This is a genomic window from Parapedobacter tibetensis, assembly GCF_024704835.1.
GTDB classification, from domain to species: domain Bacteria; phylum Bacteroidota; class Bacteroidia; order Sphingobacteriales; family Sphingobacteriaceae; genus Parapedobacter; species Parapedobacter tibetensis.
Genome location: NZ_JAMXBE010000002.1, coordinates 1 through 57,671 on the forward strand (window position 1 = coordinate 1; position 57,671 = coordinate 57,671).

Annotated in this window: 49 protein-coding genes and 2 pseudogenes (1 of these 51 running past the window's edge); 10 read left to right on the plus strand and 41 right to left on the minus strand. The window is 44.4% G+C overall.

Going from position 1 to position 57,671, the window contains the following annotated elements; translation table 11 throughout:
• A pseudogene (locus tag NF543_RS02675) lies at positions 1-240 on the minus strand (UDP-GlcNAc--UDP-phosphate GlcNAc-1-phosphate transferase); the annotation flags it as partial.
• Between the two features lie 710 nt (positions 241-950).
• Between NF543_RS02675 and NF543_RS02680 the strand changes: the two are divergent.
• The 5 genes from NF543_RS02680 (at position 951) to NF543_RS02700 (ending at position 2,870) form a co-directional block, all read left to right on the plus strand.
• Positions 951-1,184, plus strand: a complete 234-nt coding sequence (locus tag NF543_RS02680; RefSeq protein WP_257666556.1) for a hypothetical protein — start codon at positions 951-953, stop codon at positions 1,182-1,184.
• The gene (locus NF543_RS02685; RefSeq protein WP_257666557.1) at positions 1,169-1,474 is read left to right on the plus strand and encodes a type II toxin-antitoxin system RelE/ParE family toxin; all 306 of its coding nucleotides are present in this window, start codon (positions 1,169-1,171) and stop codon (positions 1,472-1,474) included. Before NF543_RS02680 ends, NF543_RS02685 begins: the two co-directional genes overlap by 16 nt.
• Before the next feature lie 177 nt (positions 1,475-1,651).
• Positions 1,652-1,969, plus strand: coding sequence for a hypothetical protein (locus NF543_RS02690; RefSeq protein ID WP_257666558.1), 318 nt, complete (start codon positions 1,652-1,654; stop codon positions 1,967-1,969).
• Positions 1,970-2,201: 232 nt separating this feature from the next.
• Complete coding sequence (locus NF543_RS02695; protein ID WP_257666559.1) at positions 2,202-2,492, plus strand: hypothetical protein; 291 nt, start codon at positions 2,202-2,204, stop codon at positions 2,490-2,492.
• Positions 2,493-2,552: 60 nt separating this feature from the next.
• Positions 2,553-2,870 carry a type II toxin-antitoxin system VapC family toxin gene (locus NF543_RS02700; RefSeq protein WP_257666560.1) on the plus strand — a complete coding sequence of 106 codons (318 nt, stop codon included), beginning with the start codon at positions 2,553-2,555 and terminating at the stop codon, positions 2,868-2,870.
• Positions 2,871-3,166: 296 nt separating this feature from the next.
• On the opposite strand, the gene NF543_RS02705 is transcribed toward NF543_RS02700, so the two are convergent.
• The 26 genes and pseudogenes from NF543_RS02705 to NF543_RS02830 all read right to left on the minus strand — a co-directional run bounded on the left by NF543_RS02705 (position 3,167) and on the right by NF543_RS02830 (position 33,762).
• Positions 3,167-4,144 (minus strand): Rpn family recombination-promoting nuclease/putative transposase, encoded by a 978-nt coding sequence (locus tag NF543_RS02705; protein WP_257666561.1) that lies wholly within the window; start codon positions 4,142-4,144, stop codon positions 3,167-3,169.
• Positions 4,145-4,428: 284 nt separating this feature from the next.
• On the minus strand, positions 4,429-5,394 hold the full coding sequence (locus NF543_RS02710; protein ID WP_257666562.1) for an MraY family glycosyltransferase: 966 nt from the start codon (positions 5,392-5,394) through the stop codon (positions 4,429-4,431).
• Positions 5,395-5,528: 134 nt separating this feature from the next.
• Positions 5,529-5,774: a hypothetical protein gene (locus NF543_RS02715; RefSeq protein ID WP_257666563.1), complete on the minus strand. Its 246-nt coding sequence runs from the start codon at positions 5,772-5,774 to the stop codon at positions 5,529-5,531.
• 63 nt (positions 5,775-5,837) lie between these two features.
• On the minus strand, positions 5,838-6,395 hold the full coding sequence (locus NF543_RS02720; RefSeq protein ID WP_257666564.1) for a PglD-related sugar-binding protein: 558 nt from the start codon (positions 6,393-6,395) through the stop codon (positions 5,838-5,840).
• Positions 6,396-6,429: 34 nt separating this feature from the next.
• Complete coding sequence (locus tag NF543_RS02725) at positions 6,430-7,323, minus strand: NAD-dependent epimerase/dehydratase family protein (protein ID WP_257666565.1); 894 nt, start codon at positions 7,321-7,323, stop codon at positions 6,430-6,432.
• Positions 7,324-7,362: 39 nt separating this feature from the next.
• On the minus strand, positions 7,363-9,471 hold the full coding sequence (locus tag NF543_RS02730) for a right-handed parallel beta-helix repeat-containing protein (protein ID WP_257666566.1): 2,109 nt from the start codon (positions 9,469-9,471) through the stop codon (positions 7,363-7,365).
• A gap of 57 nt (positions 9,472-9,528) precedes the next feature.
• Positions 9,529-10,263, minus strand: a complete 735-nt coding sequence (locus NF543_RS02735) for a WecB/TagA/CpsF family glycosyltransferase (protein ID WP_257666567.1) — start codon at positions 10,261-10,263, stop codon at positions 9,529-9,531.
• 23 nt (positions 10,264-10,286) lie between these two features.
• Positions 10,287-10,454 (minus strand): annotated as a pseudogene (locus NF543_RS25450) (LbetaH domain-containing protein); the annotation flags it as partial.
• A 331-nt stretch (positions 10,455-10,785) separates the two neighbouring features.
• Positions 10,786-11,730: a glycosyltransferase family protein gene (locus NF543_RS02745; RefSeq protein ID WP_257666569.1), complete on the minus strand. Its 945-nt coding sequence runs from the start codon at positions 11,728-11,730 to the stop codon at positions 10,786-10,788.
• Between the two features lie 17 nt (positions 11,731-11,747).
• Positions 11,748-12,911: a glycosyltransferase gene (locus NF543_RS02750; RefSeq protein WP_257666570.1), complete on the minus strand. Its 1,164-nt coding sequence runs from the start codon at positions 12,909-12,911 to the stop codon at positions 11,748-11,750.
• 41 nt (positions 12,912-12,952) lie between these two features.
• On the minus strand, positions 12,953-14,245 hold the full coding sequence (locus NF543_RS02755) for a hypothetical protein (protein ID WP_257666571.1): 1,293 nt from the start codon (positions 14,243-14,245) through the stop codon (positions 12,953-12,955).
• 45 nt (positions 14,246-14,290) lie between these two features.
• Entirely contained in the window at positions 14,291-15,235 is a 945-nt protein-coding gene (locus NF543_RS02760; RefSeq protein WP_257666572.1) for a glycosyltransferase family 2 protein, read from the minus strand.
• A gap of 35 nt (positions 15,236-15,270) precedes the next feature.
• Entirely contained in the window at positions 15,271-16,398 is a 1,128-nt protein-coding gene (locus tag NF543_RS02765; RefSeq protein WP_257666573.1) for a polysaccharide pyruvyl transferase family protein, read from the minus strand.
• A gap of 15 nt (positions 16,399-16,413) precedes the next feature.
• The gene (locus NF543_RS02770) at positions 16,414-17,433 is read right to left on the minus strand and encodes a nitroreductase family protein (RefSeq protein ID WP_257666574.1); all 1,020 of its coding nucleotides are present in this window, start codon (positions 17,431-17,433) and stop codon (positions 16,414-16,416) included.
• The gene (locus NF543_RS02775) at positions 17,414-18,952 is read right to left on the minus strand and encodes an oligosaccharide flippase family protein (protein ID WP_257666575.1); all 1,539 of its coding nucleotides are present in this window, start codon (positions 18,950-18,952) and stop codon (positions 17,414-17,416) included. The genes NF543_RS02770 and NF543_RS02775 overlap by 20 nt, the downstream gene beginning before the upstream one ends.
• Complete coding sequence (locus NF543_RS02780; protein WP_257666576.1) at positions 18,933-19,871, minus strand: hypothetical protein; 939 nt, start codon at positions 19,869-19,871, stop codon at positions 18,933-18,935. The genes NF543_RS02775 and NF543_RS02780 overlap by 20 nt, the downstream gene beginning before the upstream one ends.
• Before the next feature lie 10 nt (positions 19,872-19,881).
• Positions 19,882-21,321, minus strand: coding sequence for an MBOAT family O-acyltransferase (locus NF543_RS02785; RefSeq protein WP_308378391.1), 1,440 nt, complete (start codon positions 21,319-21,321; stop codon positions 19,882-19,884).
• 61 nt (positions 21,322-21,382) lie between these two features.
• Positions 21,383-22,471 carry a GDP-L-fucose synthase family protein gene (locus NF543_RS02790; RefSeq protein ID WP_257666577.1) on the minus strand — a complete coding sequence of 363 codons (1,089 nt, stop codon included), beginning with the start codon at positions 22,469-22,471 and terminating at the stop codon, positions 21,383-21,385.
• Between the two features lie 23 nt (positions 22,472-22,494).
• On the minus strand, positions 22,495-23,607 hold the full coding sequence (gene gmd, locus NF543_RS02795; protein ID WP_257666578.1) for a GDP-mannose 4,6-dehydratase: 1,113 nt from the start codon (positions 23,605-23,607) through the stop codon (positions 22,495-22,497).
• A gap of 211 nt (positions 23,608-23,818) precedes the next feature.
• Positions 23,819-25,201 (minus strand): nucleotide sugar dehydrogenase, encoded by a 1,383-nt coding sequence (locus NF543_RS02800; RefSeq protein ID WP_257666579.1) that lies wholly within the window; start codon positions 25,199-25,201, stop codon positions 23,819-23,821.
• A gap of 136 nt (positions 25,202-25,337) precedes the next feature.
• Complete coding sequence (locus NF543_RS02805) at positions 25,338-26,102, minus strand: CpsB/CapC family capsule biosynthesis tyrosine phosphatase (RefSeq protein ID WP_257666580.1); 765 nt, start codon at positions 26,100-26,102, stop codon at positions 25,338-25,340.
• Positions 26,103-26,155: 53 nt separating this feature from the next.
• The gene (locus NF543_RS02810) at positions 26,156-28,093 is read right to left on the minus strand and encodes a polysaccharide biosynthesis protein (RefSeq protein WP_257666581.1); all 1,938 of its coding nucleotides are present in this window, start codon (positions 28,091-28,093) and stop codon (positions 26,156-26,158) included.
• 472 nt (positions 28,094-28,565) lie between these two features.
• On the minus strand, positions 28,566-30,929 hold the full coding sequence (locus tag NF543_RS02815) for a GumC family protein (protein WP_257666582.1): 2,364 nt from the start codon (positions 30,927-30,929) through the stop codon (positions 28,566-28,568).
• A gap of 19 nt (positions 30,930-30,948) precedes the next feature.
• Positions 30,949-31,758 (minus strand): polysaccharide biosynthesis/export family protein, encoded by an 810-nt coding sequence (locus tag NF543_RS02820; protein WP_257666583.1) that lies wholly within the window; start codon positions 31,756-31,758, stop codon positions 30,949-30,951.
• A gap of 201 nt (positions 31,759-31,959) precedes the next feature.
• Entirely contained in the window at positions 31,960-32,745 is a 786-nt protein-coding gene (locus NF543_RS02825) for a tyrosine-protein phosphatase (protein WP_257666584.1), read from the minus strand.
• A 504-nt stretch (positions 32,746-33,249) separates the two neighbouring features.
• Positions 33,250-33,762, minus strand: a complete 513-nt coding sequence (locus NF543_RS02830) for a helix-turn-helix domain-containing protein (RefSeq protein ID WP_257666585.1) — start codon at positions 33,760-33,762, stop codon at positions 33,250-33,252.
• A 176-nt stretch (positions 33,763-33,938) separates the two neighbouring features.
• Between NF543_RS02830 and NF543_RS02835 the strand changes: the two genes are divergently transcribed.
• A complete protein-coding gene (locus tag NF543_RS02835) occupies positions 33,939-34,376 on the plus strand; it encodes an RrF2 family transcriptional regulator (protein ID WP_257666586.1) in 438 nt (145 codons plus the stop codon).
• Positions 34,377-34,436: 60 nt separating this feature from the next.
• On the opposite strand, the gene NF543_RS02840 is transcribed toward NF543_RS02835, so the two are convergent.
• Positions 34,437-34,634: a hypothetical protein gene (locus tag NF543_RS02840; protein ID WP_257666587.1), complete on the minus strand. Its 198-nt coding sequence runs from the start codon at positions 34,632-34,634 to the stop codon at positions 34,437-34,439.
• 124 nt (positions 34,635-34,758) lie between these two features.
• On the opposite strand from NF543_RS02840, the gene NF543_RS02845 reads away from it, so the two are divergent.
• Positions 34,759-36,459, plus strand: a complete 1,701-nt coding sequence (locus NF543_RS02845; RefSeq protein ID WP_257666588.1) for an AsmA family protein — start codon at positions 34,759-34,761, stop codon at positions 36,457-36,459.
• On the opposite strand, the gene NF543_RS02850 is transcribed toward NF543_RS02845, so the two are convergent.
• The 3 genes from NF543_RS02850 to NF543_RS02860 form a co-directional block, all read right to left on the minus strand.
• A complete protein-coding gene (locus NF543_RS02850; protein ID WP_257666589.1) occupies positions 36,434-37,525 on the minus strand; it encodes an Ldh family oxidoreductase in 1,092 nt (363 codons plus the stop codon). The two genes, NF543_RS02845 and NF543_RS02850, sit on opposite strands and share 26 nt — an antisense overlap.
• A 75-nt stretch (positions 37,526-37,600) precedes the next feature.
• The gene (locus NF543_RS02855) at positions 37,601-39,946 is read right to left on the minus strand and encodes a M1 family metallopeptidase (protein WP_257666590.1); all 2,346 of its coding nucleotides are present in this window, start codon (positions 39,944-39,946) and stop codon (positions 37,601-37,603) included.
• Positions 39,947-40,143: 197 nt separating this feature from the next.
• Positions 40,144-40,716, minus strand: coding sequence for a HupE/UreJ family protein (locus NF543_RS02860; RefSeq protein ID WP_257666591.1), 573 nt, complete (start codon positions 40,714-40,716; stop codon positions 40,144-40,146).
• 209 nt (positions 40,717-40,925) lie between these two features.
• On the opposite strand from NF543_RS02860, the gene NF543_RS02865 reads away from it, so the two are divergent.
• Entirely contained in the window at positions 40,926-41,426 is a 501-nt protein-coding gene (locus tag NF543_RS02865; protein ID WP_257666592.1) for a DUF6702 family protein, read from the plus strand.
• Between the two features lie 4 nt (positions 41,427-41,430).
• Here the strand turns inward: NF543_RS02865 and NF543_RS02870 are convergent, their stop codons facing one another.
• Both NF543_RS02870 and NF543_RS02875 read right to left on the minus strand, forming a co-directional pair.
• Complete coding sequence (locus NF543_RS02870) at positions 41,431-42,909, minus strand: sigma 54-interacting transcriptional regulator (protein WP_257666593.1); 1,479 nt, start codon at positions 42,907-42,909, stop codon at positions 41,431-41,433.
• A 164-nt stretch (positions 42,910-43,073) separates the two neighbouring features.
• Complete coding sequence (locus NF543_RS02875) at positions 43,074-44,171, minus strand: vWA domain-containing protein (RefSeq protein ID WP_257666594.1); 1,098 nt, start codon at positions 44,169-44,171, stop codon at positions 43,074-43,076.
• Between the two features lie 280 nt (positions 44,172-44,451).
• Between NF543_RS02875 and NF543_RS02880 the strand changes: the two genes are divergently transcribed.
• Entirely contained in the window at positions 44,452-46,221 is a 1,770-nt protein-coding gene (locus NF543_RS02880) for a hypothetical protein (protein WP_257666595.1), read from the plus strand.
• A 677-nt stretch (positions 46,222-46,898) separates the two neighbouring features.
• Here the strand turns inward: NF543_RS02880 and NF543_RS02885 are convergent.
• The 5 genes from NF543_RS02885 to uvrA form a co-directional block, all read right to left on the minus strand.
• The gene (locus NF543_RS02885; RefSeq protein WP_257666596.1) at positions 46,899-48,026 is read right to left on the minus strand and encodes an endonuclease/exonuclease/phosphatase family protein; all 1,128 of its coding nucleotides are present in this window, start codon (positions 48,024-48,026) and stop codon (positions 46,899-46,901) included.
• On the minus strand, positions 48,026-48,898 hold the full coding sequence (locus tag NF543_RS02890) for a rhomboid family intramembrane serine protease (RefSeq protein ID WP_257666597.1): 873 nt from the start codon (positions 48,896-48,898) through the stop codon (positions 48,026-48,028). Before NF543_RS02890 ends, NF543_RS02885 begins: the two co-directional genes overlap by 1 nt.
• 102 nt (positions 48,899-49,000) lie before the next feature.
• On the minus strand, positions 49,001-49,732 hold the full coding sequence (locus NF543_RS02895; protein ID WP_257666598.1) for a rhomboid family intramembrane serine protease: 732 nt from the start codon (positions 49,730-49,732) through the stop codon (positions 49,001-49,003).
• 16 nt (positions 49,733-49,748) lie between these two features.
• Positions 49,749-51,596, minus strand: coding sequence for a DNA mismatch repair endonuclease MutL (gene mutL, locus NF543_RS02900; protein WP_257666599.1), 1,848 nt, complete (start codon positions 51,594-51,596; stop codon positions 49,749-49,751).
• 12 nt (positions 51,597-51,608) lie between these two features.
• Positions 51,609-54,467: an excinuclease ABC subunit UvrA gene (gene uvrA, locus NF543_RS02905; protein ID WP_257666600.1), complete on the minus strand. Its 2,859-nt coding sequence runs from the start codon at positions 54,465-54,467 to the stop codon at positions 51,609-51,611.
• A 371-nt stretch (positions 54,468-54,838) separates the two neighbouring features.
• On the opposite strand from uvrA, the gene NF543_RS02910 reads away from it, so the two are divergent.
• Complete coding sequence (locus NF543_RS02910; RefSeq protein ID WP_257666601.1) at positions 54,839-55,894, plus strand: DUF2157 domain-containing protein; 1,056 nt, start codon at positions 54,839-54,841, stop codon at positions 55,892-55,894.
• 52 nt (positions 55,895-55,946) lie between these two features.
• Here NF543_RS02910 and NF543_RS02915 read toward each other — a convergent pair whose 3' ends face one another.
• From NF543_RS02915 to NF543_RS02925, 3 genes are all read right to left on the minus strand, one after another.
• The gene (locus NF543_RS02915; protein ID WP_257666602.1) at positions 55,947-56,477 is read right to left on the minus strand and encodes a YceI family protein; all 531 of its coding nucleotides are present in this window, start codon (positions 56,475-56,477) and stop codon (positions 55,947-55,949) included.
• Between the two features lie 146 nt (positions 56,478-56,623).
• Positions 56,624-57,040 (minus strand): OsmC family protein, encoded by a 417-nt coding sequence (locus NF543_RS02920; RefSeq protein ID WP_257666603.1) that lies wholly within the window; start codon positions 57,038-57,040, stop codon positions 56,624-56,626.
• Between the two features lie 17 nt (positions 57,041-57,057).
• Positions 57,058-57,671, minus strand: the 3' portion of a protein-coding gene (locus NF543_RS02925; RefSeq protein WP_257666604.1) for a trans-sulfuration enzyme family protein. Its footprint extends 553 nt past the window's final position; only the last 614 of its 1,167 coding nucleotides appear in the window; its start codon lies beyond the right edge, outside the window; it ends in the stop codon at positions 57,058-57,060.

Genomic DNA, 57,671 nt, shown 5'->3' on the forward strand with positions numbered 1-57,671 from the left:
GATTACCACCTGCAATAGACCATAAGTAAACGAGATGAGTAGCCTATTCCCTTTTGCTTCATTAGCCAAGTATTGGTAGAGGTGGCTGCGGTGCGCCTCAAAGATGTTCTCGCGCTTCATGAGCCGGTGGATGATGGTAAGCACACTATCGATGCCATAGACGGCCAGAAAGAGGATATAGATGGGATTGCTAGTATGGAGGATGAGCATGATCAGGGCAAACAACAAGATGAAACTCATGCTTACGCTCCCCACATCCCCCGCGGCACTGCCATTGCAAAAGATAAATATGTGTTAAAGGAAGGTGCGGAGCTGGGGTGGAAGTTGTGAGAAGTTAGGTGGTTACATTGCGGAAAAGGCATGAAGAAGGGAAAATCATCAACACGTACGCAGTATGTTAATCATGTTTGAATAATTATACACGAATGTATTTATTTTCAATCATACTTTAAAATAAATACAAAGGGATGCACGACAAACCGAACATAGTGCAATTTGAACCGCAACAATTTTTCTCGTTGCGGGAAGAGTGCGGGGGCTGAACGACGCAACAAAACTTTTAGCATGGATCCCATCGAATAGGAAAAGATGATTAATGTGATCAACCTGCGCCATGCATATGGATACAATCAGTTTGAATTATCGTTTCTATTGAGATCTCGAGATTTCTATGTAAGGGGTGCAGAAAACCCGTTAAACACGGTCCAATGTTCGGTGCCAAACAACGGCTACCTAATGCGGATTTTCAATTGTGACAAGACAAATGCATCTTGCCGAAGCCATGAAAAAAACCGTGGCTCAATTTGAAAAAATACGGCTCCGCTATGTGGTAAAGATAAGGGCGTGGCATCGTGGAGCAATATGAGAAGGACGGGAGGCTGCCGAAATAGGAATTGAATTCCATTGTTTTTACGAATCCATTGCGTAAATTTGTAGTATATATCAAGATCATGAACGTAGAAGCAACAAAACTGGATATTGTACAAACCATCGTGAATAGTACGGATGCTGGTTTGCTGACTGAACTTCAGCAGTTTCTAAAGAGCCGGGAAACAGATTGGTTTGATCAACTATTGCAATTTCAGCAACAGGACGTAATCGACGGAATTGCAGAGGCTGACCGAGGTGAAACCATTCCGCATAAAGAAGTTGTTAAACGTTTCGGTAAATGGGGTATGAAATAGTCTGGACCCCGACCGCGCTCAGGACCTTCCAGAAAAACATCGACTACTTGGAAGAGCATTGGACGGAACGTGAAATTACCATTTTTGTAACCCGTACTTCCCATTTTTTAAATACGCTTTCGCAAGCGCCTCTCATTTTCCGTGAGTCTTATAAAGTTAAAAATACGCGCATTGGCTTGATCGTAAAGCAGGTTTCTGTCGTTTACCGCGTTAAGCCGCGCAAAAAGGTCATCGAGTTGATCGCCTTCATTGACAATCGTGCCGACACAAAAAAGTCGCGCTGGAAATGATAATAAAAATTCCCCGAACCAAAAGCCCTCTTACGAGGCATCGTGGAGCAATATGAGAAGGACGGGACGCTGCCGAAATAGAAAAGCTATCCCCACTGGCACAAGTTAAGTGAAACGCCACTTGGGCCATCACAGGTTCAAAGTAAATTGGCTTGTTACCATTAACACGTTAATCAAATGAACACGGCAACAATTAGGCAACATTTGCACAATTATCTGGATATAGCAGATGACAAAAAGATCAAGGTCATTTATGTAATGGTGGAAGACGAGATAAAGGATACGGCAACGGTATATACGGAAGAGCTGAAGGCTGAATTGGATCGTCGGGTGGATTATTATTTGAGTGGTGGTGCTATGGTTTCTGCTGATGAAATGAGCAACCGGATTCAGGCCATACGAAAAAAACACCAAACTAGCGCAAGAGTTAAGCGCAGCGTCTCTTGTGCATTTGTGCTAAAAGGAGGCCTAAGTGACACGGCTTTTTCTTTTTAGATAGTGTAATCTTCCCCAAAATTAGCTATGATTATTCATATAGTTTACCCTTTTCCTCTGGACTTTTGTTTTTGATGCTAATCTTGATTATATTTACTGTATGAGTGTCCAATATCTGTCAAACGAAAAGGGAAAAATTACTGCGGTGCAACTGCCCATCAGGGAATGGGGCGCATAAAAATTGCATATTTGAGTGATTTTGGTTATGTTTGAAAATAAAAAAAGCGTTATTATGTTGACGGTCAAGATAAAAGATAAAAGACTGGAGGAACGAATCACCGAACGGGCTCAGCGTTTTGGGAAAAACACACAAGACTATGTTAATGAGTTGCTTGCGATTGTTTTGCCCGATGCGCAGGATGTATTGTCATTTAAGCGATTGAAAGCCGAGGATTACGGATACGTCATGAATTTCGAGGCTGAAAGTAATGAAGCGGTCGAGGACACCACCCCTTTTTCCGAGGTGACGGATACAGAAAGCTATACCAAAGATTTGCGCAAGAAGGCGTGGCGTAAGGAATGATACTCACCGACACTTCCTTCATTATCGAATACTTAAGGAGTCAGCCACACGCGGTTGAGTTTGTCAAGAATCACGGCAAACGTTAACCTAGCCATTAACACCATTATAGCCATGGAACTCTATCAAGGTGCTCGTAACAAAGCGGAGTTTCTGAACATCCAAAAGGAATTAAGCGGCTTCTTTATGTTGCCCATTAACGAACCAATCGCAGAACTCGCTCTCCAATTAGGTCAGAAATACGCACTTTCACATAACATTGGCTTATCTGACACCTTCATTGCAGCCACTGCGTTGACATTTGGATTGGAATTGCGTACGCTTAATCTGAAAGACTTTCATTTCATACCCGAACTCGTTGTTTCAAATTCATTCGTGTAACAAATCCTTCGGCCTAAAACCCAGCCAACTCTTCCATTATTTTTACGGCAACGGGGAACGGCCGGTGGTGGGGGGTAAATGACAAGGCAGAAGAACGCGATGTCCTAACTGGAATTGGCTGGTTATCCAAATCCGGAGATGACGCTACCTATATCATAAAGGATGCAGGGAGAGGGGGTTTGGGGGTAGACTTATAATAAGATTAAAATAAAAACGAGAATTACCATACATAATGAAAGAGGCTGCCCCAATTTACTTTTGAAACGGCCCCTTGTTAAGCCAAAAAGGGTATTGGGTTACAGTTTTTTCACCACATCCAGTGGCAGTTTAAGGCTTTCTGCGATTTGCTTATCACTGAGCGCGCCGGTAGCTTTCAGCGATTTTGCCGACTGGATTTTATCCTGCTCGGCTTTCGTTCGTTCCTGCTTGGCTTTCGTTCGTTCTTTCGCTAACAGCTTTTCCGCCTTGGCGCGCTCGCGCGAGGTGGCCAATTGATCAGCTTCTTTTGCGGCTTTGGTAGCCGCCTTCCTTTCGGCAAGGGATATGGCGTTGTCCCATACCCACCGGTCCTGTAAACTTGCTTCGTATGCCATGCGTTCCTCCTTTGTCAATCGAGAGACTTCCGATATCTGGAACACCTGCGGGAATACCCGCCTGTCCATGAACGTGGGAACCTTGTTGGCCCTGCTCAGGTTGTTCAGCAACCAGAACCACCTGTCCACGTCCGACTCGATTTCGGCTTCGTCTTTAGCAAAGTTAGGAAGTTCCAGCAATATAAAGGACAACTTATCGTAAAAAATTTCGCCGGTATGCCCCTCCACCAGCTTGATATGCTTGAGGTAATGCTCCCGCCGGTCGTCGTCCAGCCTGAACTCCAGCACGCCGATGAAGATGACCTCGGGCAGCTGGAAATCCCAGTACTTGGCCCCCTTGGGGTATTGGTTGCTGATGAGGCGGGAGGTGCTGAACACCATCCGCTCCCGCAGGTTTTCGTGGTCCATGCGCTGCATCTCCACGATCACCTCCGCACCGTCGTCCGTGGTGCAGCGCAGGTCGAAGATGACCTTTTTCTGTTCCGCAGTCTCCCCCAGGTGTTCGGTGGGCCCGTAGGTGAGGTCGCGGATGCGGCCTTTCCCACCCAGCAGGTCGTCGATGAACTGGATGAGGATATCCTTGCTGGGCACCGCCCCGGAGAAGATGTGCTTGAACCCCCAGTCGCTGCGGATGTCTATGTAGCGTCCGATTGCTGGTTTTGTAGAAGTCTGTGTATCCATAATGATTCCATTGGTAGTGGGGGTAAAAGTAAGGGAAATAACAAAATAAAACTAATTTAATTAGTTTTATTTTGTTGGTAGGGGGCGTTTCTTTTTGGATTCCCCGCTCCGGGATGGGGCTTCCATGCGGCAAGGCCAAGCCAACTCTTCCATTATTTTTACGGCAACGGGGAACGGCCGGTGGTGGGGGGTAAATGACAAGGCAGAAGAATAGTGTAATCTTCCCCAAAATTAGCTAAGATTATTCATATAGTTTACCCTTTTTGGGTAATGATGTGGCAATATTAGCGAGTCACATACCGCTTCAACAAATACATCTTCATCACCACATACACCAGCGCCAGCCCACCCAATATCACCAAGGCATACACCCATTGCAAAGACATATCCCATTGGGCCACCTGTATGACGAGCAAGCCGATTACCACCTGCAATAGACCATAAGTAAACGAGATGAGTAGCCTGTTCCCTTTTGCTTCATTAGCCAAGTACTGGTAGAGGTGGCTGCGATGCGCCTCAAAGATGTTTTCCCGCTTGAATAGGCGATGGATGATGGTGAGCACACTATCGATGCCATAGACGGCCAGAAAGAGGATATGGATGGGATTGCTGGTATGGAGGATGAGCATGATCAGGGCAAACAACAAGATGAAACTCATGCTTACACTACCCACATCCCCCGCAAAACACTTGGCCCATTGCCGAAAATTGAAAAACGCAAACACGCCATTGGCCAGTGCCACGCAGTACAGGAGGCGGTCATCGATAAACGGCGCGTCGCGGTTGGCATACCACAGCAGAAACAGCACGGCGAAGCTATACATGGCCGTGATGCCGTTGATGCCATCCATGAAGTTATATGCATTGATGCAGCCGATGACCAAGATGAGTGCAATGGGGGGCACAAACCAATAGAGGCCAAAGAGCTCCAGCTCGTACATCAGCAGCAGTACAGCCAGCAGGTGTACCGAGATCCGTAACCGATTGGACAATGTAAACACATCATCCAGGAAGCTGATGAGGGTAATGGCCGTAAGCCCTGCGAAAAACCACGGATAGCTAAAGCCCGACCAAACAAACCACACCAATGCGCCGAGGTAAAACACTACGCCGCCGCCACGGATCGTGATCTTGGTATGGCTACTGCGCGCATTGGGCTTGTCGATGATGTTGTAGCGGTCGGCAATGCGGAAATACAGGAGCATGGCGACGAAAAGTAGTGCCGTGATGAGAAGGTAAGGTAAAAGCATTTCTTTGGCTAAAATAAACTGAATTAGGAATCAAAGTTCGTGAGGATTAATCACGTGTAAACCTTCGATCTTCTTAAAGTCAGCAATACTTCTACTTATCAATGTGAAATTATGGACCAATGCTGTCGCAGCAATCACTGCATCCGGGAGATGAATATCAGCTCCCATTCATTCCGGCTTTGGGCAACGTGTTGATGAAGCTTTTTCGCTGTTTCGTCTGATAGTGCGCCCCAAAAGTCCTTCATTGTTTTGACTTGCTTGGGTGAAACTTTCTTTTTTTGCTCATCCGCTACTTTCAAATCCATGCCCAGCTTTTTGGCTATATCTACCAAAAGCCGAACATCCTTCTTCGAATTGCTATTGAGAATTAACGTTTCCATGTAACCAACTTATTTAGTCAAAAATACATAAAACTCATTTCATATACAAATATCCTAATCCTACTATTTCCATAAAATCCCCTGCGCAGGGATTTCTACAAACTCATCCGTTCGGATATTACGCATCATCACCACATTGGGGTTCAGTAAGCAACCTTCGCCAATCACGGCATGAGCACCTACATATACGCCAGGATAAGTAGTCACATAATCCTCCAGCATCGCGTCGTGGTCTATGGTCACATTGGCATTGATGATTACATGATTACCTATTTTGGCCCCTGTTTGAATGACCGCACCCGCCAGTACCACCGTGCCCTCGCCGATGGTTACATCAGCCGCCACAGTTGCCGTGGGGTGGATAAAGGTGCCGAATGAGTGGCTCACTTTGGCTGCCACCTGCTTACGGAGATGTGGAAGGCCGATACCCAGTAATACGCGTGCATACGGGTGCAGCTCTGTCTGGTAAGGGCCTACGGGAATACCAGCCAACGTCGACGGCCCATCGCCATCATTGAAAAATCCGATGACCGCACCGCTACCTAAGTATCGCTCCAAGCCTTCCAAGAGTACCCGTGCGTGGCCACCAGCACCGTAGATAACGAATTTGTTGGATTTCATCTCAAATCTAATGTCTCATATCTCAAGTCTCATTTCAAAAACTTCTTAATGTTGCCAGCAACCCATCGCGGACAGACACAGGGAATTTATCGATTTGAAGTGCCCCCTTGATTTTCGAATTCGCTACCACATAGCTTTCGGTAAGTTTCTTGAGTCGTTCGCTATTGAGCGGCAGTTTGAGCGTATCACCCATTCGTGCCACCCCCTTGATGAGTCCAGGAGATAATCGCCATAACTTTGCTTTCTTGCCCCTAGCCTCCGCAATGAGGTGGATTAGGTCATTGGTAGAAAGTGCATCGTCATCGGCTAGGTTATAGGTGCCTCCAGGGACATCCGGATTTTTAAGTATCCATTTGATGGCGAATTGCAGGTTAGCAATGGATAAGAAAGACCTCCGATTGTCAAAAGCCGCCAACGGGTAGGGGACGCCCTTGCTGACCACATTGTGCAGAAGATTCAAGTTGCCTTTGTTGCCCGGCCCATGGATCATGCACGGGCGTAGGATAAACAGGCGTTTGCCTGTTGGTAAGGGCTGGCTGTTGAGGTATTGTTCGGCCTGCCATTTGGATTGCCCATAGGGCGTTTGTGGCGAAGGAACGATACCTTCATCCAATACGCCCTCCACGGTATCCGCTGCCGCCTTCACACTGCTGAAGTAGATAAAATCCCGCGCTTCACTTTGTATAAAACGGTCAAAGAGTTGCTTGGTCAGCTCGGTGTTGACATCAAAATATTCTTGGGCAGAACTGGTGTTTTTGGTGTCGTGAGCTTTGCCCGCTAAGTGGATGATGGAATCGTATTGCTTCGGTAGTTGTTGTTGCCAGTCACCACGGAGCGAGAATGATTGTACATCATGACCTAGTTCAATTAAGTGCGGTCGAAGGTTTTGCCCGACAAAGCCAGAGGAGCCGGTTATTGAAATTGTCATTAAAGGTTTATATAATTTTTCATTAACGATTTTAAAAAACTAGAACTTCAAATCTTTTCTATCGATTTTCCAACCGTCAATTTTTTGCGAAGCTCTTTGACTTAAAGATTTCTTATCAGTTTCAGTTCTTTTCTCAGTGGTTTCAAACCCTTCCCCATATCCATAATTTTTAACATTATGGAACTCCGAACCCGTTATATAATTTTTCCTGTTCGCGGTTTGATAATTAAGAAACTCAGCCAAATGGGGGTATTTTTTGCTATAATGCTGAGATTTGATATTGACAACTTCAGTAAATTTTTTAAGGTTTTCAGGATTATCAAAAAATGTTTTTTTAACAGATTCCTTGGACCAATATTTGCAGTAGTATGCCTTATGGCAATCTATAAAAACGTTGTTTGTCAGCTTATTAGCGAAGCCACCATTGATGGTAATTGCTCCAAAGTTTATTGAACCACAATTAATAAACACATTTTCATCTATCGTAATACCACTATTGCCATCGTCTAAGTAAATGGCAGCTACCATGTCACTGAACGGATTTTTAATGTTTTCAAATACATTTTGTTTGATTACTGTTCCGGTGGCGGAGGGGTCCCTGCCGGTATATACGCCTCCCATATCGGTAAATTCCTTGCACACATTTTTAATGTGATTGTTTTGGATAACATGATCGTTGCCGCCAAAAACAATGGCTTGACCAGGAACGTCGTGGATATAGCAATTAGCAACGGTAATGCCAACGCCACTTAGCCGGATACTTGGTGAATAACTTCTGAAATAACGAGAGGTATTATAAAACTCGCAGTTCTCCACTTTATTATTAGAAGACTCGAGCGTCGTCCTATTCCCACCGCTCAAAAAGACACCATCTGCACCGGTATTGTATATCCTGCAATTTACGATTTCCGTTTGGGAACAGTTTTCTGCGTTAATGGCCCGGACACCGATATTGAGGAAATTGCATTCAGAAATTTTTATATTTTTTGAGTTGATCAGTTCCAAGGCGGTACCTCTCACGTATCCGAATCGAATCCCTTGAATGGTCAATGGGATATCCAGATCTTTTACCGCCAAAATGGGCTCCGATAATATGCTCAATCGGACTTTGGAGGTGTTCAAGTCTCCTAGCGGGGCCAAGAAAATTTGTTTTTTCTCCCTATCAAAAAACCACTCTCCCTTTGTATCTAACTCTTCAAATACGTTAAAAAAGTAAAAGCGCCTAAGTTTTCGCGCAGCCTTTATCTGTGCAGTACTGGAATCGGCTGTCGCATAAAAACCGTATTGCGGTGTTTTGAGTGTGGTGATTAGATTGTCTCCCAAATCAAGTGCCTGTGCACGGAGATTGTTGCTGGACCACCCCAACGAGAACCTGCCAGCAATCCAAACGTCATTCCGTTGTTTCCAATTTAACCTAATCTTATCATCAAACTGGAAAACAGATCTTTGAAGGAGTTTATCGGGGTTGGATTTGATAACCTTTTGTATTTCGATTTCTGAATCATTCGGGAACCGCGCCAAATGCATAGGTTCTTCATCAAAAAATAATTCGGCGGCTATGGGCTTGTTTATTGGCTCATTAAATCCTGTCGATCGAAGTTTCGCGATTTCGTCTATTCGGTTTTCTATTTCTTTAGGTACGGCTATACTATATATCGCTACATTACCGCCGATTTGTTTGAACTTTTCAAAAGATTTTGGGTTAAGTGTAATTCCTCCACTAAGTGTTACCTTCTCATTGTTGTAACTTGATATAGCTAGGCTCTTGATATTTAATTCATCGCCATTTAAAGTAATACTTTTATCAATGTAATGGTCACCTCCACGAAGATAGATTTTAACATCTGCATTACTGTCAGCGTTCGCTCTTTTGATGGCTTCTGCTAATGTAGCGACTGGATTTGATAATGTTCCGTCATTTTGATTATTGCCATCTGACGCCGAAACATAGATTTTCAAGGTCCCATCCTTTGATTGGACATCTTCAGGTTGAGTAAATGCAAGTTTTTTTACAGTATTTTCCCTCTCAGCCTTTGCAGCATTCTGGTTGCCGGTGCCTTCATTACTTGTCTCATTACCTAAACAGGATTGGCAGAAAAGCACGAAAGTACATAACGCTAATATAGAACTAAAATCAAATTTCCTCATAACCGAACTATTAGCAATTATAATGCCTTTTTACCCATTGATTCACGCCAATATGGTCTATTTTAATTGCCTTTTTATCCTATTTTTCTCATTGACATACATTTTGGGTAAGGTGCCGATAATCTCTTTACAGCGGCGGAGTTGCTTTTTGGGCTCCGTTAGGATCCGATAAAGCCATATCAAATTAGTTTTTCTAGCCCAATCGGGTATTTCTTTAATTTCCCCCGTGTAATAGTTAAACGCTGCACCTACGCCAATCATAACTCCGCGATCCAAATTGGGCATTAAATGATGCATAAAGGTTTCCTGTTTAGGTGCCCCTAGTGATACCCAAATAAATCTCGGGGAGAACCGGTTGATTTCGTCAGCAATAGATGAATAATCAAACTCTTCGACTTTTAAAAAGGGTATGGGGAGATATTTAAAATTTAGAGGGTTAGCTCCCAAGGAAGTAACTTTGTTTAAGATTTTGTCATAAATCTGTTCATTACCTCCAATTAGGAGTTGCTTATAAGGTTTTAAAACAAACTTTGAGAAAAAGTCAGGTCCAATATAGCTGCGAAATTTTTTCTTATGCAGCCGACTGGCCATCATTGCAATGTAGCTTCCATCGCACGAATTTACCAAGGCTTCATTTAGGATTTCTCTATAGTGCTGATTCTTATAGGCATGTGTTAATGATGTCGAGTCAACGAAGCAACCATAACCTTTGGAACTTAAAGACTCAACGTCTATAATATTTTCAAATTTTAGATGGTCAAACTCTAGGCTAACGCCAAAATATTTTTGCATAATTTCTTTTTTTTTCGACTCTAATCAAATCTGTTTTTGATGTATCTCGCTGGATTACCACCTACTATGGTGTAAGCAGCAACATCTTTGGTTACGACCGAACCAGCAGCGATTATAGCACCTTGCTTGATGACAGTTCCAGCCAATACGATCACGCCATGTCCAATCCAAACATCATCCTCAACAATAGTAACATCATCCTTGCCTCGTGGCGCATCCCATATTGATACCCCCTTAGTGTTATAAATGTGGTCATTTCTGCCAATGAAACTGACCTGTTGAGCAATTAAAATATTGTTGCCGAATTTTATATCGCAGTTTATGACACAGTTAGGGCCTAATTGAACATTCTTACCAAAAGTTATTATTCTTTTCGGCGCCCACAAGCTTGTACTTAAAGGTATTCTCACAAAGCCTTTTCTGTCCATATACGGCGCTTTAAAGATCTTTAGAAGAAAAAACCGGAGGTAATTGAAGGGCTTTCTAATTTTATGTATTATTTGCAACCTATCGGGCCTAATATTATTTTCCATTGATTTTTTCTCTAATTTCCTCAAATAAGGCTCTTCGTCCCTCCCCAGTCAATAAGAGTTTAATACGATGCTTAATCTTATGACTAACCGAAAAATATTCTAAAACATCCGTTTCTATTACTAACGAATCAAAAGGAAGAAAAGCAAAATCGATATTTGTGTCAACAATGAAATTGTCTTGATAGGTATTTATAGCATTGCAGTGTGTCCCAGTGCCGTTATATCCGATATTTGTAACCTTTGAAATTCTAGGGAATAAGGCAAAGTTTTTATTCAAATAGTGATTAAACACCCATTTTATATACCAGGAGTTATTCCTTTCGCTTAAAGAATCCAATAGCATTTTAGAAACGTCATCACCGCACTTTTTTCGGAAGCCTTTTAAGAAAGTTGGATTGGCTGTAATAATTTTTTTTATGGAATTGGGGTCAAATATATTTTCATGCCAATAATGTTTCCAAGTGGCCCACCCCCATGGAAAAGTTCTATTAAAAATATAATTACTGCCTTCTGAATTTATAGCGACGGAGTACCCGCTAATTGATTGAATCTTGTCGGTGCTTCGATAATGATAAAGTGCTTGATTCATATAATTCAAAAAATTAGGAGAAGTGATAAGGTCGTCTTCGAGCACTATTACGGTTTCATAATTCTTAAAGATTAAATTTACACCACTAATTATTGAATTCGCAAGCCCCCTATTGGTTTTACTTTCAATAATATAGATATTTTTAAACCCCGTGATTGTTTTCAGAAAAGCCCTAACCGATAAAACCTCCTCTTTCGCCTTTTCATTTTTCCACCCATCGGAGAAGACATACAAATCGGATTGTGGAGCCAAAAAATTTCGCTGCAGCGTTTCCAAGGTTTGTTTCGTTTCTGCTAAACGATTATACGTAAACAAACATATAGGGGCTAAATTCGTAATATCCATGGAGTGGTATCAATTATCTATTGCAATAATTTTTTTGCAAAATTTTCAGGAGTATGTTCTTCAATGAAAGATTTGCTCTTTGATGCGACCAATGGGATTTGTCCTATCGTATTTATCGCCTGTGCTATTTCCCTTCCAGTAATGGTATCTAATACAATACCCAATTCTTGTCCAGCAATGATTGTTCCGATTAAACCATTGGAAGGTCCGATAACTTTCTTATTCGCGTTTATCGCATGCCCCAACACCCCACTGGAAGCCTCTGGGTTTTTATATGGGATGAGCACTACATCACATTGCGAAAACATTGACGCCATTCGATTATTCGACACGAAATTATCCTCCCATACAACTTGGACATTTGGATATTTCTTTGCGTTTTCCATCGCTTCATGGATTATAGTGGCAAATTCGCTATTCGAGCATTTTCCGGCAATAAATATACATACTTTCTCATTGGGAGAGGCTTCAATATGAGGTACAGCTTCGAGAATTTCCAATGTTCCTTTACGATCCGAAATGGATCCGAAATGGAGAAGAAGTAATGCCTCTTTGGCTATTCGATACGCGTTTCGCATTTCAAATCCGTTTTCCAGCTTGAATGAAGGTATCGGGTCAGGTAGGTATTTATACTTGTCGGTTTTATACTTGGCATTAAGTATATCACAGCTTTTTTGATCGTTAAGTAGGAATATGGTTTCGACAGACGTATTGGTATTCATCATGATGAACGGAAAGTACCTTCTCAAGAAATAGTAGTAGCTTCTCACCGTAGTTAAACGCATATTCGTAAATTGCATAAACAAAATACCTTTGATGAGATAACGGGTTTTACGTAAACCTAACGCGATCTGAAATACATTGAGGTGAAGCAGTATACAAACATCAACATGAAATTTTTTGGCATAATTATCCACAATGTGGAAATTACGAATCGATCTTTTAAATCTATTCGCCACTTTAAGGTTGGCTGTTTCCTCTTTTTTGACCGGGACGAAACGAATACTCGGATTTTCGCGAGCGCTGTCTACGATAAATTTGAATTTTGATTCGAAATCCGGATTCACTACAAAAATATATTCGTCATGGGGATGAACACGATGAGTAAGGTAGTTAACAATATGAAAAATATACTCTGCATGGTGCCCCGTGATTTCAATGTCATAGAATAGAAACCTCATTCAATGCGAAAAATAAATGTTTGTACGAAAATAAACTGAAATTACGCGGGTTGCAAATTAGATTCCTCCCGCTTATAGACGCTAAGGGTGTTTTTTCTTTCCTTATACGATAATATATACAAGAATACCAAAATCAGAAGTGCCCTTATAAATGAATTGTTGGCTAAAACCGGCCCCTTGTAATTACTAACCAATATCATGATAAAAGACGACACTATTAAAATTCGATAAACGTAATCCGCACTTTTGAGCTTGTAAAAAAATAGCTTGTACAAATTAAGTAAATAGAAGCCCAAGTATATCAACCCACCGAACAAGATGTCGTTTACATATCCGATATCGGAATGAACGTCTTTGGGATTCTGATAAACATACCTGCCCTCACCGAAAATATATCCAATAGTGGAAGAAGGGAAATACAACATATCACCAAAGAGTTTACCTAAGTGCCCTGTGGTCGTGGTACTTGATTCTAAGCCTCTATTAACAGCGTCATATAAAACAGTTGCATCTATATAAGTTGATGCTAAAATAACAGACAAACTAACTATCGAAACAAACATCAATAAAATAGCCCCATATCTAAATAACCGTGAGGTTTTATTCTTTTGCGAGAAGATAGATAAGAAATAAACCGAAAGGACGATCGGTAACGCTATGAATCCTATTCTCGCGTTAAATAAAATACTGACTAAAATCAACGGTATAAAAACGACATTTTTATAATTTTTCTGAACAATCTGCAAGAAAATGATCATTAGCGCAAATCCTTGAAAAAGAGGATATGCAAAGAGGTATTCGGAAGAAACCCCATAAATGCGATTCAATAAACGATCTTCCTTGGATTCAAAAAGGAACTCAAGATCTAACAGGTTATTGACTATATAATCTTTGAGACTCGGTAAAAGCAACATAGCTGTCGCAATAATGGACTGGGCAATCGCAATTTTGACATAACAGTCCAATAACTTTTTGACGTCCCACTTCAATGAATTCAATACAATAGCAAAGCCTAAGCAGATAAAAATGGCATTAGCCAAAAACCTTAATTGTTTGAAATAGAAAAGCTTCGTGGTATCAACACCTTCTCCTTTCTGAAAGTACAAATCTATCAAAACACAATATAGGATGATACCTAAATTTAAGACCAAAAATTGGAAGATACTTTTCGTTAATAAAGCATTTTTAATTTTAGTGGGATTAAACACATACCAAAGGATAAACAAACCCATGAGAATGTATTCAGGAGATATTATCACTGCCCTAATCCCTGGCAAATAGATGGCAATAAACAAGCCAAACGGAATAATGAATTTTTTATTAAAAATCGGCATTGGATTAAAGAGTTTGAAAAGGTGAAAATAAATCCCCTAAGACCCTTATCTAAATTGATAAATTGTGAAATAGAAAGAAAAATAAATAAAGATAAAAATTTTATGCTTAACCTGCAACCCAGCCCACGAAACAAAAAGTTGGCTATATATCGAAAACCAACTTAATTTTCTATCGTTCTTAAAGATGCTTGAAACATCACCCGCTAAATTGCGAACTCCCTTTCTTGCCGATGGCATCTCTTTTCTTTTAATACCATACGTTATCACTTTAAAATGGTATTTAAAAATGGAGGGGAGTCCTTTCGTATTTTTTGTTGAAAGCATAATCCGCTCTTCTCCTTCATGACTAACAAATATCGATAGTGCCTCTTGAACTACTGAAACTTTAGGTCCTTTTGCCAAAACACGAAAAGTTAAATCCCAATCTTGCTTGCACAATAAATCAACGTCGTAAGCGCCGACTGATTGGACAATTTCTTTTTTAAACATCCAACTTTGAGTGCTCCCAAATAATTTGGTGTCAATATTCAACGCTATGGCAGGTCTGTTCAGAACGGGCGGAATATAACTTCTGCCCCCTACATTATTATAATAGAATCCACAAGCGCAACAATCCGAATTCTCCGCGACCATTCGTCTTGATTGTTTTTCGATTCGGTCAGGCAACATCAAATCATCCGAGTCAAAAAAAACTATATAATCTCCCTTAGCGCTGTTTAATCCATTATTGCGAGCAGCAGGTGCTCCCGAATTTCGCTGTTGGATATACTTAATATCACTATTGTTGCCATTTCTAGAGATATAAGCGGAGATAACTTCTTTTGAGTTATCTGTTGAACCATCGTCAATGACAATGATTTCTATATTTTTATATGTCTGATGGCGTACACTCTCCAATGTTTTTGTTATTAGATACCCTCTATTATAGGATGGAATTATAACGGAGACCTTGGGATCCGCCATATAAGCCAAATGTCCACTACCAACCATAGTATATTATTATGCGATTATAGCTCACTACTTTATTATTTTGGTAAGTCATTATTCAAATTTACGTCTAAGAACTCTTTCGACTTTGCGACATCTTGCAATAAGAGACCATTTACCTTATTGTAGTCGATTAGCTCAATATTTGACAAAGAATTCAAATCGGCTAAATATCGATTCTCAATTCCTAAATTTGAAAGTAGGCTGGTTACCCTTGCTAAATTGTCCCCCATATCAACGGACAGAAATTGCCTTTCAAAGAGAATGGAAAAAGCTACGCCATGGAAAGAAGTGGCAATTACAAACGATGCATGCTTTATTGAGGTGAGGAATTCAATCGGTCCATAGTTTTGTTTATACCTCTGTCCAACTCTTGAAAAATTGACACCACCTGTTAATTCAATTATTTTGTACCCTTTGTTCCTTGCTATCCTTTCGGCGGCCTCTGTCGCTTGTTTAGATCTCGTTAAATTATAAAGTAGTAGATACGGCTCTTGCTTCTCGTTATCGGGTATAAGCTGTTCCCATTGCTTTTTTTCTAAAAGGAAAACGGGATCCAAAACCTGTACGATCGTATTAGTTGAATAAGGCTTAACTAAATCCAAAAGTTGATTTTCTCGTACCGAAATGGCATTGAAGTTTTGTAGATGAGTCTTGATAAAATCAAAATCGTCTTTTCCAACATTCATCCTTCCCATGCTTGCGGCATAAGCTATCTTCAACCCTTTTGAGCCTACAGGATATTTCCCCCAATATACAGGATCGAAACCAGAATAATCTGAAAATCGATTGAACCTCCAAATTTGGTCGCTGCCATAGATGTAGGCATCGTAAGCGTCCAAGATCTGGTTCCCAAATTTAATTCCTTTATTGCCAATTATGCCGAGCCTTTTACGAATAAATCGTTGGAATCTTGCGTGCCGTTTAAATTTGAATGGTAGGTCAAGCGATGTACTGATCGTCCTTTTAACCATCTTGTAAAACAAATTTCTTTTGTCATCAAACTTGAAATTGATTAGGCTGTACATGCCTTTTCGGTAGTCTGGCCAATAATCGATAAAACTTACTTCGTGACCTTTATTCACTAAGTGCATTTTAAGCGCATAAGCCTGTAATACCGCACCGTAGTTGTGGGCTCTATGGAAAGTTATTATACCTATTTTCATGCCTATTTGTTCGCTCTAATCTTTAAATACTATAAAGTGCTCTTCACTATATCTTTTCGAAATAGGAACCTTAAAACTTTCGGGAAGATTCCCGCAAACAATCATTGCAATAAAAACTTCAGAATCTTGGATTTTACACAAATCTCTCAGCGTCCTGTCTTTCTCTATTCCGTTACTACAATTTAAGATACAAGCTCCTATTTCTTGATAATGTAAACTATATAGAAGATTCATAGCATATATGCCTCCGTCTATATATGCTTGGTTTCGCTCATGAGCCCCTACAAATACGCCGATCTCAGCGGCTATAACAATTAACTTATTGGTTAAGTGTCCAAAACCCCTATTACCTCCCTGAATTCGTAGAATTTTGTTTATTTTCTCCTTATCCGAAAATACATATGCTTTCCAAGATTGTCTATTGCAGGCAGAAGGCGCATTCCTGGCCATGCTGCATGCCCTCAATATTTTTTCGACCGATATGTCGGTGTCGTCAAAGGTACGAACGCTTGCTCGCGAATGGGAGAACAAATCAAATGATGCGTCCTTATACTTAAAATATTCTGCTTTGGTTAATCCCAGTTGAACGGAATGTTGTAAATCATTTACATATTGTTTTAAATCTCTAATAGCACCTTCTACTTCTTGATCAATTTTGAATCCGTGATATTCATGAAAATACTCATATTCTAAAACAACTTGGATACCGTGCCGGACTTGTTCATCTTGCCCACCATAATTTTTTACATGCTTGATTAGATCATTAATCAAAATTAAAACAGCTCTCTTCCCAAAACCAAGTCGCGTCTGAGGCAAAGTTAATCCTTTCTCGACAGAATGATATTCACGAATAATATTCCCTATCAACTGAATCGAAGTGTTCCCTCCAAATGAACCAGAGGCCTTTAAATAGCGTCTATAATCATAAAGAAAGGCTTGTTTTATTTTCTGTCGAACCCTAAAAGATGAATAAGATCGTAGGACTAAATGATATAGTTTACTTGGCAGAACAGCCTTAATTATCCGTTTTAACATTGTTTATTTTTTTAAAGAAGAATATTTTTTGGACAATCCGTCGTTCATCTTTAGTTAACGCAAAAAAATACCCTAAACAGAAATTAACTAAAATACTTATGCCTATGGTTAAAAGAAACCGAATTAGAGTTGAATCTAAAAAACATGTTATAAAATATAACAGGCTAATAGCCGCACTAGTTGGCAAAACACATGGTAAAACTACTTTTTTAAAAAAATCAAATTCTGAAAGCCTCACCATTCTATTCAATAGCGTCAATCGAAGAATCAAACAAACAACGGCATTGCATATCGCAACATAAAATACAACTTCAGGTTGAAAACCATATTCAAGAAACAGATAGGAGACTGGTAAATTCAATAACATGGTTCCCCCAACAATAACTTGATACCTCTTAATTCTTCCTGTTGCCTGCGCTGCCACCATCAGCGGGTACGAATACACCTCTATAAGCGCGCATATCAACGACAAACGCACAAATAGCACAGCGTTTGCAGGGACATTCTTTAACCACAAGTTAAGAACGAAATCGGCTTCGATTATTAACGGTGCAGTTACGAAGAATAGCATCAAATAAGAAAACTTCGAACTTTGATAAGTTAGGTTTAACATTTGTTGACGATCACCCATTGCATAGTATTTCGTGATTTGCGGACGAGCAGCCGTAACGAAGTTTGTAGCGAACTGATTTATTGCGGCACTTACTTGATATGCAATTGCCCTTGCTGCGTTTACTATTGGACCGAAAAACAGATTTAAAATAATATTAATACCTTGATTATTAAAGACTCCTGCCAAAGAACCAAATAGATTCCACCCAGAGTAGTTAAACAGTTCTCTGAACATTTTGGAATCCCAAAAAAGAATTAGTCTGCTCTCTTTATATTTTCGCTGACAATACATACGATAAATAAATGTTATAACGCAAGTTACTAAAAATAATAAAGCGCCGTAAAACGGTAACCGGTCACCTGAAAATAGAACTAACAAATAGACAACTAAGAGTTTAAGAGTAACTTCCAATATGCTTGTGAAAGCAAAGACTTTCATGTTTTCATGAGCAATTATTAGTGCATTGTATGGTACGCTCAAAATGGTCATAATAAGTGAGAAAATTGAAAACTGATATACCCAAAACGCGGCGTGTATCCTGTCTTCGGGGATGACCATTTTATGGTTTAAAAACCATAAACCGACCGTTTCGGCTAAAAGTATGATGATGAATGCCGCGATAACATAAATAATAAAAGTCGCACTGAAAACCCTTTGTAATTGTACAAGGTTATCCCGGCCAAGTTCAAACGCAAAATATCTTTGGGATGCAGATGCCATGGAGCTACTTAAAAACGAAAACATTGTTACTACTCCGCTAACAACGTTATGAATTCCAAAATCCTCTATTCCCAAGGTATTGAGAACCACTCTGACCGTGTATAGCGACACAGTCATCGTGATCAACATTCGAAAATAGAGAAAAAGCGTGTTCTTCGCAATCCGCTTATTTTGAGTAGAGACCATCAAGAAATCCTTTGTTTTTTAAAGTTCTAATCAGATGATCATTGAAGATGTCAACACCCTTTTGATTAAGGTGGCTATCATCGAGAAAATAGTTGTCATCTATCGGAAATTGGGCATAATTAAGGTACGTTCCATACCTATTTATTAGTTTATCTATTTTATCCTGATTTAGAACCGATGAATATAAAGTTTCTCGAATTGGTGTTTGAACCAGAATGTAGGGGATGTTCTTGTCTTTGAAAGTAGATATAAGTTGCTCGAATGCCTCCAATTGATCGGGGAGCACCGTATAGAACGATTTCGTGGTAGAATCTACTTTTGGCGAATAATCATAGGTTTCAACATATCCTCTTGAAATATATTTGTCCCCTCTTCTAATAACCTGCTCCTGAAACTCATGATCTAATCCGAGGTACTTCCGATACATAGTGTAAATCAGCGTATTATAGGCACTGATATCCATCGTTTTTAGTGCCATTTTTATTAACTCCCGATCCAATTCCCTAGCGTTGGATAGCAGGTCTAATGTGGATTCAACTCCGTCTATACATAGAACCTTAGGATAGATATCTAGAATCACTAACTTCGGTCTTAATATTTTAACGTACTTGTTAAAAAGGTATTGCGTTTGGATGGGAGACTGCGCACTTGATCCTAGATTAAACGCCTTTATTCCTTTTTGAGTAAATAATCTCACATCATATCCCCGGTAGGCATGGGACGAGCCAATGATTAGCAAATCCACATTTTCGGCTTTCTCAGCTTCTTTCAGGCGAGAAAAAAGATGACCATGTGATCCAATTCGATAACCAAGGTTTTTATAAGGCAACGACCAGTCTCCAAATATGATAATGAGAATGCAATAGATTACCGAAGCGAAAAGACAGAAGAAAATGATCGATCTAAAAAATCTTTTCATAATAAAAGAATCAAAATTGAAAATATATGAACTCGGAACCACCGGTATGCATAAACATTCCTATAAGAAAAATGATAACTGCATAAAATGTCCATCTTAAAATACGTGATTGGTTTCCTAATATCTTTTCTATACCATAATTGTTTTCCCTACCAAACCATTCAATTATCAAAAAAAATAAAATCAATACGGCTTCCTTATAGACCCTAATTGTTGGGAAACTAACGATGGAAATATTTATTAAAGCGGAGAGGTACTGCAATGCATGTGTTAAGCTTTCCGCTCTAAAAAAAACCCATGCAATTGTAGTCAAGCAAAAAGTTAATAGTACTTGACCGGCTTCTTTCCAACCAGGCAAAAACCGCCCTTGAGCAACCACATCTAAATTTCTTCGATTAGTCTTAAAAATGATGGAAGGCATTATAAAAAGAGCATTTAATGCCCCCCAAATGATAAATGTCCAATTTGCCCCATGCCAAAAACCGCTTACGATAAAAATGATAAAGGTATTTCTAACGCGCTTCCATATACCGACTTGGCTTCCGCCTAGTGGTATATATAGATAATCTTTAAACCAGCTTGACAGAGAAATATGCCACCTCCTCCAGAATTCCGCTATATCTCGAGAAAAATACGGAAAATTGAAATTCTTCAACAATTCAATACCAAGCAATCTAGCGCTTCCCAACGCGATATCCGAATAGCCAGAAAAATCGCCGTAAATTTGAAAGGCAAAGAAAATTGCTCCAATTAAGAGATTACTCGCAGGCTGACTTGTCGGATCATCAAACATTTGATTGACGATGACCGCACAATTGTCTGCAATAACAATCTTCTTAAAAAAGCCCCAAAGAATCTGTTTTAGTCCATCTACAGCTTTCAAATAGTTAAAACTCCTTTTCCTCTCCAGTTGAGGTAATAAATGCGTTGCCCTCTCGATGGGGCCGGCTACCAATAGCGGAAAAAAGCTTACAAACAACGTATAGTTGACAAGATTATAGGTGGGCTTGATCTTATCGTTATAAATGTCAAAAACATACGACAATCCGTGAAATGTATAGAAGGATATTCCAACAGGTAGAATAACATTCAGCGTACCATAATTCGGTTCAAACCCGAATCGCAATAGAAGCTCGGCGAAAGATTCGACAAAGAAATTATAGTATTTAAAGAACCCAAGGAAACCAAGATTAATACAAACACTAAGAATCAGCCAAAGTTTTTTTCTCTCTCGCGAAGACGCGTGATGGATCATTATACCAGACGAATAGTCTAAGAGGGTTGAAAATCCCAATAGAAATAAAAATCGCCAATCCCAGCAGCCGTAAAAATAATAGCTGGCCAATAAAAGCATGATGTTTTGAAGGCGAGTTGACTTTTTAAATACGACCCAATATAAAAGGAATACCGCTGGGAAAAAAAGGAGATATTGTAAAGAATTGAACAACATGATAATGGAGGATCCTGATAATTTGTGTTAGGACTATTATGACTCTTCGTTCTGATTAAATCTATTTATACGACTTATAGATTTTCTTAATACCCTCCTTCAGGGAAGTTTTGTAAATCCAGCCAAGATTCTGAAGCTTAGAGGGGTCTGTAAGCTTTCTCAACGTACCATCTGGTTTTGCTGTATCGTATACGAAGTTTCCCCGGAAATCAATTATTATCTTTATTAAGCTGACCAACTCCGCAATGCTGATATCTTCTCCTGTACCAATATTGAGATGTGTGTTACGTATTTCATCTGTTTCTTGCGGAACGAAATCTTTGAAATCACGATTTTCCATAATAAATATACATGCATCCGCCATATCTTTACTCCATAGAAATTCGCGCATTGGTTTACCGCTCCCCCAAATTTCGATCTGTACCTCTCTGCTGCTCCCGTCTTTAAAACGGATACCATACTTATTCAGTGTGGATAGAATTCGCTCCTCAGTATCACGCCCCGACGTGCCTTCTATTGGGCGTTTGTCCAAATCCTCGCGAATCGTATTCCAGTCGCTGTTTTCTAAGGCCTTTCCTAAATGGATCTTGCGGATTAAGGCAGGTAGGACATGAGATTTTTCCAAATCAAAATTATCATTTGGGCCATACAGGTTTGTGGGCATCACGGATATAAAATTAGTTCCGTATTGGATATTGTAGCTTTCACATAGTTTGATGCCCGCAATTTTCGCTATGGCATAAGGCTCATTGGTGTACTCCAAAGGTCCCGTTAATAACGCATTCTCAGGTATAGGCTGAGGGGCTTCCTTGGGATAAATGCAGGTACTCCCCAAGAATAAGAGCTTTTTTACACCGTGCACATAGCTTTGGTGAATGACGTTATTTTGGATCATTAAATTCTCATAGATGAACTCGCCCCGATACGTATTGTTGGCAACAATCCCACCAACTTTAGCTGCCGCAAGAAAAACATATTCAGGCTTCTCCTGTGCAAAGAAATCGGCCACAGATCGAGTATCTGTTAGATCCAATTCTGCATGCATACGGGTAATAAGATTAGTATAGTCTTTATCTTGTAAATTTTTTAAAATGGCACTACCCACTAGACCTCGGTGGCCGGCAATGTATATTTTGGCATCTTTGTTCATATTTCGGCTTTATGCAATAAGGTTTATTCAAAATAATTTAAGGTCTGGTATCCGCCTTCTTTGAGATATTGTTCTTTTTCCATCAGGTGGACATCGCTTTGCATCATATCCTTTACCAAATCATTTAAGTCATACTCGGGCACCCAGCCCAGTTTCGTTTTGGCTTTGGTGGGGTCACCGATTAGCAAATCTACTTCTGTGGGTCTAAAATATTTTGGATCTACTGCGAGGACCTCTTTCCCCTCTTCAAGTTGAAAGTCGGGATTGGTACATGCTTTGACATAACCTTTTTCGTCTGCGCCTTGGCCGCGGAATTCCAACTCAATTCCGACTTCTGCAAAAGCCATACGGATAAAATCACGAACTGGTGTAGTTTTACCGGTGGCAATTACCCAATCTTCCGCTTCATCAGCCTGCAGGATCATCCACATCATACGAACGTAATCCTTGGCGTGACCCCAGTCACGTTGGGCATCCAAGTTGCCAAGATACAGCTTGTCTTGTAAGCCCATGGCGATACGGGCGGCAGCTCGGGTAATCTTGCGAGTGACAAAAGTCTCCCCCCGTATAGGTGATTCATGATTGAACAAGATGCCGTTGCAAGCATAAATGCCGTATGCCTCGCGATAATTTACCGTGATCCAGTATGCATAAAGCTTAGCAACAGCGTAAGGGCTACGGGGATAGAAGGGGGTGGTTTCTGATTGAGGTACGGCTTGAACCAATCCATAAAGTTCTGAAGTGGAAGCTTGATATATTCTTGTTTTTTTCTCCAATCCCAAAAAGCGAACGGCTTCCAATATGCGAAGTGTCCCCACGCCATCGGCATTTGCCGTATATTCAGGAGTATCGAAACTGACCTTCACATGGCTCATCGCAGCTAAGTTATAAATTTCATCGGGTTGAATTTCTTGAATAAGGCGAATGAGGTTGGTACTATCCGTCATGTCTCCGTAGTGCAAGACAAATTTGGGGTGTGCGGTATGAGGATCCTCATAGAGGTGGTCAATCCGGTCAGTATTGAATAATGATGAGCGTCGTTTTAGGCCGTGAACCACGTATCCTTTTTTCAGAAGAAACTCACTCAGGTAAGCACCGTCTTGTCCGGTCACTCCAGTAATTAATGCTACTTTCATATTATTGAATTAAGTCAATCGATAAAGGTTTTTTTATTTGTTTTACCAGTTCATAGCTTTCTTTGATTTCAGACTCTCCTTTATAGGGAGAAGCCCGCGCCTTTGCAACAGCTATTGGTGATATTCATTGATTGTGTTATTGCCCCTTTCTTGAATGAGTAACGAAAGCACTCGTTTTTTTGGTTTCGCAAATTTCTTTTGCTTATTGTTCTTACAATCTCCCATCTACCAATGCTCGATCTAAACAGGCTTTGGTATCAAAAATGATCCCATTACTGCACTTGATTTTTTTGTAATCGAATTTCAAAAATTCATTATGGGCCACAGCTACTACCACGGCATCATAGCGGATACTACCATTCAACTTAGTTAAGGTATTTACTCCATATTCGCGTTTTACCTCCTCCATATCTGCCCAAGGGTCGTAAATATCTACAGCTAAGCCAAATTGCACAAGTTCGTGATAAATATCCACTACTCGGGTATTACGCACGTCAGGGCAATTTTCCTTGAAGGTAACTCCGAGGATCAGCGCTTTTGCTCCCTTGATTTCTTGGTCTTTTGCGACGAGCAATTTGATGACTTTCTCGGCAACAAACGCACCCATGCGGTCATTGATGGCCCGTCCCGATAGAATTACTTGAGGATGGTAACCTAATACCTGTGCTTTATGGGCAAGGTAATAAGGGTCTACGCTGATGCAGTGTCCTCCAACCAAACCGGGTTTGAACGGTAAAAAATTCCATTTGGTTTCGGCGGCGGCGAGTACATCATGGGTATCGATACCCATACGATCGAACATTAGCGCTAACTCATTCATAAAGGAAATGTTGATATCCCGCTGGGCGTTCTCAATGGCCTTGGATGCTTCGGCGACCTTGATAGTAGGTGCTTTATGTGTCCCGGCCTCGATTATAGAGCAATAGAGGGCATCCACCCGGTTGGCAATTTCTGGAGTAGAGCCAGCGGTTACCTTCTTGATTTTGGTCAAGGTATTGATTTTGTCGCCGGGGCTTATGCGTTCGGGAGAATAACCGACAAAGAAATCTTTGTTGAATTTCAATCCAGATACTTTTTCCAATACCGGCACACAATCTTCTTCGGTACAGCCTGGATACACCGTTGATTCATAGATTACGACATCTCCGGATTTCAAAGTGGACCCCAGTATTTCTGAAGCTTCAGTTAGTGGACCTAGATCTGGAACCTTGAATTGATCAATGGGTGTAGGTACGGTGACGATATAGGTGTTGTAGCCGCGGAGGTCGTCGACATTGGACGAAAATGATAAGCCAACGCTTGTTGATTCGCTACTAGTCCGCTGATTGGTTGATTCGCCTTTTTCAGATTGCTTTGCGCCTTTCCGTTGTCCGTTGCGCTTGCTCGCCATGACGCTTCGGAGATCGTCTAAATTGGCTTCTTGGGTACGGTCTTTGCCCTGAACCAATTCTTCTACCCTTTTTGTATCGATATCAAAACCCAACACATCGTATTTTTTGCCAAAGGCAATGGCTAAAGGCAAGCCGACATATCCGAGCCCGATAATCGCGATTTTCGCATTCTGAACAACTTCACTTGTATTGCTTTTGCGCATCTAATGTATTATAATTCCTTTTTTGTCGTTCTGTTTTTCGCAGGCAAAATGCGAAAGTACTAAAACAAACCATAATGAGCAACAAAGGTACTCATTTTTTTTAGTTAGTCAACTTTTTACGAATTACACTTAGAAATTAAGATAATGGTGCTAAATTAGCTGTTTTACCACGAAGGAGCTCCAGTTGCCTAGTTGCCGTTAGCCGTAATGCCTTTGAAGTCTTAGGAAGGGTGGCAAACGCTTCCAGCTTATGAATATCTTCTGGGGTGCAACTACCTGTACTGAGAAAATCCACATACCCAGCTGCCAACATGCGTTCAGCCATGGTCATTGCCCGATAGCCATGCTTACCAATAATAGTGGTCAATCCAAGCTGGAAAAAGCAGCCCAGGTACCGTAGATACGCAATCGCGCGTATGCTGAGCTTCGCATATTGCTCGGGTTCACGCTGCATGATGATAGGCTGGTAGCCACGGGCACGTACTTCAAACAGCGGCCCTTTGAGCTCCCGCACGTGTTGTTTGCCAGCTATGCCAAGTAGTACATATTCCCCATATAAAGTTTCCAAGGGATGGCTTTTCACCCAGTGCTCAAACGCGTCATCGATAACATACGTGGGGATATAGGAAAGGTAGGAAGGAATGCCAGCTTGGTCAACGGCTTCACAAAGCTGCTGAAACACTCGACGGGCGGTCTGTAGCGCAGTAGGATGTTCGGTAGAAACCAACGAGGTGAATACAAAATGTTGGATACCCAATGCGGTCAGCCCACCTACCAGTTGTACCGTTGAAGCCAAATTTGATGTCCCCTCCGGTGTATCCGGAATAAGGTGTATACCCGTGTCAACGGTGGTTGCCCGGCTAATGGGAAACGGATGCCTTCTTTGGAGTAACTCAATCATCATCATTCGGGTTATAAACAGTTTATCACTATTATGTAATACTCCTTGGGATATCAGTACGGGCTCGTCAACAGTGGTTTTAACGGTATGCGCGGTTCTTGCTTGCGATCCAATACCTGGAATGGCGAATTGTTGCTAAGGTATTCCGGAACGATGGCCTTCATCTGTATAACCACATCATCCGTGAGCTGCTGTTGGCAGGCCGCCAATAGCCCAGATACCTGATCCATGACCTCCTCATAAGCATATTCCCGTACACGGGCAATGCTGATTTTTGTATGGTGAGTTGGCAAGACCTGCTCGGCATCGTTTAACAATTCTTCATACAGTTTTTCACCCTGTCGGAGCCCGGTGAAAACGATATCAATATCTTTGCCTGGTTTTAAACCCGCTAATAGGACCATCTTTTTAGCCAGGTTTACAATTTTGATCGGTTTACCCATGTCAAACACGAATATCTCCCCACCCTTGCCCATTGTTCCGGCCTCCAATACCAATTGAACGGCCTCCGGTATGGTCATGAAATAACGGCAAATCTCCGGATGGGTAACGGTAATGGGGCCACCGGCTTCAATCTGCTTGCGAAACCGGGGAATAACCGACCCGTTGGAACCCAATACATTCCCAAATCGGGTGGTGATAAAGCGCGTTCTCCCATTTTGGCTACTGGCGTCTAACGCCTGAGCATAAATCTCTGCAATGCGCTTGGAGGCCCCCATGACGTTGGTGGGGTTCACCGCCTTATCCGTTGAAATCATCACGAATTTCTCGACGTCATACACTACCGACAAGTCGGCTAACATCTGCGTACCGCCCACATTGGTCGTCACGGCTTCCTCCGGATGGTGCTCCATCATGGGCACATGCTTATACGCCGCAGCGTGAAACACCACCTCGGGGAGATAACTGGCAAAAAGCTGCTTCATGCGCGTGGCGTTGCAGATATCGCCGATGAACGGCGCCGCGATGTCGGCGGGGTGGGCTTCCTGCAGTTCCAACAGGAGCTCATGAAGGGCACTTTCCGCTTGGTCGCATAGGATGACCTTTTCCGGTTGGAAGGCCAAGACTTGGCGGGCAATTTCCGATCCGATGGAGCCTGCTGCACCCGTAATCAGCACCCGCTTTCCAATCAGGCTTTTCATCACTTCGCGGTTATTGATCACAATCGGCGGGCGCTCCAGCAAATCTTCGATCTGCAGGTCTTTCACCTGCTGGGGCTGGATGGTCCCAAATACCCATTCATTTACCGGCGGTACGGTAAGTACCTTGATACCGAGCCGCAAGCAGCGTTCGATAATGACCTTCTTATCCCGTTTACCCAAGTTCTCCTTAGCGAGGATGAGGTGCGTGATTCCATGTTTTTCCTTCAGATAGGGAAGATGCTTTACATGATAGACCTTGCGCTGCTCAATGGTGCTGTGCAAACGGCTGCGGGATTGGTCGACAAATGCCATGACCCGCATCCCCTGTTCGTGCAGGCTTTCCAGTGCTTTACGGATCATGACGGCGTTGTGATCCGTTCCATAGATAGCGGCTTTGGTTTTGCTATGGCCGTTTCCTCCGGAAAACACATGGTATAGTTCCTTGATGGATAAGCGCATGAGGATTAATAATAAGGTGCCTATCGCCCAATTAGCGAACAATAGGGCTCCCATTTTTCGAATGGTCACCCCCATCGACGGAAACGTGCCTACTTGGAGTGCAAGGCCCATCGTTATATTGATCAAGGCCGTGGTGGCCAGTATGCGGCCGATATCCGTGGTATTGGTATACCGCACCAAGCCCCTGTGCATGCGCATCAGGAACAGCACAGCGGCAGCAATGGGGATAAAGATCAACACGATGATTCCCGACTGAAAGAATAAAGTTAGGGAAAAATTCTGAGCGAACAACAAGGAAACCACGAGGGCAAAGGATAGTAGCAGGGTATCCACAAACAAGATGACCCATCGTGGGGCGGTTTTCAGGTTAGCAGCGTCAAAGTAGTTCATAACATTGCCTATAAATTTGTGATGTGATCGGGAGAGCAAATGATTTACTATTCAGTAACAAAAAAGTAGCCAATAGAATGCCTCATTCATTGTCTGCTAAAGCAAGCGATACCTGACCTATTTTAGCGACAGGTATCCCAAGTGTAGCTTGTAATAAAGTTACACTTAATCAGTTAAGGTACGATGTACCTGCTGTTATGAAAATATGAATGTTTCCCTCAATAGTTTCGCTCAACGCATTGTTTTTGATTTATCTCGATACGTTGTAGTAAAAAAAGCAATAGCTAGCACGTAAATTCTACTATTATGATAAATCTTAGTGTTGCTATAAAAGCAAAGATGATGCCATGATGAGAGAGGGGGTATGGGGGTATTGTTTTCGTTCGTCCTGATGATCGAAGCGATTGGCTCCCCATGCCTACTGCGCAACGTCGATCACAGACCAGCCTTGTGAGGGCGAAAAACATTGGGCCTATCGCCGCCTGAAAGAAAGCCGGTTTTTAATCCGATCCCAGAAGGTTTTGGGGACTTCGATGCCATAACCATAGCCGTAGCCATAACCATATCCGTACCCGTAGCCATTCTCTGCTTTGGCATCGTTCATGACCACCATCAAATTCCGGATTTTTTTGTGCTCATAAACATCTTTGACGATGTAAAGATTTTGCTTGAAGGTATAGTTATAACGGATCATGTACACCGTTAAATTTGCTTGGGCACTTAAGGTAAAGGCATCGGCTACCTGCCCTACGGGGGAGGTATCAATAATAACGTGGTCATACTGCTCCTTCAAGCCATCGAAAAGTTCCCGTATACGTGGACTCATTAAGAGCTCGGCAGGATTGGGTGGAATGGGCCCACATCCGACCACCGCCATCCCATCTACCAAACCGGAATCAAAGACGAGATCATCAACGGTCAAGGCGTAGTCTACCAAAAAGTTGGTGATGCCGGGTTTATTTGGGCTAAGGCCCAAATCTTTCAATAATTTGGGTTTACGGATATCAAATTCCAGCAGGACGACTTTCTTACCGGTAATCGCGAGGCTGGCCCCTAAATTAATACTGAAAAAGGTCTTGCCTTCCCCACTCATGCTGGAGGTTACCAGCATCACTCGGTTTTCACCCCCTCCGACGGCAAATTGCAGGTTCGTCCGGATCAATCGGAATAATTCGGCAATTTCGGTACGGGTAGACTTATTCACGACTAACACTTGTTCCTCGTCGCTATGACTCAGTTCACCCAAAATCGGTACATCGGCAACCTTGATCACCTCCTTGCTTGACTGGACCTTATCGTTGATCAGGTCTTTGGCATAAAGGGCTGCTACAGGCACGACTACCCCCATAATAAGCGCGAAGAGCATAATTAACATTTTCTTGGGCTTTACGGGCTCATCACCTACCATGGCCGCATCAATAACACGGGAATTACTCACATTGGATGCAAGGGAAATTGCCGATTCTTCCCGTTTTTGCAAGAGGTAGCCGTACAAGGCCTCTTTAATGCCTTGTTGGCGCTGGATCTCCAGTAAGTCCCGCTCTACCGTGGGTACCCGCTGGATGCGGCTCCGAAACTGACTGGTATTTCCCTTGAGGTTGTCACGCGTGATTTCCAGACTGCCCTTGATGTTACGCAGATTTTCCTGGATGTTGCTGCGTAGGTTGGCCAGTTGCTCATCCACCGTTTGCACCAACGGGCTGCCTTCCTGTGTGGTGCGCAAGAGGCGCTGCCGCTCCAACTGCAACTCATTGAAGCGGGCAATCAAACCTTGAAGCGTCACATCGGTAATCCCAAGTGCGCTGGGTACCAATTGGTTTTTATTGTCATCGCGCTGCAGGTACTCTTCAATGGAAGCCAGAACGCTCAATTGGGTTTCATATTCGGCTACTTTGCGGTTGTATTCACCGGCTTGTTCCAAGTATTGTTCGATTTCAGTGCTGGCGCCTGTAATCTCGTGTTCTCGTTTATAGCGTTCCACATCCCGCTCTACTTCGGAAAGTTCGGATACCAGTAACACTAACCGATCATCAATAAATCGAACAGTATTGGAAGCAAGTTGGTTTTTGTCTTCCAAGGTCTCCCGGTTATAAAGCTCAACCAGCTTATTGATGATATCAACCCCTTTTTGCTTCACCGGCTCCACGAGACTAATGGTGATCACACTGGCGTCTTTGTTGACTGGGTTAATGGAAAGATCCCGATTATAACGGTTGGCCATTTTGCGCATGTCATTGAAGACAATCCGTATGACTGTACCCTCCTCGATGGCTTGGCTGGCGGTTACGGTGAAATGGGCGTACGGGCGTTTAATCTCTGTCCCAAAGCCATATTCCTTAGGAGATTCATCCCCTTCCAGCAACTCAAAGCGATTCTGTCCTTTAATCCGAATTTTAAGGTCGGTTTCAAAGGCTACCGTATCGACTTGATTTACCGTCAACCGAAGGGGCAAATTTTCCCCATAGAGCTCGGTGGTTTTGACTGTGCCTTCTGCATAATAAGACACTTGTAATGATAATTCGGTGAGCACCCGCTGCATCAGGCCTTTGCTGTGTAATACTTCAATTTCATTGGCGATATTTTGGCCGGATTTGAAAATGTCCAGATCGGCAAAGGCACCCATATCGGCCGCGCCTCCACCCTTCTTGTCATCTTTGATTAGCAGCGTGCTGCTCACTTGGTACTCCGGGGTGGCATACCGTAGGTACAGAAAGGCCAATAACAGGCAGCACAGGACGGATATGCCAAACCAATGCCAATGCCGCAGGTAATTGAGTAATAAGGCCTTGATATCGATTTGTACTTCTTCTTGCTCCGGAGCGATCTTCGTATTCATCTATGCGAACTTAATGAGGTTATATGATACGCTGCAAAAACAAGCCCAATGCGGTGAGGCCGGAGAATACGGCCGTAAGTATACGGAGCGTCCGGTCGCCACTGGGATCGCGGTATTGGGTAGGTTCTACATACAACACGTCATTCTGGCGAAGGAAGAAATAGGGTGAATTGAGTGTCTCTTTGTCATTGAGGTTGAGCCGCACCAGGGTCCGCTGGCCTTCCGATTCACGGATGAGTAACACATTCTCCCGCTTTCCAAATTCGGTGAGATCACCGGCGAGCCCAAGGGCTTCAATAATGTTGATCCGCTCATTGGGTACCGTGAAAGTGGCCGGCCGTTTTACTTCACCCACTACGGTGATGCGGAAGTTTGAAAACCGGATATTGATGATGGGTTCTTTGACGTATTCGCCGACTAAACCTACCAATTTCACCCTCGCCTGATCACGGGTGAGTCCTTCTAGCTGAATTTGCCCGATGACCGGGAAACTGATGAACCCATCGGCATTGACTAAATAGCCTTCTCCGCTTACATTTCCCTCTTCAGCACTGCTGTACCGGCTTTCTTCGGCGGTTTGCAGGGTTCCGGCATTGAATAAGCGGTTGGTTTCGGGATTAAGGCTATTCACCTTGATCCGCAGGACATCCCCCGGTTGGATGGTGGGCTCTGCAATAGCCGGAATCGACGTATGGTAGATGGCGGTATCGGGCAGGTTATTGAAATAAACCATCTTCTGCCTTGAACCACATGAAGAAGCGAATAGAAGCACCATGACACTAATGATCAGCGTTGCGGGTGACCGACGTATAAGACGAGTATGCTGCATGGGAATGTGTTGTTTGCCAGCCAAAACTATTGGATTATGTCGTGAAAAATCATATGGGCATGGAAAGCGTTGTTTACATGCCTGTAAACCATAAATGTTGGCAAAAGTAACGTATTTCCTTTAAACAATTCAATTTAATTATCAGGTTCTATATGCTAGGATAACTTGTAAGGTGTTAATTGCTTGCTTAAAACTGGTTTTTTAATGCGTATTTATTGCGGCTTGCAGTGTGTTATTGTTCTCAAGGAGTTGCTCGTTGCGGAAATTCCCGGATTCCAATGCGTTGACTACCTGTTGCTCTACCGTAAATTTACGCAGGTGCCGCAGGTGCCGTTCGTGATGCAGGTCTGTGCCCAGGAAATCGACGAGGCCGGCTTGAAGTAACCAAGTGGCGGCCTGCTTTTCCTGCTTACCGTAGTAGCCTACCAACGAGAGCAAGTTCACCTGAAAAGCAAAACCTAGGGCCTTCAACTTTTCATATTCCTTCGGATTGCCCGTTAAGTAATGATATCGCTCTGGATGTGCCAATATGGGGGTATAGCCAGCGGTCAGCAGCTGGAACAAATACGTTTCAAGGTTTAACGGGCGATATAAGTAGGGGGTTTCAACCAAGACATACTGGGTGGCGCCATATGTCAGTAAACCTTGCTGCTTGATCAATGGGGCAAGGCCTTCATCCATCATATACTCAGCTGCATAATGGAGTTTGGGCAGTCCGGGATGGGCCAACAAATGAGCTTGCAGTTTCATGTAAGCCGCTTGGATGGTATCCCGGGTATTGGTATGGATGTCGGCCATGACGTGTGGTGTGCCGATGAGCGTCTCAAAGCCCATTTCGGCCAAACCCAGTATCAAGGTGAGGGAGGTTTGTTCGTTGGGGGCCCCGTCATCAATGCCGGGCAAAATATGTGAATGGATATCTACTTTCAACAGGTTCCCGATGGGAAACTGTACGGATTTTTTTTTGCTGAAAAAGAAAAACGCCATGTAACCTAAATTTTGTCTACTGTATTTATGCAACGAGTCATAACCAGAAAACGATACACGATGGTGGGGAAATATTCCCAATTAACCTAGTGATTCGTGTATTTATAACTTATTGAAACGGGTTGCTATCGACCAGTTTTCAACCTAATTCCTATTATAACAAATATGAAGCCATTTTTTACGATGTTTTGATAATCTCAGAGCAATCGATCTTAAACTCTTTCAATTATTTAACCAATCGCTCATGCTTTCCGTCGCTGCCGCGACAAGGCCTTACTTTTTTTCCGCAAAAAAGTAAGCAAAAAACTCGCCACTTGGATCTTTTGCTACTGTGGTAGTGCATCAACTTGCAAGCCGCAAAATCTCCTAGGTGGCATTAAAAGCTCTACGGAGGGTTTGTGCTAGTAATATGACCGACAAACCCCGATTTCCGTTTGATAATCTCATTTGACTTCCTGGTGTGCAATTACCCTGTAATCATATGGTAACACCAGAAATTAATGATCAGCGCTCATCCCGTTCATATAAGACCAATCCGTCACGCATCCGTGTGTCACGCAATGTAAACAGTACCTTTCGCATGATGAGTTCTTCAATCTTGGGCCCAAGTCGTTCGAGGTAATCAGCATTCAACGATTGGCCAACGATGGTCACTTCAATGGCGCCACTGTCACGACCTGCTGCATAATCGCCAATGAGGACTACCTGCTCCACATCGCCCATGCGATCGAGCACTTTTGTCACAATCGTGTCCAGCCCTAAGTACTTTCGAACGATGTCCTGCAACGAGCCAAATAGCGGGTGCTTGACGTTAGCCCGGTAGGAGACGCGGTTTTGCTCGGCTTGTTTTTCGAGGTAACCGGCTTCGGAGAGGTTATTGAGCTCCTTGCGGATGGCATTGGTGGATTCATTGAATTCTTCGGCCAATCCGCGCATGTGCCCCCGATTGGCCGCGTTGATAAAAAACTTAACCAGTAAACGCAGTCGCGTTTTGGAGGTGATGAGTGAATCGAGCATGTGTTTGCTTGCGAGTTGAGCAACAAAGGTACTCGTTTTTTTGGTTGATAGCAAGTTTGGTGATTATTGATTCCTGTTTGTTTTTAAAGGCATCAATGAACCCTCCTGCGTCGGGTTTCGCTGATTTGCAGAAAAATCGTACTTTTGCTTTTTAGAGAAACCACTAGTAGCCAGGGATGTTATCCAAAAAGACAAAATATGCCATTAAAGCACTGATTGTACTGGGCAAGAATTACGGCAATGAGCCGATGCAGATCCTGCGCATTGCTGAGGAGGAGCGCATTCCGAAGAAATTCCTGGAGCAGATTTTATTGGAAATGCGCAATGCCGGAATCTTGTACAGTAAAAAAGGTGCGGGCGGAGGATACGGCCTGAACAAGGCTCCTGAAGACATCCGGCTGTCACAGGTGATGCGATTGGTGGATGGCCCTATTGCTTTACTGCCCTGCGTAAGCCTTAATTTTTACCGGAGTTGCGACGAATGCAAGTCGGAAGAAGTATGCGGCATCCGCGATACTTTTATTGAGGTGCGTAATGCCATGCTGCAAATTCTCAACGACACCAGCATAGCGGATATCATCAATAAAGAAAAGCGACTGAGTTTGGAAGTTTGATTCGGGTCTACAGTTTAATCATATATATTCTTTCGGTTAAAAGAACAGTGTATTTAGGCATTATTTTTTGTCGAATTTGGCCATGTAATCTTCAAACGAGATATGGGCACCATCATCTGTTTTTTTTACAGCATCATACAAACGGATATCTTCTAACTCTTCAAGCTCTTCCAGAAGTGACTTAAATTCAGAATCACGTAACACAACCAGGCGATTACCGGCACTATCTGTAATGTATTGTGGTTTTAACGCAATCATTTTTTATGATATCTTTAATACAAAGATAGGTATTTAACTTCAAAAATTACAAGCCGCTAAGACTCACTTCGCGAGCAATGGTAGCATTTAAAACATTTTCACCCCCCTTGGTGTTTCCTTGTCGATGAAACCTATCTGGAAATGGATAGTCGGCATAGCGGCTGGCCTGATTATAATATCCTTAGTAAGTGCCTGGTACCTTGGTAGGCGTTTACAGCCTACCATAGAAACCAAGCTGAAGGAGGCCGTGATCCATGAAACCGATAGCCTCTATCAAATCACCTACGATACACTGGATTTTTCGCTGATCAGCGGCAATGCTTCGCTGAGAAACCTACGCTTAACCATGGACACGGCAGTGTATAGCCGGATGGAACGCGAACAGCGGGCGCCGGACGATACCTATGAAATCCATGCCGCTCACCTACGTATCAGGGGGCTTAGCTTGCTGAAAATGCTTATTTCCAAATCGCTTGATATTCATACAATCGTCATCGACACAACATCGGTAAGCCTGACTAATCGCTACCACCCATACAACGATACCCTAGCTAAAGACAGCGATTCAAGGTCGCTTTACCAGCGCATTTCCAAGGTGCTGAAGAAAGTGAACGTGAATCGGATCCAACTGAATAGCGGTCGGTTCGAATATGCGAAAGAAACGGATGCAACGCGCTTGGTTGTGCAGCATGCCGATATCGCCATACGGGATGTGCTGATCGATTCATTGTCGCAGTTTGATACGTCCCGATTTTACCATGCGCGGACCATCCAACTGGATGTGCCGGGTGTGGAGTTCATCAGGCCTGACAGCCTCTATTCCCTCCGTGTAGACCATCTGCAAGCGGCAACCGATACCCGACAGCTGCTGATCCATGGACTTACCTATGCATCACTGGTGAGTATGACGGAGTTTTACCGCCAGAAGAAAGTAGCCAAAGACATGGCAGCTATTTCCGTATCCAGCATCCGCTTGGCGGATATCGATTTGCAACGATGGGTAGACACCCAAACCATCGCGGCCGGGACGATGCATATCGACAGCGGCACGATCTCGATTGTCAAGGACTTGCTGTACCCTAAACTGGTTGAAAATAAGATTGGGAAGTCGCCACACCAGCATTTGCTAAATCTGAAGCAGCCCTTGGCCATCGATTCCGTACTACTGAATGGGCTGGATATTAGCTTTGCGGAGATTAGTGAAAAATACCGAAAAGGGGGGAAGGTTACGTTTGACCGAACGAGCGGGATAATCCGTAATTTGACAAACGATAGCCTATCGCTAGCGCAAGATAGCATGATGGTGCTTGATGTGACGACTCAGGTGATGAACGCAGGAAAGCTTTCGGTCGTGTTTAAATTTGACCTGCTGGACAAAGCGGGAGCTCACACCTATACGGTTAAGTTAGGCGCCATGGATGGAAGGGCATTTAACCGCATGCTCTCGCCATTAATGAATGCGGAGGTCGCCAGCGCTGATATGCAGGGGCTGAGCTTCAACATGAACGCGAATGATTACCGCACAAGCGGGACCTTACAGTTTGACTACCGCAACTTGAAACTGAATGTGCTTACCTCCAACGATGAAGGAGAGAAGTCGGCCAAAAAAGTGGTTTCTTTTTTGGTCAATCGATTCCTGATCAACGACAGCAATCCCGATGCGAATGGCGTATACCATTCGGCCAACATCGATTTTGAAAGGCCACCTACCTATTCGTTTTTCAAAATGATTTGGCAAACCTTGTTTGAGGGTATGAAGCAATGCATGGGCATGAGTAAGCAGGGAGAGGAGCGTTTACTCAATGCGGCGGATGGGGAGGGGTGAGATCAATCCCAAATTGCGTGGCTAACGCATGGAGGTCTTGCCATACGGCTGGGGCTAGGGGGATGCCTTGCGTTCTGCGTGTCGCCATGGCTAGATTTTCCGGTTCACCGGGGATGATCACTTGCTGATTTTCATCAATTCGCTTAGCATTTTTGAAGCGCGTAATCCATTGATCGATGTTTGTTTTGAAATCGGCCACGGGACGGAAACCGTCCACCCGCAGGGCTCCCACAAAATGCCCGATACCCTGACCGGGTTGGTCTGCTAGGGGTTGCAGGTAAGGCACGAAAGGGGGTACCCATGGTCCGTAGTTGGCACCCGACAATACCCCCGAAAGGATGTCTACAGTAGCCGATAGCCCGAAGCCTTTATGGCTGCTATGGGCGTAATCGCTCCCCAAGGGCAATAACACGCCGCCCTTTTTGAGGTCGGTAGGGTCGGTAGTTGCTTGTCCTTCGTTAGTGAGCACCCAGCCTTCCGGAATGGGTTTGCCCAATCGTTCGGCGACTTCCAGCTTGCCATTGGCTGCGGCCGATGTCGCCATATCGACCACCACGGGAGGGTATTGCCCGGCGGGGAATGCATAGCACATGGGATTGGTGCCTAATAGCCGCTCCGATGAAAATGTGGGGGCCACCAAGGGACTGGCATTGGTCATGGCGTAGCCGATCATATCCTGCTCCACCGCTTTGAGCGCATGGTAGGCGGCAATGCCAAAGTGGTTGGAATTTCGGATGGCCACCCATCCCGAGCCGTATTGGCGAGCTTTCGCCAGTGCGATGTCCATTGCATATGGAGCGACCACAAGACCCAGCCCTCCATCGCCATCCACGGTGGCGGTAGTGGGGGTTTCATGCACCACGCGGATCGCCGGCTTCGGGTTGAGTCGCCCTGTTGACGAAAGGCGCACATACCCACTGAGGCGCGCCACCCCATGCGAGTCGATACCCCGTAAATCAGCCGATAGGAGCACGTCCGTAGCTAAAACGGCATCATCCTCCGGACATCCGATGGATTTGAAGATGCTGTAGGTGAAATCGCGTAATTGTTGTTCGGGGATTGTCATTTTTTATTGCATTTTAGATTGCTTCGCTCCTCCTCATTGTCCTATGCTCTTGCTCGCAATGACGGTAAAGTTGTACTAACCCCCGCTCCTAGCCCGCTGCATCGGATTTGGTCCCGAGGAAGCTCCCCGAGCTGGGGCATTCCCTTGTTTGAATAGCTCAAACCGGGTGGGTGTATGCTTACGTGGCCAGTAATTGTTGTCCTCATCGATATCCGCGGTTTCGCTCAAGGGGTCGAGCCGCACAGCCTTGACTTCCTTGGTCTTGGCAAATACCTTGCTCACCTCGTATTCATTCATGCGCCAGATATAAGCGGGTATGCGTTCGATTTCCGTGCTGCCGTCAGCGAACGTCCATTCGATGATGATGGGCATGACCAATCCACCTTTATTGGAAAATTTCAGTTCATAGAAGTGGTATTTCCCATCAAAAAGCGCTTTTTCCTGTTCGTTTAACGATTGATAGTACCGTTCGAAGGCCTGTTTGTCTTCGGCTGTTAAAGCAAAGCGATCCCATTTGTTGTAAAAATCTTGCAAACTGGTATCAGCTTCCACGGCATAATTGGTGCCGGCGTCCAGGTTGCGTTGTCTTGAAATGGTATTGAGGTCTTCTTCAAACGCTGCTTTTGCCTCCTCTTGACTAACTTCTGGGGCTCCAGCAGGTTGGAAATGCTGCATGTCATCCAAGGCGATGTCTACGGGATCGATACCGAAAAACCAGCCCCGCCAAAACCAATCGAGGTCTACCGCCGACGCATCTTCCATGGTGCGGAAGAAATCGGCTGGGGTAGGGTGCTTGAAAGCCCAACGGCGGGCATATTCCTTGAAGGCATAGTCAAAAAGTTCCCTGCCCATCACCGTTTCGCGCAGGATGTTGAGGGCGGTAGCCGGTTTGGCATAGGCATTGGGGCCAAATTCAACAATGTTTTCCGAGTTGGTCATGATGGGCTCCAATTGATCTTTGGGGAGCTTCATGTAGTCGGCAATTTTGTGCGCTGGCCCACGCCTGGAGGGATAATCCTTGTCCCATTCCTGCTCGGCAAGGAATTGGCAGAAGGTGTTGAGCCCCTCATCCATCCATGTCCATTGACGCTCATCTGAATTAACGATCATGGGGAAGAAATTGTGCCCCACTTCGTGAATGATGACGCTGATCATCCCATATTTGGTCGCTTCCGTATAGGTGCCATCTTTATCGGCACGTCCGTAGTTAAAACAAATCATGGGGTATTCCATGCCGTTGGCCGCTTCTACCGAGATGGCCACGGGATAAGGGTAGGGGATGGTGTGCTTGGAATAGACCTTAAGCGTATGGGCCACTGCCTTGGTGGAGTAACGGCGATAGAGTGGATAGGCTTCAGGGCCGTAGTATGACATGGCCATGGGGGTATTGCCTGCTACACCATCTTTCACGCGCATGGCATCCCACACTAGGCGACGAGAGGAAACAAAGGCGAAATCCCGCACATTCTTGGCCTCGTACACCCACGTTTTTTTGGCTGTGGACTTATTCTGCATGGCCTGCTGCGCTTCCGCCAGCGTGACTACCTCCATGGGTTCATCCGCCTGTTGGGCCTGTTTCCACCGTTCGAGTTGTGCAGATGTGAGCATAGTCGTGTAATTATGGCATTCACCCGTGGCCCCTACGATGTGGTCCGCGGGCACGGTGATGTTGACTTTGAAGTCGCCGAATACCAGGGCAAACTCACCCCGGCCAGTGAATTGCTTGTTTTGCCAACCCTGGAAATCTGAATAGACCGCCATGCGTGGATACCATTGGGCGATGGTATAGATGTAATTCTTGTCTTCGGGGAAGTACTCATAGCCTCCACGTCCCCCTTCTTCCATCCGGTTGCTGATGTTGTATTGCCAGTCAATTTGAAGGACAAACTTGGCTCCCGGCTTCAACTGGGTAGGCAATTCGACCCGCATCATCGTGTAATTGATGGTATAGTCCAAGGGCTTGCCGCTGCCATCGGCTACCTTTCGAATGTTTACCCCAAAGTCTTTATCGCTTCCGATAATTTGCTGTAGTTGCCTGGGGGTTACACGTTCACTTAAGGAACTCCCATCAAATTTTTTGCTTTCAGCATCCGGCGCATGCTCATTTTCATCGAGTTGTATCCACAAGTAATTCAAGGGGTCGGGCGAATTATTGGTATACGTGATGGTTTCCGACCCTATAACCCGTTGGTTTTCGTCATCTACCTCCACATCGATGACATAATCGGCCTTCTGCTGCCAATATTGGTGTCCCGGGGCCCCGGAGGCCGTGCGGTACACATTGGGGTCGCTCAATATGGTGCCCAATTGTTCGAACTTATTGCCATGATTGGAACCGGGGTTGTTTTGAAGCTGCGCAGTTGCAGTGAAGGAAATGACAACCAAGAAGCTGCTAAGGAAGAGGGGTTGATGGTGTTTCATGTTTTACGTGCTTTTGCCGGGACGAAGTTAAGGACTTCAGATTTTTCCGGTAAAGTTAAATCTTTTGCTAATATAATGGAAACTTGAGGGGATAATTAAAATGGGGAGTTTTTTTGTACAAATGCTTTTTTGCTTTTACGCTATCTTTCTGCCCTCTTTCGCCGCGGAGGCGAAAGAGCGGAAAGACACTATTTCCCTTATATTCGCTCCAACGCCATCACCAACGCAATACCAAATATCGCCGCTGATAGGAAAAACGTCCAGTCGCGTTTGGATATGGAAAACATCCTAGTGCCAGCGAAAGACAGCAACAAGACGATGAAAACAATGGCCAGTTGGCCCAGTTCCAGCCCGACGTTGAAGGCAAACAGGGGGGTGGTAATGCTGCTCTCCTTGCCTAGTAAAGACCGTAAGTAATTAGAAAACCCCAATCCATGGATCAATCCGAAAAACAGGGCATAGCCATAGGTAAGCCAGTCGGTCTTTGCTGCTTTACGTTTCTTGACCACATTGCTGAAAGCGGTGATGACAATGGTAACCGGAATAAGAAACTCAATCAATGCGGTATTTACGCTGACAAGGTCAAAAACACTCAATGCTAAGGTAAGGGAATGGCCAATAGTGAATGCGGTAACCAACACGATTACCTTGCGCCAGTCCTTGATGAAATAGGTACAGCACAGTGCAATCACAAAAAGGATATGGTCGTAACCGGATAGATCCAGAATGTGTTGCAAGCCGAGCTCGAAATATATGCTGAAATCCTGCATGTTGGCTTTTTGTTGCTATATTCCTCTACAACTAAGTTTTCAATGGCAGCCGAGAAATCGATCAATTCTCCTTTATATGTAAAGCAATTATATTGCGTATAAAGGAGAATTTATCTAAGTTCGCAGCAATATTACATTTATTGTAGCTAAAACGCAACCGGTAACAAAAAAAATAGCGGTATATAGTTGCCGACATGTATGGAAACCTTATGCTGAGTATAATTACCAATGTCTTCTTGCTGATTTTCCATCCCTTTTACGTAAGTATCGCTGCGGTGGATTACAACGAAAAAGCACAAAGCGTGGAAGTGAGCTGCAGGATTTTCTATGATGACTTAGAGGATGCCCTTAAAGCTGGGGGAGGTAAACGGGTGGATCTGATTAACCCGACAGCGGCGGATAAGCGTGCGATGGATAGCTTACTTGCCGGTTATCTCCTTAAACACTTTAGGTTAGCGGTCAATGGTGAACAGGTGAACCTGCGATACCTGGGCTATGAAATTGAAGATGACGTAGCTTGGTGTTACCTGGAAGCGAATAACATTAGGCACATCGCGAACATCACCATCGATAATCGCATCCTTTTCGGGCAATTTCCCAAACAGAGCAATATCATGCACATTACGGCTAACGGGAAGCGCAAGAGCGCGAAGCTGGATAATCCGAAAAGTAGAGCTGTTTTTGAGTTTGCGGATTCGCTTGTTCGCTGATTCGTTAATCAAATTCATTTTCGTCAAAACCCCCATCAAAGAGGCTGCCCAACATATCTGAAAAACCGACTCCACCGTGGAAGTAAGATTTGTTGAGTTGAGAATGCTCGGCTAAGCCATGGAGCACAAACTCCATCAATAGGAGCTGTTGGCTCTCGGCAAGTTTGGGGTGTATCCTTTTGACCAATGCTTGCAAACTAGGCACCTTGAGCAGTTCCTTTTTATACTGGCTATCGTTAAGGTCATCTGAAAGGTCTACCGTATGGCCATCGCTAAACCAATCGATGATGGACTGGTATGGATTTTCCTTCTTGGATTTTTTGGCTTTTTCAGGATGCGGAAAATAATTGATAAACAAGGTCTTGATGGCCGATCCGATCAATCGATGCACCACATGCACCGGCCCTTCAAGCTCACCCTCATAAACCAATTCCACCTTGCCGGTGATGGCGGGGATGATGCCGGCAAAGTCCGCGAGTCGCGCCACTGTTTTCTTCTGGCCGTTGATGAGTTTCCGGCGTTCGGCGGCACTGACCAGATTTTCATAAGCGGAAATGGTGAGGCGCGCTGACACGCCCGACTTCTGGTCGACAAACTCACTCCTGCGAGCCTCAAAGGCGACCTGCTCCACCAAATCTTTCAACAGGCCGTCCACTTCAATAGTAGCCTGCTGCGCTGCACTGATACGTGATTCCTGGAACGTGATTTTTCTGGAAATATCAATGCTTTTGGGGTAATGCGTTAATATTTGGCTTTCAATGCGGTCTTTGAGTGGGGTAACGATGGCTCCACGGTTGGTATAATCCTCGGGATTGGCCGTGAAGACAAACTCGATATCAAGTGGCAGGCGGAGTTTGAAACCGCGGACTTGGATGTCTTTCTCTTGTAGGATATTGAAGAGTGCCACTTGAATACGCGCCTGTAAGTCTGGAAGCTCATTGATGACGAAGATGCCTCGGTGCGCCCGGGGGATGAGGCCGAAGTGGATAACCCGCTCATCGTTATAAGTCAATTTCAATGTAGCGGCCTTGATGGGGTCTACGTCGCCAATCAAGTCGGCCACGGTGACGTCTGGTGTAGCCAACTTTTCGGTATAGCGTTCCGAGCGGTGCAGCCAGGCGATGGGCGTGTCGTCTCCTTTGACGGCGATTTCTTGTTTTGCATACCAAGATATGGGGACGAGGGGATCATCAAGTAATTCGCTGCCGGCGACATAGGGTACATATTCATCCAGCAGCTCCACCATGAGGCGCGCGATGCGTGTTTTGGCCTGTCCACGCAAGCCCAGCAGTAGGATGTTGTGGCGTGATAGGATAGCTGTTTGCAACTCAGGGATTACGGTATCGTCATACCCCAAGATCCCTTGGAATCCGGCTTTGTTTTCTTGTAGGTGTTTGATGAGGTTGTCTCTAAGTTCTTCTTTTACGGAGCGGTGTTGGTATCCTGATTTCTTGAGTTCGCCTAAGGTATGGATGTTTATCATTTGTTATTTGCTGATTCGTTTATTCGTTTATTTGAACTTTGCTAATTCGTTTATTATTGATTTCCTGTTTGTTTTTAGAAACATCAATGGACCCTCCTACGTCGGGGTTTGTTTATTCGCTCCATTTGCGAACGGCGTATCCGCGGAAAGCGGATTGTAAAAAATCACCGCACCGTTTTCCTCCGATTACGGATATAATCCTCAAAAATGTATTCGCCCAATCCCTGTAGTGAGCTATAAAATGCTTTGCCACCATTGGTTTCCGTGAATTGGCGGACAAACTGCTGCAAGTAGGGGTCGCGGGCAATCATGAACGTGGTGATGGGGATATTGAGCCGTTTGCACTGCGCAGCCATATTCAAGGTCTTGTTGACCACTTTCCTGTCAAGCCCTACACTATTCTTATAGTAGCGGCCATTTTCCTTGAGGCAGGTAGGTTTGCCATCGGTGATCATGAAGATTTGCTTATTATGCGTTTTGCGCCTACGCAACAAATCTGCAGCGAGTTCCAGTCCCGCCAAGGTGTTGGTATGGTAAGGTCCCACCTGCAAGTAGGGAAGGTCCTTGATCGTGATGGGCCAGGCATCATTGCCAAACACGACGATATCCAACGTGTCTTTCGGATAGCGCGTGCTGATGAGCTCGGCCAGGGCCATGGCTACTTTCTTGGCCGGGGTAATGCGATCCTCGCCATAGAGGATCATGCTGTGTGAAATATCGATCATCAGCACGGTGGAGGTAAGCGTTTTATAATCACGTTCTTCCACTTCGAGGTCGCGCTCGGTAAGCGTGAAATTGCCGATCCCATGGTTTATCTGCGCATTGTGGATGGAGGCCGTCATGTCAATCTGATCGAGGCTATCGCCATATTGGTATTCACGGCGGTCGGCATTTTTCTCTTCGCCCAATCCTGAAAGGTTGCTACTGTGGTTGCCCCGCCCGCTTTTCCGCAGCTTCCCGAAAATCTCTTCCAGAGCCGATTGGCGGATAGCCTGCTCGCTTTTGGCTGTAATCCGGAATGCGCCATTGGCGGGATCATCACTCAGGTAGCCCTTGTCTTTAAGGTCCTGGATAAAATCGCCCATGCCGTAGTCATCGTTGGTAATATGGTATTGCTTATCCAATTCATTGAGCCAGGCCAATGCTTCCATGGCATCGCCCGCAGTATATTGGAGTAGCTCCATGAAAAGTTTCAAGAGCTCATCAAAACCACCATTGGGCAGCGCATTGGGGATGTATTTGGAAAAATGGAAACCACGCATACTGATAAAAATGTTAAGAGCCTATAAAAAATTTATTAGATGAATTTTAAACAGGCTCTAAGCCGAAGGTAATTATTTTATGGTAATAACTGGTTCAACTGGATGTCATTTTTTTAATGGCGCCAAGTGAAGATTTGAATCCACCGCCTTTGATCCAGCAGGTTTTAAATTACTTTTCTCTATATTTACGAAAACATTCCTAGTCGATTATTGTTCTTTCGGTCAATAGGATGTTGACTGTTTGACAGGATAGACTTAATGATATACCTTATTGCCTATTATGAAACCGATTTGGAAATGGATGATTGGTATTGTTGCGTGCTTGCTGGTTATTGTGGCCGCAGGGGGCTGGTATCTGAGCAGGCATTGGAAGCCGATTTTGGAAACCCGGCTCAGGCAAGCCGTCGTAAACGCCACGGATAGCCTTTACCAAATTCATTACGACGAGGTCGATTTTAATGTAGTCACAGGCAATGCCTCCATTACAAACCTACAATTGATACCCGACACCCAGGTGTATGCAAGGCGGGTGCTTGAAGAGCGAGCACCGGACAATATCTACAACATCATGATCGCAGACCTACGGATTAGGCAGTTCCATCCCCGTCGTATCCTTAGGGAACGTAAGCTCCATATCAATGACATCATCATTGACACCCCCTCCATCCATGTGATGAATGAATATCATGCATATAACCATACGGCAGCGAAAAGCCAAGATTCGCTGATGCTTTATCAACGCATATCCAATATGCTGAATGAGGTGAGCGTGGAAAACATCCAGTTTAATGATATCCAGTTCAAGTTTTCCATGAAAACAGACAGCGTTGTGAAAGAACTGGCCCTTCGCAACATCAACCTAACGTTACGCGATATCCTCATCGACTCACTTTCACAGGTTGATACCTCCCGGTTGTATTATGCCCGGGGAATTGACTTGGATATGCCTGGATTCCGGCATGAAACAGCCGATAGCTTCTACTATGTGAGTTTCGATCGCCTTCAGGTGGCCACTGCCGAAAGGGAAGTCGTGCTTACAGGCTTGAAGTATGCGCCCAGAATGAACCGGTCCGAATTCTACCGGCGGAAGAAAGAGGCGAAGGATATGGCCATCATTTCCTTGCCCCACATCCGTTTTGAACATATCGACTTGCACCGATTTGTGAACAGCCAAAAAATTTATGCCGGAAGCCTGCATATCGACAGTGGTACGGTAGCCATATCAAATGACTTGCGGTATCCTAAGCGACTTACGAACAAAATCGGCAAGTCGCCACATCAACTGCTGCTGAAGTTGAAGCAGCACCTAAAGATAGATTCCGTACTTATAGATGGCGTAGACGTTAGCTATGCCGAGATAAGCAAAAAACATAAGAAAGAAGGAAAAATAACTTTTGACCGTGTAAATGGCATTATCCGTAATGTGACTAATGATAGCTCGGCCCTCATCCAAAACAATACGATGGAGGCCGATTTGACCACCTATGTTATGAATACGGGGAAACTAACTACGGTATTTGCATTCGATATGCTGGACAAACATGGGGCATTTACCTATCGGGGACGCCTCGGCCCGATGAATGGGAAACCGTTCAACCAGATCATGACACCGCTGCTCAATGCCGAGATAGCCAGTGCAAACATTGAGGGGCTCCATTTTGATGTGAAGGCCGATGATCATCGTGCTAGGGGTTCGCTACAGTTTGATTATAACAAGATGAAGCTCAACCTGATTGCCAGCGACAATAGCAAGCAAAGGTCGTCCATGAAGGTGGCTTCTTTTTTGACCAACAGCTTTATCATCAATGATAGTAATCCCGATGCCAACGGGAAGTACCACACGGGAAGGATTAATTACGCGCGTCCGCATACTTATTCATTTTTCAAAACACTTACGCAGAGCCTATTACAAGGAATTAAGGAGTGTGCAGGAATCAGCGAAGAGCGAGAACGACGCCTGATGAATACCGCCGAAGAAGCGAAGAAAGCATCCGAGAAGACGGAAGGCTTCTTTAAGCGGGTGTTTGGTAAAAAGAAAAAGAAAGATTAGCAGGTTTGTTGAGTCGTTTATGCGCTGATTCGAGCAAAAAGCCTCAAAAAAATTCCTCATAACCCTAATTTAAGCAGAAAATACCAAGGCCCCACCTCCATCTTAACACCTTCGATTGTGAATGAACAGTAAACCGAATATGTGGATAACGTTAGCTAAATATTAATTAATGGTGCCTGAAAGCTACTATGGGTACGAATCGGTTGTTGATAAATAGGGTCTGAAAGGTGGAAAACTTGTTAATAAAATAAATCATTTTTTTCTTGCAATATAAGCGTTTTGTTGCTACCTTAGTCAATGTCAAGTACGAAGTTCTTTGAATCGCCCAACTAAGTGTCCACAAACGAAGCAGTGTCGAAAGGCAACTATTTCAGGATAGCTTTTAGCGATGGATTGGCTCTAGAAGGTTTCATATCGGACGGAGATTTGTCAGAACACCTTGAAAAAAAGGGAACTGTCCCAATCAAAACATACGCTTCGGGGTTGTACGTGGCTGCTTACTCTACGGAGAAGCGGCAAACGGCAAATGTATTACGAAATGTGAAGCTTTCACCGGAATAGCATTAAACGGATACCGGCAAAGATACAAGACTTGATACCTTGATTACAGCCACGGTTGTAATTAAGGTTAAAACGGAGAATTCAAATCGAAAGAGGCGGTTCTCCGTTTTTTTATTTCAAAGCTGCAGGTCGGCCCAGACAGGAAAATGATCCGATAATTTCTCCTTGATGATTTGATAATGGTGTATTTTGAATTCCTTGCTGGCCAGGATGTAATCAATTTGGAAATTGGGAAAATCTCCATTATAGGTCACCCCCCAGCCTCTTCCCTTCTCGCGGAAAGCATTCTGTAAGCCAGAAGACACCTTGTTTACCGCGTATGATAATGGCGTGTCGTTGAAATCTCCTGCAATAATGTAAGGGGTTTTGCATTCATCCGTATGAGATCGTAGCGCTTCGGCCTGCGCACTGCGGGCCCCAAATGCATGTTTCAATCGTGATCCAATACGTTTAGTGGAGGCGGCATCCTTTTCGATGGTTTTTGTTGGGCGCTTGATAAAATCATAATCTTCCTGTTGAAACCCAAACGATCGCAAATGGACATTATATACCCTGAAAATCTTCCCTTTCTTGTCAATATCAGCATAAATAATCCGGTTTACCCCATGTTCATGGGCAGGCAAGTCGCCCGAAGAAACAATGGGATACCGGGAAAAAATGGCCAGACCGTAGGCTTCATAATCGTTTTGGGCGGTGGGAAGGATGACATGATGAGGTAACCCCACGTTTTCCTTGAACGCTGCAGACATCTTATGCTCGCCTTTTTGCCGAGTATAGTATTCTTGTATACATACCACATCAGGAGAAGTGCCATCAATAAGTTTCATGATTTTCTCCTTAATGGTAAGGTCCATGTTTTCCTGCTCAAAGGCCCTGAAAAGATGTACGTTGTAAGTGAGCAAACGGATATATGCCGTGTCTGGCGTGGCCACGATTGCCTCAGGCACCCTGCTATTGAATCCAATATGTTTATTAAGGGAGCCCCATCCAAGCACAATGGCTATAAAAGAAATACCGGCATAGCGAACACGCCGTATGAGCCAGTACGCAATAAATAGGCAATTGGCGACCAGCAAGGGTAAATAAGCTATTCCCAGGAAGGCAAAGGGCCAGAAGGTTTTCGGGTTGATGATCGGGGCCAGGTAACTCAACACTAACCCAGCGGCAGCAAAAAGATTGACGAATAAGATGGATTTACTGACGATGCTCAGTCGTTTTATGCGCCACGATTTCCTTCTTACCATTAGTATTCATTTTGGCCTTGTTTGCTGGCCTTAAACAAGGCTTCTTTTTCGGCTTTTGTAAGGCTTTCATAGCCGGATTGCGAGATTTTGTCCAAAATGCGATCGATGACCTCTTGGTTTGGTACCAAAGGCTCTTCCTGCGTTGGGGTATCGTTGCGCACTACACGGAGTTTGCGCTTCTTGCGTTGCCGTAAAATAAGACTCCAATCGTTCCCGTTTTGTAGCTGTTTGATATAAACGACACCAAGGAGTGCCCCGCCAATGTGTGCAATGCTCCCTCCCGCATTGAGCCCAGCGATAGCCAGTACGTCAATCACGATAAATGCCAATGCCAGGTATTTCAGCTTCACGTTGCCAAAAAAGAGCATTCGGATGGAATAATCCGGTAATAGGGTAGCTGTTGCGAAAACGACGGCACTTACGCTGGCAGATGAGCCAATTAGCACGGTACGATAAGCGTCGGCCTTGAACACAGGGATTAAATTATACGCCAATAGGTACAAAAGCCCACCTACAAGCCCGCCGGCGAGGTAAACAAAAATAAACTGCCTTTTTTTGAGGAAATCGAGGAAAATGATACCCAGCCAAAAAAGCCAAAGCATATTGAAAAGAAGATGGAAGAATCCCTGTTGGGTAAACATATAGGTGACGATGGTCCATGGTTTATATAACCAGGATGACACCGAAGCAGGAAGTTGCAGCCAAGCGGATAGGTAGGCAGACAAGGGCATATCGGTAACCCCCAATGCCGTAACCAACGAAAGGGCGTTTACCACCACAAACACTAAAATGTTGATGGCGATAAACAGGTAGAGTGGGTTTCCCGAATGGAAAGCCTTATGCCATAAATCGCTAAATAATGACGTTTTCATCGCTATCCTCCCTGTGCTACTTGCTGATAACCGTTGCTAATATAGCAAAAAATGATTTTGAATCATTTACCTATGATAAGAAAGAAAAAAAATACCGATCCTTTACCAGTAATTCGGGCGCTTGATTCCCCACAGTTTGATCAGTAAAAATCCAAATAGGGCGCCACCGAGATGTGCGAAATGCGCAATGGAAGAACCCGTACGTGATACACCCAGAAACAGTTCGATGAGAATCATCACCGGGATGAAATACTTGGCTTTTATGGGTACCGGCAAAAAGATGAGCATTAACGGTGTATTGGGGAATAAGAAACCGAAAGCAATCAATAAGCCATAGATAGCCCCCGAAGCGCCTACCATGGGTGTATTATAAACAGATACCAGTTTGTTAAAGTCTTCTTGAGTCAATGATGGATGGTTGCCATAAACCATGCCTTCAAGCATATCAAAGCGCAGCCATTGGCTGGCGGATATCGTGCCGGTAATCTGATAAACCTCAAGGGCTTGTACGCCAAACTGCAACACAAGGGCACCAAGGCCGGTAATGAGGTAGTAGTTGATGAATCGTTTGGCACCTAAAACCTGCTCCAATATAGGCCCAAACATAAATAGGGCAAACATATTGAAAAAGATATGTGCAAACCCACCATGCATAAACATGTAGGTGATGATCTGCCATATTTTAAAAAAGGGTGAATCTGGGTAATATACACCGAAAAATCGGGTAGCCTGATCGAAGATCATGGTGCCCAAAAAGCAGATAATATTGATGATAAGCAGATTTTTGACCACCGGAGGTAGGCCTGTAAAAGGGGATGATGTGTTATTGTACATATCGTTTCAATTCAAATTAGCGCGCAAACCGCTCAGACAGTTCTTGCAATGTAAAAGTAAGGATTACGGGTTTGCCATTCAATGACACATTGGGCGATTCGCAAGCAAACAGATGGTCTATCAGTTCGGCCATATCCGATGTAGACAAGGCGGTTCCCGGTCTGATAGCTGCGTGCCGCGCTAAGCTCCTGGCCAATTTCTCACGCTTTGGAAGCTTCAATTCAGACTGGTTATTTTTATAATCTTCGAGCAACTGTTCCAGGATTTGCCGTTCACTCACTCCGGACGTGATGTCTGCCGGGATACCTTCTACCACAAACGTGTGCTTCCCAAACTCCCTGATTTGGAAACCCAAGGCTTGTATATCGGGAAGCAGGTCTTTTATCAGCTGGAAATCCGAGCCGTTGAGCGTTACCGTCTGTGGGAAAAGGCTTTGCTGGCTGGCGCCTTGTCGATTTTCCAACTGTTGGCGGAACTGCTCGAATAAGATGCGTTCGTGTGCGGCCTGCTGGTCTATGAGGATAAATCCAGAATGGATTTGCGACACGATGTAACGATTATGCAGTTGGAAGGGCAGTTTGGCGGTCGACTGCTGTTGCGCGGGAGGCAAATCGGACTCATCACCATGGAGGCCTAATTGCGTGCTTTCAACCTTTTGCGTGATTTGGTACAGGGTGTCCCAATTTTGGGGGATGCCTTCCTGCCCTATGCGTGGGGTCTGCGAGGCTTGTTTCCCGCCGCTCGATTTCCCACTGTCAAACGGATTGAAATCGGGATTGAATTTGACCGAGGGCGGTGTGATTTCTTCCAACGGTTTATGACTAATCATTTGGCTGAAGCCTGTCTCTTGGTTGAAATCAAGCGTAGGCGTAATGTTATACCTGCCCAATGAACGTTTTACAGCCGATCGGATAATGGCATAAATGGCGCGTTCATCTTCATATTTAATTTCCGTTTTCGTGGGATGCACATTGATATCGATCTTCGCGGGATCAATCTCAATGAATAGGACGTAAAGAGGGAAGCTTTCGGGGGGTAAAATGTCTTCATAGGCCTTGAGGACCGCATGGTTGAGGTAAGGGTCTTTCACAAAGCGATTGTTCACGAAAAAGAACTGTTCACCCCGGGTCTTTTTGGCGTATTCGGGTTTACCGATGAAACCCTTGAGGTTGATGATGGTCGTTTCTTCCTCCACCGGAACCAGCCGTTGGTTGTAGCTATTGCCAAAAACACGGACAATACGCTGCTTGAGGCTTTCCTCGGGTAAGTGGAACAATTCATGGCCATCGCTATGGAGGCTGAAAAAGATCTGAGGATGTGCCAATACCACCCGCTGGAATTCATCGACGATATGGCGTATTTCCACTGGGTTGCTTTTGAGGAAATTACGCCTGGCGGGGATGTTGTAGAACAGGTTTTTGATACTGATGCTTGAGCCAGCCGGTAGTGCTGTGGGTTCCTGCTGCACGACGGCTGAGCCTTCAATTTCTATCAATGTCCCCAATTCATCTTCTACCCGCCGTGTCTTGAGCTCCACATGGGCAATGGCCGCTATGGACGCCAGCGCTTCGCCCCGGAAGCCCATCGTGCGGATGGCAAATAAATCTTCGGCCTTCCTTATTTTGGAAGTGGCATGGCGTTCGAAGCAACGTCTGGCATCGGTTACACTCATGCCGCATCCGTTGTCTATTACCTGTATCAGTGATTTTCCGGCGTCTTTGACAATCAGTTTTATCTTGTCTGCACCGGCATCTATCGCATTTTCAATCAATTCCTTCACTGCTGATGCCGGGCGTTGTACCACTTCTCCCGCAGCAATCTGATTGGCCACGGCATCCGGTAACAATTGGATAATATCTGACATATAATTGCGAAGTTACGAAATCATCCCCACTCCCCGCATTTCCATTTTAAGGAAACGTGCCGTTTGGTTGTTCTTGCAATTAATAAGATCCTCTGGCGTGCCACTGAAAAGGATTTGCCCGCCTCCGGCACCTCCTTCTGGGCCGAGGTCGACCACCCAATCTGCTACTTTAATGACATCGAGGTTATGCTCGATGATCAACACGGTATTCCCTCGATCTACCAAACGGTTGAGTACGCCGAGCAACACATTCACATCTTCGAAATGGAGACCTGTAGTGGGCTCATCAAGGATATAGAAGGTCTTGCCTGTGTCTTTCTTGGAAAGCTCCGTCGCTAGTTTTACGCGTTGCGCTTCCCCACCAGAGAGGGTTACAGAAGACTGACCCAGGGTGAGGTAACCTAACCCCACATCCTGCAGGGTCTTGATTTTGCGGTAGATGGATGGGATATTCTCAAAGAAGGCTACGGCGTCATCAATACTCATATCCAGGACATCACTGATGGACTTTCCACGGTAACGTACCTCCAATGTTTCTCGGTTATAGCGCTTGCCGTTGCAGGTCTCACAGGGTACCTGCACATCTGGCAGAAAGTTCATTTCAATGACCTTCATGCCCCCACCTTGGCAGGTCTCGCAGCGTCCCCCCTTTACATTGAAGGAAAATCGTCCGGGCTTATAACCCCTAATCTTGGATTCGGGCAACTGTACGAACAAGGCACGGATGTCCGAAAACACACCCGTATAGGTGGATGGGTTGGATCGTGGCGTACGGCCAATGGGGCTTTGGTCAATCTCGATGACTTTATCTATATGCTCCAGCCCTTCTATTTTCTTATAGGGCAACGGTGTTTTCTTAGCCCGGAAGAAATGATGATTCAGGATCGGGTATAGGGTCTCTGTGATGAGGCTCGACTTGCCACTGCCCGATACACCGGTTACCAGGATGAGTTTGCCCAAGGGAAGTTCAGTGGTAACGTTGCTGAGGTTATTGCCTGATGCTCCCGAAAGACGTAGGGTATGGCCATTTCCGGCCCTGCGTTTCTCCGGGAGATGGATCTCTTTCGCGCCATTAAGGTATGCGGCCGTAAGCGTGTTGGACGCCTTCAGTTGTTCGGGTCTGCCTTGTGCGACCACGAGCCCGCCATGGGCACCGGCTGCTGGTCCCATGTCTATCACATAGTCGGCATTGAGGATCATATCCTTATCGTGCTCTACCACGAGTATGGAATTGCCAATGTCGCGGAGGTTTTTAAGGGCCTTGATGAGCCGCTCATTATCGCGCTGGTGCAGCCCGATGCTGGGTTCATCAAGGATATACAACACGTTGACAAGTTGCGAGCCGATTTGGGTGGCCAAGCGGATACGCTGTGCCTCTCCTCCCGAAAGCGTTCTGGCTGTGCGATCAAGTGTCAGGTAATTGAGCCCCACATCCAGCAGGAAACCCAGCCGCGCTCGTATTTCTTTCAGGATTTCAATGGCAATGATGCGCTGTCTTTCATTAAGACGCTGTTCGACGTCATCAAACCATGCCGCAAGCGAAGAGATGTCCATCGCGGCCAATTCATGGATGTTTTTATCGGCTATCTTGAAATGGAGGGATTCTTTTTTGAGCCGGGCGCCTTGACAAGTCGGGCAAATCCTTTTGGCGCGATATTCATCGAGGCTTTGTCCATTTACTCCCTGGCGCTCGTTTTGGTCTTCGAGCATTTTGAAAAGGCCTTCGAACGTTATCTTGTAGTCCTTGGTATTCCAGCTGCTGTAGGTGACAGGTACCGTTACGGTATCTTCTACTCCGTTAAGGAGGGCATTGAGTTGTTCCGTGGTGAGTTTTTCAATGGGAGTGGACAACGAAAAATCGAGTTTCTTGGCTACGGCCTTCAGCACTTGGAAGTTCCAAGTCTCGCGGTATTCGCCCAATGGCGCCAGCCCTCCTTTCATGATGCTGAGCTTGGCGTCGGGAATGACAACGTTGCGGTCTATTTCGTAGACATAACCCAGCCCGTCACACTGTTCGCAAGCGCCATATGGCGAGTTGAAGGAAAATGTGTTGGGCTGAGGTTCATCATAGGAAATGCCCGATTCCGCATCCATCAGGTAGCGGCTATAGAAATATTCGTTGTTGGCCTTGTCGCTAACCTTGATAATACCTTTTGCGGCTTTCATGGCTTGCATGACCGAGGTGAATAGCCGCTTGCGGTCATTTTCGGACACAAGGAGCCGGTCTATAACCATCTCGATATCGTGGATCTTATAGCGGTCGACCTGCATCTTGGGTACAATATCCAATAATTCGCCATCCACCCGCACTTTTACATAACCTTGTTTACGGATTTGCTCAAACAGCTCACGGTAATGACCTTTGCGGCCCTTAACCACGGGAGCCAGCACATTGATGGCTTGTCCATCAAATTGCTTGATGATGCGGTCTACCACTTGGTCTTCCGACATGCGTTCCATCCTTTTGCCGGTTACATAGGAATACGCTTCACCGGCCCGGGCAAAGAGCAGGCGCATGAAATCGTACACTTCGGTGATGGTACCCACGGTAGACCGTGGGTTTTTGCTGGTAGTTTTCTGCTCGATGGAAATGACGGGACTGAGCCCCGAGATCTTATCGACATCCGGGCGTTCCATGCCACCCAGAAACTGGCGGCTGTAGGCACTGAATGTTTCCATGTATCGGCGCTGACCTTCGGCATAGATGGTGTCAAATGCCAATGATGATTTTCCACTGCCGCTCAATCCCGTGATGACGACCAGCTCATTGCGGGGGAAACTTACATCAATGTTTTTGAGGTTGTGTACACGCGCGCCGAATACTTCTACTTCGCTTTGCTCGCCCAGATCGGGCGTGGATTGTTTAGTCATTTACCCCTTGTATCAATAAATGCAAACTTAGATAAATTCGCTTTCATATGCAATTTAATCGCGTTGCATATAAAAGCGAATTTATCGATCTCTCCTCTGCCGTTGGGAGACAACTTTTATAGAGGAAATATACGGAAATAGTATGGATAGTTTCACGCAGGGTGCACGACAAAACGCAACATGCTGTTTAAAAATGTTCACGCAGAGCTCACAAAGGCGCTCCGCTTTCTCGCTAAGACCGCTAAGGAATGGGCTTGGCGCACTTTGCGTGAAACCTGCTAGCTGTTGTGCACCAAACGATCAGCATAGATGATAAATCTTGGCGGTATGTCTCGATTATTCCTACCTTAGTCTCTTTAAAAGGCACTATCGTGAAAAAATTGGATATCAGCAAACAAGAGAAGGAAACATTGGATGATGCGATATCTCATTGGCGGGAGCACGACCTGATTGATGATGAACTGGCAAAGCAATTGACGGATTCATATGAGTTGAAAGGCTTTGATTGGAAACGATTGGCCCAGTATTCTTTTTGGATTGCGCTCTCTTGTGTGGTGCTTGCTTTTCTTTCCTTATTTGTTGACGAGATGGTGCTTCGGTGGATCGAGAAGCTCTATGATACACCTGATGTGGTCATTGCTATTTTTTGTTTGGTATTGGCCATTCTATGCTATTATTGGGGATTCAAACATAAACGGAAATATCCCAATAAAACATTCAGCAATGAAGCATTGATGCTGTTGGGTGTATTCGCTACCGCCACCTTCATTGGTTATCTCGGTAAAATCATCGATAAAGGATCTGGGCATTTTTCCTTATTGTTTCTTGCCTCGGTGATCGTATATGGCATCTTGTCGGTCAAGCTTTCTTCCAAGCTCATTTGGGTGTTCACATTAGTCAGTTTCGGGATATGGTTTGCCACGGAGACAGCTTACCATAGCAATTGGGGATTTCGTTTCTGGGGAATGAATTATCCGCTACGCTTTACGCTTTTTGGGGCATTGCTTACGGCCTTTGCCTTATTTTGGCAGCATCGGTTCAAGCCCATTAAGCCTTTCCAGCAACTCAGTTACATCATTGGGCTCACCTATTTAATGGTAGCGCTTTGGCTGTTGTCTATTTTTGGCAATTACAGCGATATGGATAAGTGGAGTGATGTGCGGCAATGGCGGATTTTCTACTGGGGGCTGTTGTCTACAGCGGTGTCTTTGGGGTTTGCTTGGTATGGATTGAAACGTGTGGACCACATCGCTCGGGAATTTGGGATTATCTTTTTGATCATCAATGTGTATACCCGTTTCTTTGAGTATTTATGGGACAATATCAACCGGGCTGTGTTTTTTCTGTTGCTTGCGGGATCCTTTTGGTATATCGGCCGTTGGGCGGAGCGGATATGGAGTGGGAGAGATGAAAAGAAAACCTCATAGGTTTACTGCTAGCATGATGGGCACTATGTAAGCCTATGAGGTTTTAACACCGTTACTGTTTCACAAACTGTACGCTTGCTTGGATTTTGACATCGTCGCCTACGACTACGGAGCCAGCTTCTGTCACGGCGTTCCAGGTAAGGCCAAATTCCTTGCGATTAATTTTACCTGATACGTCAAATCCTGCTTTATAGTTGCCATAGGAATCAGTTGCTGTACCACCAAATTCCACATTGAATTTAACGGGTTTAGTGGTTTCGCCAATGGTCAGATCGCCATGTAGTATAAACTCGTCATCTCCTTTCTCCTCAACGGAAGTGGAGGCAAAGGTGATTTTGGGGTATTTATCCGCATTGAAGAAATCAGCCGATTTCAAGTGTTCATCACGTTGTGGCTGGTTGGTATCAATGCTGGATGTGTCAATGTTGAAGCTGATCTTACCCGTCGTGAAGTCTGTTTCGTTTGCTGTCTTTACCGTTCCATCAAATGTGCGAAAATGTCCGGTAACCGTTGAAATTACCAAATGTTTTACTTTAAATACGACCTCTGAATGGGTAGGGTCTAAATTCCAAGTAGTTGCCATAGCTTATCGTTTTTAGTGTTTTACAAAAGTAAAAGTAAATATTTGAACACGCATTGAACTAGGTTAAGTTATGCTTAAATAAAAAAAAGTCGCAACAGCATGACCATTACGGCTTAAATTAGATAACAATAAGAAAATGGGATTGTTTAGTCGATTTGGATATCGTAGGTGATGTCTACTCCTCCCGCAGCCAACATATCATGTACGGAACAGTATTTTTTTACAGCCAGTTCTGCGGCTTTTTCCGCTTTGGCTTTATCGATGTTTCCTTTGAGATAAAATGTGATATGGATGGTCGTAAAAATATGAGGTGTTTCTTCCCGCCGCTGGCCCTCCACATCGATGTTGACATCGTCAATTTGCTGGCGTTGCTTTTTGAGGATGCTCACCAAGTCTAGTGCGCTGCATGAGCCAAGGGCCATAAGCACCAGCTCCATTGGGCGTGCACCCAAACCTTCGCCTCCAATATCCGGCGAGCCATCAATATGTATCTTTGCCGTTGTGCTGCTGCTGACACCCTCAAAATGTACGGCATCATTGGTTCTATAAAGGGATATTTTCATCACAATAAATCGTTTATTCAACTACTTGCTAATGCCTGTGTAATATCATTGACAATGTCCTCCACATCCTCTAGTCCTACGGATATCCGGATGCTTCCAGGTTGTATACCCAATTGCAGGCGTTCGTCATCCGTCAGTTTGGAATGGGTAGTAGAGGACGGATGCGTGGCAATGGTGCGTGAATCCCCCAGATTGGAGGTAATCCGTATCATCTTCAGGGCGTCTAAAAACCGTTTGGCCCGTTCGAACCCTCCTTTGATGACAAAGGTGACAATACCGCCGCCTGCTTTCATCTGCTTTTTAGCCAATTCATATTGCGGGTGTGATGGAAGGAACGGATAGCGTACCTCTTGCACTTGGGCGTGTTGTTCCAATGTTTGTGCCACATGGAGCGCATTGCTGCAATGGCGATCCATCCGCAGACCAAGGGTTTCCAAGCTTTTGGAAATGACCCAGGCATTGAAAGGAGCCATAGATGGACCGGTATGGCGGATGAAAAACATTAACTCATCGATTAGCTCTTTTTTGCCTACCACTACACCGCCTAATACACGACCCTGTCCATCCATGTATTTGGTGGCCGAATGACTTACCAGGTCAAAGCCATAGCGAATGGGTTTTTGCAAATAGG

Bases quoted from the DNA above. Each gene is read 5' to 3' on its own strand.
- NF543_RS02760 (WP_257666572.1), bottom strand. From the start codon at position 15,235: ATGGTTGGTAGTGGACATTTGGCTTATATGGCGGATCCCAAGGTCTCC.
- NF543_RS02810 (WP_257666581.1), bottom strand. From the start codon at position 28,093: ATGAACTACTTTGACGCTGCTAACCTGAAAACCGCCCCACGATGGGTC.
- NF543_RS02870 (WP_257666593.1), bottom strand. From the start codon at position 42,909: ATGATAAACATCCATACCTTAGGCGAACTCAAGAAATCAGGATACCAA.
- NF543_RS02855 (WP_257666590.1), bottom strand. From the start codon at position 39,946: ATGAAACACCATCAACCCCTCTTCCTTAGCAGCTTCTTGGTTGTCATT.
- NF543_RS02800 (WP_257666579.1), bottom strand. From the start codon at position 25,201: ATGCGCAAAAGCAATACAAGTGAAGTTGTTCAGAATGCGAAAATCGCG.
- NF543_RS02695 (WP_257666559.1), top strand. From the start codon at position 2,202: ATGTTGACGGTCAAGATAAAAGATAAAAGACTGGAGGAACGAATCACC.
- NF543_RS02765 (WP_257666573.1), bottom strand. From the start codon at position 16,398: ATGAAAATAGGTATAATAACTTTCCATAGAGCCCACAACTACGGTGCG.
- NF543_RS02820 (WP_257666583.1), bottom strand. From the start codon at position 31,758: ATGCAGCATACTCGTCTTATACGTCGGTCACCCGCAACGCTGATCATT.
- NF543_RS02860 (WP_257666591.1), bottom strand. From the start codon at position 40,716: ATGCAGGATTTCAGCATATATTTCGAGCTCGGCTTGCAACACATTCTG.
- NF543_RS02850 (WP_257666589.1), bottom strand. From the start codon at position 37,525: ATGACAATCCCCGAACAACAATTACGCGATTTCACCTACAGCATCTTC.
- NF543_RS02720 (WP_257666564.1), bottom strand. From the start codon at position 6,395: ATGAAATCCAACAAATTCGTTATCTACGGTGCTGGTGGCCACGCACGG.
- NF543_RS02705 (WP_257666561.1), bottom strand. From the start codon at position 4,144: ATGGATACACAGACTTCTACAAAACCAGCAATCGGACGCTACATAGAC.
- NF543_RS02835 (WP_257666586.1), top strand. From the start codon at position 33,939: ATGTTATCCAAAAAGACAAAATATGCCATTAAAGCACTGATTGTACTG.
- gmd (WP_257666578.1), bottom strand. From the start codon at position 23,607: ATGAAAGTAGCATTAATTACTGGAGTGACCGGACAAGACGGTGCTTAC.
- NF543_RS02745 (WP_257666569.1), bottom strand. From the start codon at position 11,730: ATGGATATTACGAATTTAGCCCCTATATGTTTGTTTACGTATAATCGT.
- NF543_RS02915 (WP_257666602.1), bottom strand. From the start codon at position 56,477: ATGGCAACTACTTGGAATTTAGACCCTACCCATTCAGAGGTCGTATTT.
- NF543_RS02775 (WP_257666575.1), bottom strand. From the start codon at position 18,952: ATGGTCTCTACTCAAAATAAGCGGATTGCGAAGAACACGCTTTTTCTC.
- NF543_RS02805 (WP_257666580.1), bottom strand. From the start codon at position 26,102: ATGATTGAGTTACTCCAAAGAAGGCATCCGTTTCCCATTAGCCGGGCA.
- NF543_RS02920 (WP_257666603.1), bottom strand. From the start codon at position 57,040: ATGAAAATATCCCTTTATAGAACCAATGATGCCGTACATTTTGAGGGT.
- NF543_RS02865 (WP_257666592.1), top strand. From the start codon at position 40,926: ATGCTGAGTATAATTACCAATGTCTTCTTGCTGATTTTCCATCCCTTT.
- NF543_RS02790 (WP_257666577.1), bottom strand. From the start codon at position 22,471: ATGAACAAAGATGCCAAAATATACATTGCCGGCCACCGAGGTCTAGTG.
- NF543_RS02840 (WP_257666587.1), bottom strand. From the start codon at position 34,634: ATGATTGCGTTAAAACCACAATACATTACAGATAGTGCCGGTAATCGC.
- NF543_RS02785 (WP_308378391.1), bottom strand. From the start codon at position 21,321: ATGTTGTTCAATTCTTTACAATATCTCCTTTTTTTCCCAGCGGTATTC.
- NF543_RS02750 (WP_257666570.1), bottom strand. From the start codon at position 12,911: ATGAGGTTTCTATTCTATGACATTGAAATCACGGGGCACCATGCAGAG.
- NF543_RS02735 (WP_257666567.1), bottom strand. From the start codon at position 10,263: ATGCAAAAATATTTTGGCGTTAGCCTAGAGTTTGACCATCTAAAATTT.
- NF543_RS02815 (WP_257666582.1), bottom strand. From the start codon at position 30,929: ATGAATACGAAGATCGCTCCGGAGCAAGAAGAAGTACAAATCGATATC.
- NF543_RS02770 (WP_257666574.1), bottom strand. From the start codon at position 17,433: ATGTTAAAACGGATAATTAAGGCTGTTCTGCCAAGTAAACTATATCAT.
- NF543_RS02825 (WP_257666584.1), bottom strand. From the start codon at position 32,745: ATGGCGTTTTTCTTTTTCAGCAAAAAAAAATCCGTACAGTTTCCCATC.
- NF543_RS02875 (WP_257666594.1), bottom strand. From the start codon at position 44,171: ATGCGTGGTTTCCATTTTTCCAAATACATCCCCAATGCGCTGCCCAAT.
- NF543_RS02880 (WP_257666595.1), top strand. From the start codon at position 44,452: ATGAAACCGATTTGGAAATGGATGATTGGTATTGTTGCGTGCTTGCTG.
- NF543_RS02710 (WP_257666562.1), bottom strand. From the start codon at position 5,394: ATGCTTTTACCTTACCTTCTCATCACGGCACTACTTTTCGTCGCCATG.
- NF543_RS02730 (WP_257666566.1), bottom strand. From the start codon at position 9,471: ATGAGGAAATTTGATTTTAGTTCTATATTAGCGTTATGTACTTTCGTG.
- NF543_RS02895 (WP_257666598.1), bottom strand. From the start codon at position 49,732: ATGTACAATAACACATCATCCCCTTTTACAGGCCTACCTCCGGTGGTC.
- NF543_RS02685 (WP_257666557.1), top strand. From the start codon at position 1,169: ATGGGGTATGAAATAGTCTGGACCCCGACCGCGCTCAGGACCTTCCAG.
- NF543_RS02780 (WP_257666576.1), bottom strand. From the start codon at position 19,871: ATGAAAAGATTTTTTAGATCGATCATTTTCTTCTGTCTTTTCGCTTCG.
- uvrA (WP_257666600.1), bottom strand. From the start codon at position 54,467: ATGACTAAACAATCCACGCCCGATCTGGGCGAGCAAAGCGAAGTAGAA.
- NF543_RS02680 (WP_257666556.1), top strand. From the start codon at position 951: ATGAACGTAGAAGCAACAAAACTGGATATTGTACAAACCATCGTGAAT.
- NF543_RS02755 (WP_257666571.1), bottom strand. From the start codon at position 14,245: ATGCCGATTTTTAATAAAAAATTCATTATTCCGTTTGGCTTGTTTATT.
- NF543_RS02885 (WP_257666596.1), bottom strand. From the start codon at position 48,026: ATGGTAAGAAGGAAATCGTGGCGCATAAAACGACTGAGCATCGTCAGT.
- NF543_RS02690 (WP_257666558.1), top strand. From the start codon at position 1,652: ATGAACACGGCAACAATTAGGCAACATTTGCACAATTATCTGGATATA.
- NF543_RS02725 (WP_257666565.1), bottom strand. From the start codon at position 7,323: ATGACAATTTCAATAACCGGCTCCTCTGGCTTTGTCGGGCAAAACCTT.
- mutL (WP_257666599.1), bottom strand. From the start codon at position 51,596: ATGTCAGATATTATCCAATTGTTACCGGATGCCGTGGCCAATCAGATT.
- NF543_RS02715 (WP_257666563.1), bottom strand. From the start codon at position 5,774: ATGGAAACGTTAATTCTCAATAGCAATTCGAAGAAGGATGTTCGGCTT.
- NF543_RS02845 (WP_257666588.1), top strand. From the start codon at position 34,759: ATGAAACCTATCTGGAAATGGATAGTCGGCATAGCGGCTGGCCTGATT.
- NF543_RS02830 (WP_257666585.1), bottom strand. From the start codon at position 33,762: ATGCTCGATTCACTCATCACCTCCAAAACGCGACTGCGTTTACTGGTT.
- NF543_RS02890 (WP_257666597.1), bottom strand. From the start codon at position 48,898: ATGAAAACGTCATTATTTAGCGATTTATGGCATAAGGCTTTCCATTCG.